Raw genomic sequence first — 54,061 nt, 5'->3', positions numbered from 1 at the left:
GTCAGATTTTCAGTGGCCTCGGATTTTGAAGCGTTTTTTTGTTTGCCTAATTTACCTTTTATTTATTTTTTCAGTTTAACTTATCTTATTATAAATAGTTATGCCATCTTACACAGTTAAGTCACGTTTTCTTCGCATTATTTAAACTATATAAAGTAGTGTTAATTAAAGTCTAATATGTAGATTGAAGTAAAATACTTTAGCGAATCCTTCCACAGAAGGCCTTCACACCTAACTTAATCATAAAAATTGAATTTAAGAGAATACCTTTGGTGATTAGATAAATAAGATTTTTGTAAGATCCAACTATAATAAGACCTGTTGTGAACGATTATTTAAGCGGTATTTTCATTGTAGAAAAAAACAAGTATCCATTTCAGTGATATGAAATAAAAATGTAATATTTTTATCGCAGAATTTGTCAGATTTTAATGATATAATGGCTACTAGCTTACCAGACTACCCCAATATTTGTTTAGTAAACTTTTTGAAATCATGTTCAACGGATTAATTGGACTATACTAAGTATTTAATATACTTAGTAATATTGTTACTGCAATGCACTTTTTGTTTGCTAATTTTCTAAAGTAATGTACATAAGGGAGGAAGACAGCGTGAGTAAGAAGATACTGTCTCTTGGATTGGTTGCTTTATTAGGGACAAGCACCTTGGTAATTCCTACAAATAGTAATACTGTTTTTGCAAACACTGAATTGGAGCAGAAAAAGGAAAATATCCATAAAAAGCGTTCTGGTGTCGATTCAAGTATTCAAAAAAAAAGAAGTGAAATTTCAAACTTGGAGCAAAAACAGAAGAGTCTTGACTCGGAAATCAAACTTCTAGATTCGAAAATGACCGAGACAAACGAACAACTTCGACAAAGTCAGGGGAAGATAGAAGAAACTAAGGAAAAAATAGATGAGTTAAATAAGCAAATTAGGGAAGTAGAGGAGCGTATAGAAGAACGTAATCGTCTTTTAAAAGACCGTGTACGCTCAATACAAGAGAGTGGTGGAGTAGTTAGCTATTTAGATGTCCTACTAGGTTCACAAGACTTTAGTGATTTTGTAAGTCGTGTCAGTGCAGTAACAACAATTGTTAATGCGGATAAAGAAATTATTCAAGAGCATAAAGAAGATATTAAACTTCTTGAGGAAAGTGAAGTTAAACTGAATAATGAACTTAATAAATTAGCAGCAGCTATAACTGAGCTTCAATCTTTGAAACAACAATTGAAGTCACAAGTTGCAGAAAAAAGTATAATAATGGAGCAAGTGAAGAATGATCAAATAGTAGCAGAAAAAGAATTATATAAGTTAGAAGACGAGGTGGATTTTCTTAAAGAGCAAGAAGCAACCATTAAAATAGAAATGAAACGTCAGCAGGGATTAAAAGATACAACTACAACAGCTTCAAACAGATCAACTACTCCCTCAACAAATGGTAGTTTTATGTGGCCAGCAAAAAGGGACTTTCACTTCTGGATATGGTGCTCGTTGGGGAAGATTACATGCTGGGGTTGACTTGGCAAATAGTGCAGATAATGTTCCCATAGTTGCATCTGCCGATGGAACAGTTATTCGTTCATATTACTCTAGTAGCTATGGAAATGTCGTCTTCATTTCTCACAATATTAATGGAAAAATATTCACCACTTTATATGCCCATATGGATTCCAGATTAGTAAGTAGTGGACAATCTGTAAGTAAGGGTCAACAAATTGGATATATGGGAAACACTGGTCGATCAACAGGAAAACATTTGCATTTTGAAATTCACGACGGAGCCTGGAAAAACCCAATTAATCCAATGAAATATTTACCTTAAAATATCTTTTATAGTTTATTTAGGAGCTTTAGCTTGTAGACAAAGTCTGATTTCAGGCAAGTCAACAAGCTTTTTTTAAGTAAATTAAGCAAGTGATACCGTATTGAGACATGTTTAAACAACTTCCTTAATTTATTTCTTCTTATTTCATTGAATTTAATGTGATTAGAAATCATTATTGAAGTCAACAGAAGAATTCTATAAAATTACGCGGAATCTAGGGGTTATCAATCCCAACTAATTGAAGAGATAAAAGAATGTCAAATTAGCCTATGGAAGTGAATACTAAATTGACAAAAAATTAAGGGGGGTCAGTTTGTAAGTAAATACAAAAGCGATGGTTCAAAAAGGAAAGATATAAAAATCGAATATTTGGTCTAATCTTTAATATTGTGAATAATAATTTCGTTCATTATTAGAACATACCTCTCTCTTTTGAATCGCTAGAATAAAAAGCCTTATTCTATTTTAAGTGCAAATTTAGCAATGCAATTTTAGGTGATAATTGACGACCTATGTATTAAACTCAGTATCACAATGGAACTTAAATTTGTACTTAACGATCCCTAAAAAAGGGCTTTTTTGAGTCTCTGTTGTTCATAACAAATTGTGAATTTGAAAGGTTCTCCCTCATTTTAAAAATGAATATTAGGTGACAGATACTTGAATTTTATTGATTTAAATATGATTATGTGTTCATATTTATTTTATAATGTTTCAATGGAGGTTTAATTATGATCAAAATTTGATAATCCTAACTATTTATATAAACTTCTTAATCCTAGCTCATAGACGGAGAAAAACCGGTCATTCTGAAAAAGGTACACTTCTAATTTTGGCCTTTACTATTATTTTTTTGTTTGTGAATTTAAAAATATGGAGAAATGATAATAATGCTATACAAGCAACAAGGTTGTTATTAATCTAATACTTTAATCAGGATTTAAAAAAGCTATTTCTACTGAAAAAAACGTTATTTGTTCCCAGTTGCTATGTGGTATCAAGATTTTCCATGTATCCGTTAACAAAAAGTATGAGAGGAAAATTATATATTCGTAAAAGAGATAAACTCCTAAATAGATGAATAAAAAGATCCTGAAATTATATTAGTTAAAATATATATAAGAATAGCATACCATGTAGGTACTGTGTTAATATTTCATGGCTTTATTACAATTCTTTTCTTTAGATGTAAAAGTGATGGTAATATAAGGGCTGGTATATAATGAAAAAAGTTTCATTTTTATTTATTTTTGTTAATTTCTACACTATTGTAAGACATCAAATATTTTTTTTGAATTATACTGTCATATGGCTTCCCTATTTTCTAATTAGTATTACTTTCTTTTTAATTATATTTTTTTATAAAAAAGAAAAAACGTTATTATGTATTGGCGGACTACTAATTAGTATTAGTTCTTTAGTAGTCTATTCTTATCATTTTTATTTATTGAACTAGGAAAAAAAAGGGGACTTTTCAAAAGTTGTTAATTTCTATTTTCTTGTTGAAATTATAATTACTTTGTCTAGTGTATTATTTTTGGCAGCAATAGGTAGGTGAGAATAAGTGAACATAAACACGTTTAATTTTAATGAGGTGGGATTAAATCGGTTTTTTGGCCCTTTAGAATCAAAAATTATGGACACTCTTTGGGAAGGTTCTGAGATGAGTATAAAAGATGTTCAACAAAGGCTTGAAGTAGAAAAAACAAATAAATTTTAATACAGTTTCAACCGTTATGAATCGCTTGGTGAAAATAGGAGTACTCAAAAAAAGAGTTCAAGGAAGAATGTCAGTATTTAAGCCTACCAAAACAAAAGAACAATTCCTTGAAGAGCCATCTATAAAAATAGTGGAAAATATAATGGATGAGTTTGGAGAGTTAATTATTAACCATATTTAGACTCATTAGAAGATATAGACCAAAGTTTACTGTGTAAACTTGAACAAAGAATTGCCGAATTAAAAAATCATTAGTTGCTTTTAAAAGATTATTTTATTACGAGATAAATTAAATCATTCAAAAGGAAATTACAAAACTTTAAATACTCCTTTTCATTATCTTAAAAAAAATGTAATTCATCATATGTTTGTGATCTTTAAGATTTTGTTTCAATTACCATTTCTAAATTTTAAGTGATTTGATAAATTGTCAAAATTTTAGTCTCTTATTTTAAAACTTACTTTTAATTTTGAGTTTTTATTTTTTATAAAAGAATAATATTGAGTACTTTTTTAAAAATTTATGATAAAGGAGTTGTAACATAGAATGTCTAATATGGAACACACAGGACAAGTGAATTTCCTAACAGGCTGGAACCCGTTTTTATTTCTGATTCTTTTAGTGTTAGCGGGTTGTTATTTATACATTACAGGACAAGGTAGAAAAAAATGGGATGAGTCATATCCGGTCAATAGGACCAAAAAGTTTTCCTTTCTTTTTGGAGTATTTCTATTTTTTCTTGCAAAGGGGACACCCTTAAATCAACTTGGACATTCTTTATTTCTAATTCATATGGCACAGCAATCAATTATTTATTTAGCTGTTCCTCCTTTGGTATTGGTAGGTTTACCATCGTGGTTAGTTAGCTCAGTGCTAAAAATAGATCTATTACGAAAGGGTGTTACATTTTTTACCAAACCTTTAATTGCGATTTTTTTATTTAATGTTTTGTTCTCTTTCTATCATATTCCATTTATTTTTGATGCTATTATGTCTAATATGTTATGGATGAATTTGTCGATTTTAATCTTGTTTCCTATTGCTTTTTTAATGTGGTGGCCAGTTCTATCACCAATACATGGTATGAATGAGTTAAAGCCATTGCATAAAATAGCATATTTATTTGGAATGGGTATCTTGCTAACACCAGCGTGTGCTTTAATTATTTTTTCAAAGGATATTTTATATCAATCATATATTGATTTACCTAGACTTTATGGAGTATCTCTTCTTGATGATCAGCAATCTGGAGGCATTGTTATGAAGGTCATGCAGGAGGTAATTTATGGTTTCGTATTAACAAGAGTTTTCTTTAAATGGGTTCGAGAGGAAAAGATTAGAACTATAGAAGAGGACAAAGTGAGGTTAGAACGTTTAAAACAAATTGAAAAGCTATAATACTTGGTTAATGTGGTGATTAATTTATAAGAGGATAGTAACTACATAAAAGAAAAAATTCTATTGTCATTAAAGTGGTAAGATCTATTGAAGATCTGTAATCGAAATACATATGTTCTTACATGAATGATTTCTTAACACAATTCATGATTAATACTAGTTCTTTTTCGTAGATATTAAAAACAATGTGGAGAAAAAATGATACCAATAATTGTTCTATTTGCTTGTATAGGTTTAATTCTAAATCTTATAGGTATACGCATTTTAATTAGAGATGTCAGACAAACGATGAAAAAAATATAATGAAAAATAGTTACTTGGGGAAAGAATAAATACTTACTTCAATATGTATAAAGTTTGTTATCATACATCCTTTTTATCTTGTAACTCATATAGCTGTTTGTACATCAGAGTTTGTTTATGTCTACCATTCACAATTCACAGTTTTATAGGAGGTTCTTTTTGGTGAAGATGAGAAAAGCTGTAGTGTTTTTTACATTGGTAATTATTTCGGCAATATTAGCGGTTATTGGAACGTATTAGGTTGTATATTCACTATGATTTCCAATGTTTTTCCTAATAAGCTTAACAATTAAAACTCGGAAACTAATGAGTAGTTTAGAAAATATGGATAATTATTAATAAATAAAGCCAGCATAGATAGTGTGATATGCTGGTTTTATTACGTTATCTGATATATTACAAAATTCAGGTACTATTTTATAGACCAACCGATTTGCATCTTAAGTCTAGTCAAAAATGAGTTTTTATCTTGTAGGACATTGGAAAATAATACAGCAATTACAAATAATATAGATGAGATTCCTACCGCCTTAATCGATGGCGCAATTTTGGCTTTAGCGTAGTTTACAACAGGTAAATCAAAAAACGATGCAGTCGTCACCGTGGTTTCTCCTAAGGGGGAGGTGAATTCTCCAAATGAAACCAGCCGCAAATACTGTTCCCACCGTTAAAGGTAATGAAGCTCCCGTTGCTTGGGCTAACGATACTGCTAAAGGCATGAGTAATCTCCATGTACCACAAGATGAACCTATAAAATAACCAATAAAGACCCGAGCAAAAAAATTGTTACTGGAACTAAGGTTTTTGGTATAAATTTTCCTGCCGTTCCTGTAATAAATTTAGAAAAACCAAGGTCATCTGCCAAATCTGCTAGCGCCCAAACAAGAACTAATAATATAATTGCCATCATTAACTGGTTTCCACCGTGAAACATTAGCTCTGAAATCTTTTCTTTATGAAAGAGGTATAAGATTAAGGCAAAAATAACGGTGGCAAAAAAAGCAATTAACATGGCTTGAGTTGCATCTGCTTGTTGTACGGCATCTATAAATGAAATTGCTCCCTTACTAAGTCCATCTTGCCAAATGAGATAAAAGTGCTGGTTAAAAGTAAGAGTAGGGGAATTATAAGATTTAAATCTTTTGGTTGAAATTTTTTCCAATTCACTTTCAATACTATCTCTATGTACCTATTCCCCTTGGCATAAGCAAGTTTTGACCTCGTCACGTCAATATTATTCTTCACGGACTTCATAACTGGTTCAGTAGTCATAACTCTAAATTCACAATCCATAAAAGAAACAAGAACAGTTGCCCATGTAACGATCAAAGCACTTTTCTCAGTTTTAATACGCTTTTTTTACTACATTCGCAAATTCTTTAATGCCTCCAGTAACATGCATCATGCCAACAAGTCCACCAAAAACGAAAAGGAAAACGATAATAAGAAGATTTCCCCTGTCTACAAGGGCGCTAAAGATATAATCGCTCATTTTCTTTTAAAAACCCCTGGTTGGAATGAATATGAACCAACGAAAAGTCCCAATGTTAAGCCTACTAACACCTGACGGGTCAACATAGCTACAACTAAAGCAACGATAAACGGAATGATTGAAAACCAATTTTCCATTATATTACTCCTTTTTTATTGATAGACCTTCATTAATATTTTCAAAAAGATAAACATGAATTCAAAAAATACTGAACTAATGTACACTCCAAGTAACAGTATTAAACTTTAAGGTACGGCGGTTATTGGCCTTAAAAAGTAGTTATTAATATTCAGAAGTTATAATAGGGGTACCAATAGTCACTTTTATATTTTCATTAGAGTCATTTGAGTTTCTGTATACAATATGTAAGTTCATAAATTGATTATTTCCAAGAGGAAGTTTTGTGTTCCAACGATCAGTGTATGCAGATACTGATACGAAGTTTTTTTCGTTAAGACTTTGTAGCTTTTCACCGGAGAAACTCTTTAATAGGTTTGTAGCTTCTTCATATATAGGTTCATTTATCCTCGTAGTACCTTCAATCGTATAATACACAGAACCGTTCTCTATCTTTGACTTATATAGAGTTGAGATATTAGACCACTTTTTTTTGTCCCAGTTACTACCTTTTATATCGTAAGTAATACTTAAATTGTATTTATCTTTCAGAGGGAAGTATATAATAAGGATTTTTTCATTGATATCCAAATTTGATGATTCTCTTTCGCCAATAATTTTATAATGGCCTTCCTTAAATTGCGTTTTTGTCCATTTGAATTCTCTTTCTACACTTTTGATTTCCTTTATTCTTTTGTTTATATCAATTGTATTGGTATATTCTGTGATAGGTTCTTTTATATACATAGACCATTTATCTATTTCTATATTATGCTGTTTAGCAATCTCTGTTATTTGCATTAATTCATTATTATAATTTAAAAACGCTTTAGCTTCTTTTATAAAAACCGATATTACAAAAATACTACATAACAAAAATACAAGATTTGATTTTTTCATTGTTCTCAACTCCTCACTAAGAGGATAACCAATGAAAATAATAAATATACGTAGGTTTAATAGATTCTTAGATTTAAAGAACAGGTGTTTCACAAAATATAATGTTTCTTAATAAGAGGAGGGGGTAAATGAAAATAATGTAAGCGATATGAAAAACGTAAGTTAGTGAGTAATCAATGTTAATCAATTACGGAAATAGAAACACGAGAAGTATGACTAGTACATATAACTGTACTTATTGTGCCTTTGTGTTCATTTTTAAGCATACAGAAGTGATAAAAAAACAAAAAAATAAAAGGTTTGAAGAAAATGATAAAAAAAGTCAGATGCGTAATTCTGTTAATTCAATATAAAATGATCTTCTAGTCAAAACCACCCATTGGTTTTCCTATATAAATATACAATAAAAGAAAAAGGATGGCTAAAAGGAATAAATAATCCCTATTATAAACAAAAGGTCTTTATTAATCGAAACCTTTATTATCCATTTACAAAAGAAGAAGTAGAAAATCTTCATGTTAAAATAAAGTTGATAGAACCAAGAAAAGAGTGGAAAACCCCTGAACAAGTGCCTAGAATAGTCAGCAAGTTGTCTGTTCTATTTAAGGATGAACTTTTATTTGAGGTTCCTATTTATTATGATAATGGATAATGAAAGTAGGGTATGAAGCGGAAATAATGGCAGCAAATGCATACCTGGGAGGTCTGACAAACATGTTAGCACGCTACACTAGGTAAACCTATGCTTATTATAGATAAATAATCTATGTGAACAATACGTTCTCTTTAAGTAGGTGCTTTACTAAGTTCTCCTGAAGACCCCTAGGATTCACCATTTCTCCTTTTAAGGTAGGTACCATTGTGTATATTCTGTTTGACACAAACGGAATATTTTTTTATTATTAATTTATAATACATGAACACATTATCATATATTGGATTAGAACTGGTTAGGGTGATAATAATCTGAAATACCTTAATTTATATCTATTCTGATAGTAAACCTTGAATAATTAATGGTCATAACATAGTCATCAGGTAGAAAACTATAATGAACAAGGCTGGTAAGGAGGAACTTTAATGTCCGAACATAAACTAAAAGGTCTCTCTTGTGGAAACTGTGCAAGGGAAATGGAGGATGAAATAAATAAATTGGAGGGTGGCCAAGGCTCAAGAATTCTATACAATAGCAGCAAACTTATTTTAAATGATCAAGTTGATATCCAAAAAGTTGAGAAAATATTATCCTCTGATGGAGCGGTTATCTTAAGAGAAAACCATCATGAAAACTCAAGTTCTGGTCATAATCACGGTCATGATCATTCCCACACAAATAGTAAGCGTATGATAATGTTACTTGCCTCGTCAACATTTATTTTCTTAGCAGCTATTTATGCCGATACCCAACTTGATAATATCGTGCCTATTATCATGTATTTGGTTGCTGCAGCTGCCAGTGGATATCCTACCTTTATAAAAGGTGCAAAAAATCTTTTCAAATTAAAATTTAATATTGATACATTAATGACGATTGCCTTAGTAGGTGCATTCTCAATTGGAGAATGGAAAGAAGGAACGTTAGTAGCTATTCTATTTGGAGTAAATGAACTACTTGAAGGATTAGGAATGGAAAAAGCTAGAAAATCAATGGAAGAACTACTAAAGGTAGCTCCTAAAGAAGCGACCTTGATCGATAATGGTCAAGAGCGAATCGTGGCAATTGATACGCTTAAAGAAGGTAACTTGGTCCTTGTTAAATCTGGACAAAAGATTCCTTCGGATGGGATCGTTGAATCAGGTAAAAGTTCAGTAAATGAAGCAGCTATTACCGGAGAATCAATGCCGGTTGAAAAAGAAACGAATGAAAAAGTTTTTGGTGGAAGCATTAATAATGAAGGTGTTTTAAAAGTAAGAATAACGAAAGAATATAAGGATTCTTCTTTGGCTAAGATACTACATTTGGTAGAAGAAGCTCAAGAAACAAAAACACCTACAGAACAATTTATAAATCGTTTTGCAAAATATTATACACCAATTATCATGGTGATTTCAGCATTAGTAATGCTAGTACCACCACTTTTATTTAATGGGGACTGGGGATCATGGTTCTACCAGGGTTTAGCTGTTCTGATTGTAGGCTGTCCATGTGCCTTAATTTTATCTTCCCCGATTGCAATTGTTTCTGGTATAGCTCACAATGCCAAGAACGGAATCCTTGTGAAGGGTGGAGTTTTTCTTGAACAACTTGGGAAAATTGATACGATAGCATTTGATAAGACTGGTACCTTAACGAAAGGTCATCCTTATGTAGAAAAAACGGTTGTATATGACGAAGGGGAATTTTTTCATATTGCAGGATCTATAGAGAAGTCTTCTTCTCATCCGATAGCAAATGCCATAATGGATAAGTTAAGTGATTTAAATGTTTCTTATACTGATCCAGAAGAAATCAATACTATTTCTGGGCAAGGTGTAGCAGCAGTCATTAATGGGGTTGAATATAAAGTAGGTAATGAAAAAAGTATTAACTTTATTCTCCCTGCTGAAGTATCAGAAAATATTAGTTCACTAAAAAATGATGGGTATACACTTGTGATAGTTGCAAATAATGAAAAAGTGTTAGGGTTATTTGGGATTATAGATGAAATTAGACAAGAAAGTAAGGATATTATAGGAGAACTTTATTTAGCAGGAATTAAAAATACTGTTATGTTAACAGGGGACCATACCAAGACTGCAGAAAAAGTAGCAAAGCAAATAGGCCTAACAAAATATTATGCGAGTCTTTTACCTGATGAAAAAGTTACTAAAATAAAAGAACTAACTAAAAGTGGTAAAGTTGCTATGATAGGAGATGGTATTAATGATGCTCCCGCCCTAGCAACAGCTGATCTGGGGATTGCAATGGGGAAAGGGACAGATAGTGCGATTGAAACGGCTGATATTGTATTAATGCAGGATCATCTAGGGAAACTTCCATCCGCAGTAAGAATTGCAAAAAAGGTTAATAAAATTATTAAATTAAATATAACATTAGCCTTAGGACTCAAACTAATTGCTTTACTGTTAACGATTCCAGGTCTGCTTACATTATGGATTGCAATTCTTTCAGATATGGGTGCAACAATATTAGTAACCTTAATAAGCCTAACGATAATGATTGAAGATAGGAAGTAATTGAAGACTTTCATATGAGTATTAAGGTTTTTAATTTTTATCTGTAATATTAATAAAAGGTTAGTGGGACATCTAGATTGAAAGTTCCACTAACCTTTTTATTTTACTAACGAAAAAGACATAAGAATGATCACGGTGTTTATGACGTCCATGTCTATGTGGAGCCTAACTAATTAAATGATCTTCCATGCTTTTATTTATAAATAAAGCGTTGCTTGAAAAACGTGTCTGTGGAGTATTTACAAACCATAGTAATAATATGACAGTTCTGTATATGTTATAAAGAAAACGGTGACCGGGGGTAAAATGTAGTGTTTATTTAGAAAATGACACTCAATTAATTCTCTATTGTTAAAAAAGGGAAGTGCTTGATCTAAGACTGATGATAAATATAAGAAATTTTTAAAATAGCTGTCTATTTAGTAACAGGTTCGGTTTTCAAGTGCAAAATTTAAAAATGCAGTAAAATAGGTAGTTTAGATATGAAGTGCAATTAGACTACCTATAAAGTTAAAAAGTATTTAACAACGCAATGTCCCACATATTACTGACATTGCATATGTCATGAATTTTTGAAATTTAATTTGAATTTAATTATACTTTATAAAAATACCTGAATAAGTTAATTACTATATATAGCCTGTATAATTTTTAATGAAGCCTTAATAGGGGGATAACATGATCGATAATAATTTAAAGAAAGCTGAAAGAGGCGTATGGATAAGTATTTTAGCTTATATCATTCTGTCAGGAATTAAATTAATCGCAGGTTATACTGGGAATTCAAACGCATTAAAAGCTGATGGGTTAAACAATTTAACGGATATTATAGCATCAGCAACTGTTTTAATTGGTTTAAGGTTTGCACAAAAGCCTGCGGATGAGAATCATAAATATGGTCATACAAAAGCAGAAACAATCTCCTCACTAATAGCTGCTATAATTATTTTTATGGTGGGACTACAGGTTGTTATAGAAGCTTTTAACAATTATTTCTCACCCACAGATAATAAACCAGAATTATTTACTGGATTTATCGCTTTATTGAGTGCTGTATTTATGTACTTAGTATATAGATACAACAGAAAATTGTCCATAGAGCATGAAAGTAAGGCACTTTATGCAACTGCTCAGGATAACCGTTCAGATGCTTTAGTTAGTTTCGGTGCATTTATTGGAATTGTTGGGGCATATTTAGGGTGGGTCTTTCTAGATTCTGTTACAGCTGCAATAGTTGGTTTTATTATTTGTCATACTGCTTGGGACATTTTTAAGGAAGCAGTTCATGAGCTAACAGACGGCTACGATGCTGAGAAGCTAAAAGAGATAGAAGAACTAATTAAAAATACACCTGGAGTAAAGTTCGTTAAGGATATAAAGGCTCGGGTATACGGTAGTCAAACTACTGTAGATGCAATTGTCTACGTTAAATCAACTCTCACAGTTATTGAAAGCCATAATATAAGCGACAAAATTGAACAAAACCTTCGAGACAGGTACAATATAAAAAGCGTACACATACATATTGAGCCATATTATTATAAAAACTAGGAAAGTATTCAAAGTCCTATAAATTGAGTTATAATGTTATATATAAGTAATGTTGATATTTTAGAAAATAATATAAAATCTATTAAGAAAATATATGAAATATTTTAAAAAGTTAAATAACCTTTTGAAATCTAATTATGTATTTTTAATTTACTATAAATGGGAATAGAGGGGGGATTGTCGCCAATAATTTGATTTATTTGACTTAATTATTCAAGAGATAAACGGCCTAAATCGTATTATTTAGGCTAGCTAGTTTTTTCTAGTTAAAGCTTCTGCACAACATAGACATACCTTAGCACATTGTTTTGCACTTTCGCTAATACATTCATAGAGTCCTGCACTAGACATACAAACATCCCCACAAGCTTCACAAAGCTCACCACAAAACTGACTGCCTTTTTGTGCAAAACTTGAGACAATTGTAAAATAATAAAGACAATCTCTTAGTGAACCGAATGAGCTTCTTTAATATTGGTTCCCAACTCGTATAAATATGTCTTTTTGTATACCCCATGCACATTTAAAGCAAACAGCTTCTTGGTAAATTAAAATTTTAACTTTAATCTTGTTTTTCAAAATAAAAAGATGAATGCATATTGTTCTTTGAACTCAACACATTCCTTTAACTCCCAAAAACGCTCCAATAATCAACAAAAGTAAAACATTAATATCTTATTTATAGTCAAATAAAAACCTCCAGCTACTTCAGAATTAGTTGTGCCTCAAGTACCTTATTTTCTCTAAAAATAACCAACAACCATCTTAGTAAATTGATATGAAGTAAATTAAGTTATTGGACAATGATAATAAATGAATATATCCCCAGAAAATCACTTTTCTTAAACAAAAATTAGAAACCTTTAATTTGTATGGTATCTCATTATAAAAAAGATAGGGATTACACTCCCTATCTGGTTATTTCTGTCTTAATAGTCTCATGCTATTTAAAATAACAATCAAAGCTGCTCCTGTATCACTTAGAACCGCCATCCATAGAGTGAGGTACCCAGGGAAGATTAAAAGTAACGCAATAAACTTTGTAAGAAGAGAAAACCATACATTTTGCTTAATAATCGTCAAGGCTTTTCTACTTAGTCGAATCGTATGAGGGAGTTTTTCTAAATTATCGGCCATTAACACAATATCAGCTGTTTCCATGGCAGTATCCGTACCGGCTCCCCCCATAGCTATCCCTAAGTCTGCTGTTGCGAGGGCTGGTGCATCATTAATACCATCACCAACCATGGCTACACGTTTTCCTTCTTGTTGAAGTTTTTGTACAGCCGTTACTTTATCTTCAGGTAACAATTCTGCAAAATAACGATCAACTCCCGTTTGTGAAGCGATTTTTTTCGCAGTTCCTTCATTGTCTCCGGTTAACATCACCATTTCTTTTACGCCAACTTGTTTCAATTTCTCAATGGCTTTAACAGTGATATTTCGAATTGCATCTGAAACGGCAATGACTCCTAAAACTTCTGAACGAGTACCAACAAGAACAAGAGTATTTCCTTCTTGCTGTAATCGTTTAATTTCTTCTTCAATCCCCGTAAGAGATAAATTGAAATCATAGTATAATTTAGGGTTTCCAGCAAAATATTCGGTACCGTTTATAGTCGCTTGGGCACCTTTACCTACGATTGCTCTAAAGGAATCACCTTTCATCACTTGTATATCTTTTTCATCTGCATAAGCTGTTATCGCTTTTGCAATAGGGTGATTCGAATGTTCCTCAATAGTACGGGCAATGGCAAGTAATTCATTTTCACTCCCCTTTAGAGGAATAATTTGTGAAACCCTTGGTTTACCTTCGGTTAAGGTTCCCGTCTTATCGAATGCAATGGCATTAATAGCTCCTGCTTTCTCTAAGAATGTACCACCTTTGATTAAAACACCATTTTTTGCTGCATTTCCAATTGCTGAAACGATAGCTACAGGGGTTGATATCACTAAGGCACATGGACAAGCGACAACCAATAGCGCTAATCCTTTATAAGCCCACTCAGCCCATGTTCCGAAACCTAATAATGGGGGTACTATCATTATGAGTAACGCTAATGCAAAGACAATTGGCGTATAGACGCTTGCAAAACGGTCAACAAAGGCTTGTGTAGGAGCTTTCTTTTCTTGTGCTTCTTCTACAAGGTGAATAATCTTAGCAATAGCTGTATCTTCAACTAATTTCGTTACTTTTACCTCTAGTGAACCACTTTCGTTTACCGTACCGGCAAATACCGAATCACCAACTTCTTTATCAACGGGAATAGACTCACCTGTAATTGGAGCCTGATTAACACTTGAAACACCAGCAATAATATCTCCATCTAACGGAATCTTCTCTCCCGGTTTAACGATGATGATATCATCTACTGATATCTCTTCTACAGGCTTTCTTATCAATTGATCTCCTAGTTTCATCAAGGCTTCAGAAGGTGCAAGATCCATTAAACTACGAATTGATTCTCTTGTTCGCTCAATCGATTTATTTTGGAGTGTATTACCTAATGCAAATAACCATACCACAGTAGCACCTTCAAACCATTCTCCAATAAGTGCTGCTCCAATGGCCGCAACTGACATTAAAACATTCATATCTAACGAAAGACTTTTTATCGCATAAAAGGCACTTCTTGCTGGCTTGTATCCACCAATAACAATAGTTGCTGCGTATAATAGTGTAATTAGCATTGGTGAAACATCAGCATAGGATCCAAAAAAGCCAAATGCTAACAGAAGACCGGAAATGGTCGTTAATGGTGCACCTTTATTACTTTCTTTTTCAGTTGAATTGTTCTTTAAGGTTGGGGATGCTTTGAAACCAGCCCTTTCAACTTCTTTAATAATCTCATTATTATTCGATTCATGAATTATCTGCATTTTTCCAGTTGAAAAGTTTACACTAACTTCTTTAACTGCTGGATTCTTTCTAAGGTGTTTTTCGATTGTTGCTGCGCAAGCACCGCAATCCATTCCTTCTACTTTAAAAATTTGAACGTTATTATTTTTTCGTTGATTTATTTCAGTCTGAAACCCTAACTTTTCTACTTGTTTTTCAATTTTATCGCCTAGAGAAGGGAGGCTAGTTTCTACCTGCATTTTTCCTGCACTATAATTTACTTTAACATTTTCGATTCCCTCAATTTTTGAAAGACTTTTCTCAATCGTTACTGCGCATGACGGGCAATCCATTCCTTTGACTTGGTATTCAAGTTTCTCTAACGATTTTGCAGTTGTAGAAGGTTGTGGATTTTCCTCTGTAGAATAGCATTCTTTATCACTACAGCACGTAGAAGTCTTCATAACTTCGTATTCCTGAATATCAGGTCCTTTTTCATTATTTGGACATTGGTCATCTTTACAACAAGATGACTGAACCACTTCTTCTTTTTCAGCCGATGTAGTTCCATTAATTTCACAAGATCCATCTTTGTAGCATGAATCCTTTTTAGGATTTTCTAAGGTAAGAGGGATGGTAACTTCTTTTGTTTCTGAACATCCATTATCTGAACAACAAATTTTTGATTTTGTAATTTCTTCTTCAGCCATTTCTCTCACCCTTCATCTGATATCCGTGCTGGATTAATTTCACATTGCTCTATATCCTGTTCTACAATGCTCAAGACTTCATCAAACATATTTAACAATTGTTTCATTTTATTATTTCTTAACGAATAGTACATGTATTTACCTTGCTGACGACCAACGATAATACCGCACCCTTTTAAACATGCTAAGTGCTGAGAAACATTAGATTGATTTCCATTAATCTCTTCAACAATTTCGGAAACGGTTTTTTCCTTATCTTTTATGCATTCCAAAATTAGAAGCCTTGTTTTATCAGCAAAACCCCGAATAAATTTGGTTTTCAAATTTATATCAACAGTAGCCATCCTGTACTGCACCTCCATCAAATTAGTTATTAGTAATATAATACTGTGTATTATATATATTAGTGAATACTAATTTGTAAGTCAATCATTGAATTCTTTTTATTCTAAAAAATAACAGTTGAATAATTCATATCTTGTAAATCATGAATACATTATTTTATCCTTAACTTAAGAATCCGTGGAAAATTAAGGGGATAACAAAAAAGAATGTTGCTAGGTAAAAACTTTCTTGGGTCATGATCATACACTTTATTTTGATATTTCCTTACACATTAATTTTTACGCCACATTACAAGTTTCGGAAGGAATTGAAGCTTTAGCTTTAATGTTGAATAGATATCAAAAACTAAAGGAGATACATACGATAATTTAAATATACGTCGCCTTTTCGCATGTAATAGGAGATATGCTAGCTTTATAGGAGCTTTTGATACACCACATATTTGGGAAATCCTAAGCCCTAATGTTAAGTGTTTTGTTGCCTATTTTGTTTTTTATAAGTGCATGGAATGGAAGTAAACGAAGGGCTCATTCAATATAAATTGAAGCGATTCGATATAGTTAATATAAAAGGAAAGTTATTAATTTGAATATAGGTTTAACCGTTATTAATAATATGTATATTTAGGTAATTACTTTTGATTACCTAGCGCATAGCTATAGGTAGAGGATGTAAATCTGAAAAAAGGGGAATATCATTGGCATTAGGATTAAATGTTAACAAAGTGTGTCGGGATAAATGATTGAAAGAGAAAAGTATATATTTTCATTTGACATATATATTAGCAAAGGCTAATATCAAGTGTATATTACCCTTACTTAATTATACCTTTTACAAAGGAATTGAAAGGAGATTTTGATAAAAGTAGAATCCAATTGTAGATCTTACGGGATAGATTCTAATTGTAAAAGTAATTCGTAGTGTAAATCAATCATGAATCATAACAGATGTATATTCTATCGGGACATCGCTTTATTCAAAATCATCCTTCTGAGTTGAATTTTTAGTTAGAATAATAAAAATTTTGAATGCTAGTTGATAGATCTTATAGCGAGCAGGGGATTTTAAAACTTCTCTGCTCCTTTTTGTACGCAATGCATTAATCAGAATTAAAAGCTCTAGATTAAATGTTGTGTTCTAGTACAATTCTGAGAAATAAAAAATGTACTATATCCATCCACTATTTTCCTCGAGTTAACTAGAAATAAGGAGGAAGTGAGATAAGTGCATCTTGAATTCTTTTGTTTAAGGATTACAATGTTAGCTACTGTACTACATAAGTTTTGGCAAGCCCATAGAACATTTAGGTGTGGAAAGCCATTACAGCTGTCTTTCTCACGGGTGGATTTTTGCTAAAAGATTACGATTTCTATTCTTTTACAGCTCGGTATTTTTTAGTATGAAGCGTTACTGTGTATTGCTAGTGTTCTTGCCATTGAATAAAGTAATAAATCGTTAGGAGTTTTTGTGATGAAACATGTAGAATGTGAATGTGGTCATGCCAATCCACATGGAACAGTACTTTGTGAATCATGTGGGAAACAATTTCAGGAGGATACACCAAACAAATCATTTGATATGTGTTATGAAGGAAGTGCAAGGCGGTCACAAACGTATAAAAAGTCAGTTGTCGATAAAATTTGGAACTTTTTCTCATCCGTTAAAGTAGGGGTTTGGATAATTGTTCTTCTTTTAATTGCTTCCGCAATTGGAACAATTTTTCCTCAAGAGATGTATATTCCCCCAACTGTTGTCCCACAAGAGTTTTATAAAGATGAATATGGATTTCTTGGACAAATGTATTATGAATTAGGTTTTCACAATCTGTATGGTTCATGGTGGTATTTTTTATTAATAGCATCTCTTGGAGTTTCACTTGTAATCGCAAGTTTGGATCGGTTTATTCCATTGTATCGCGCTTTAAAAAAACAAGGGATTACACGTCATGAAAGCTTCATGCGCAGACAACGCCTCTTTAGTGAAACAAATGTGGAAGAGAATATTGATGAACAGCTAGATTCCGTAATATCCAAATTGGAGAAAAAACGTTACCGTGTTCGTAAAGAAAATGGAAATATTCTAGCCGAGAAAGATCGGTTTTCACGATGGGGCCCTTATGTAAACCATATCGGACTTATTATCTTCCTAATTGGGGGGATGCTGAGATTTGTTCCAGGAATGTACGTAGATGAAATGCTTTGGATTCGTGACGGTGAAACAGCTATTATTCCAGGAACCAATGGAAAATACTATTTAAGCAGTGACAAGTTTATTATGGAAACCTATCAAAAAGAACAAGAAGATAAAGTTTTCGCAAATACTCTTTCACGAGTTGGAGATGGAAGTATCGTCAAAAACTTTCAAACAAATGTTACTTTGTATGAGCGAAAAGGTGAAATAATTCACGGGGCAGAACCTGAACTTAAGAAAATAAAAGATGAACAAATCAGAGTTAATTACCCCTTAAAACATGATTCATATGCTTTTTATCAAACGTCTTATAAATTAAATGAGCTAAATAAGTTTATTTTTAGTTTAGTAGATAAAGTGACAGAAAAAAGTTTTGGTCAGATAACAGTAGATTTGCTGGAACCAAAGAAGGAGTATGATTTAGGTAATGGGTATAGAGTTAAAATTACAACTTATTTACCTAACTTTTATTTTAATAATGAAGGTATACCTGATACAAAAAACCGAGTTCCCGACAATCCAGCATTTGTATTTAACATGATATCCCCTGAGAATCCACAAGGTGAAAAAAGCTTTGTTGCCATTCAAAAAACAATTGAACCAGACGGGGAAAATCAATTAAAAATGAAATTTGAAGGTGTAGAAACGAAAAACCTGTCAGCCCTTACAGTTCGGAAAGATCATACGTTATGGTTTCTTGGTCTAGGAGGAGCTATTTTCATGATTGGAGTTATTCAAGGTATGTATTGGAATCATAGGCGTATATGGATTAGACGGAATGGTGAAAGCATATTAATTGCGGGACATACAAATAAAAATTGGTACGGAATTCGAAATGAAATGAACAGTTTTTTAAAAGAAACCTGCATTCAAGAACTAACCGATCAAACAAACGAGAAAGTCCAAAATTCGTAAAGGAGGAGAAGATGTGGTATCTCTTAGCAGTAACTTACTGTATGCAGCATTCTTACTATATCTAATTGCAACATTTCTATTTGGAGGAGCCATTCGAGATAAGAGAAAGCAATACGAAAAGCCAAGCAAATGGGCGAAATTCGCAATAACTGTCACCATTTTAGGCTTTATCACTCATCTCGGTTATTTTGTCACAAGATGGATTGCTTCTGGACATGCACCGGTAAGCAATATGTTCGAGTTTATAACGGCATTTTCTATGATGTTTGTATTAGCATTCATCATCCTTTATTTTTTATATAAAGTAGCCATTTTAGGTTTGTTCACTTTACCAATTACATTATTAATTATTGCTTATGCAAGCATGTTCCCAACAGACATTTCTCCTTTAATACCAGCATTGCAAACGGATTGGCTTGCCATCCATGTAACAACAACGGCACTAGGTTCGGCAATTTTAGCCAGTAGTTTCATTGCAGGTGTCATTTATTTACTTCGTTCTGTTGATCAGACGAAACGCTCAAAGGAAACTTTTTGGCTAGAGGTTGTCATGTACACGATTGTGGCAACACTTGCTTTTGTAATTATTACAAGTGTTTTCAGAGGAATGGAGTATGAAGCCGTCTATAAATGGGTTGATAAAAATGATCAAGAGGTTGAAATGACATATAATCTACCTTCAATTGTAGGACCGAATCAAGGTGAATTACTTACAAAAGGTAAAATGGAAGCTATTGTTGAGATACCAGCTATTATCGCCGCAGGAAAATTAAACACAGTCATCTGGTCTGCTGTAACAGGCTTATTATTATATGGGGGGTTAAGACTGATTTTAAGAAAAAGAATTTCTGCAGCTCTTCAGCCATTAACGAAAAACATTAAACTTGATTTGGTTGACGAAATTGGATACAGATCCGTAGCGATAGGTTTTCCAATATTCACTTTGGGAGCGCTCATTTTTGCGATGATCTGGGCTCAAATTGCATGGACACGTTTTTGGGGATGGGATCCAAAGGAAGTATGGGCCTTGATAACCTGGTTATTTTATGCTGCGTATTTACATTTGCGACTTTCTAAGGGCTGGCAGGGTGAGAAATCAGCATGGCTCGGAGTCATAGGTTTTGGAATTATTATTTTCAACCTAATTTTCGTTAACCTTATTATTGCCGGCCTACATTCTTATGCCTAATAGAGTAAACGAAAAGGTTTATTTGAAAATAATTAATTTAGGACACTAGGTTGCTAATGTAATATGTCGATATTTAAGAGTTAAAAAGGAGAATTCATATGAAAAATAAACGAAATAGAACTATTATTCGGTTTAGTCTCTTACTGATTATGATTTCAGCCATAGCTTACACTCTTTATCAGAATTTCTTCACTGAAAAAACTCGAGTTCAAGTAGGGGATCGAGCACCCGACTTTGTGCTTGAAGATATGAAGGGAAATAAAGTTCAGCTGTCTAATTTGAATGGAAAAGGTGTTTTCTTAAATTTTTGGGGGACATGGTGTAAACCGTGCGAGAAAGAAATGCCTTATATGGAAAGACAGTATAATCACTTTAAAAATCTTGGTGTAGAAACATTGGCTGTTAATATTGCAGAAAGTGACGTTGCAATTGAAGCTTTTGTCAATAAACATGACCTTACATTTACTATTCTAAAAGATAAAGACCGATCTGTTACCGAAGCCTATGATATTACCCCAATTCCGACTACGTTTTTAATTGATAAAAATGGAAAAATAGTAAAAGTGATAACAGGAAGTATGACGGAAAGAGATATTGCAAACTATATGGAACTTATTAAACCATAGTATTTAATTTAACGTTGGGTGGTATCATTTTGGAACAGCTAAACTTATTTCTAGCGTTTGGGGCCGGTTTTTTATCGTTTTTATCTCCTTGTACATTACCTTTGTATCCTGCCTTTCTCTCTTATATTACTGGAGCATCCTTAAATGATCTAAAAAAGGAAAAAGGTATTTTCAAAAGAAAAGCGATTGTGCATACCATCTTGTTTTTAGTTGGTTTTTCAATCATTTTTTTAGCATTAGGCCTATCTACTTCTTTTATTGGTACGTTTTTTAGTGAGTATCAGGATTTACTAAGGCAATTGGGTGCCATTATTATGGTGTTCTTTGGCTTAGTTATTACTGGCGCTCTTAAACTTGATTTCTTACTTTCTGATAAGAAAATTCAATTTCAAAAGAGACCTTCAGGTTACACCGGATCTATTTTAATAGGTATGGGGTTTGCAGCTGGATGGACGCCTTGTACAGGGCCTATCCTTGCAGGTGTCATTGCATTAGGTGTAACAGACCCAGGAAAAGGGCTATTATACATGCTTTTCTATGTCTTAGGTTTCTCTATTCCTTTTCTAGTCATGTCATTATTTATCGATAAGATGAATTTTCTTAAGAAAAGAAGTTCAACGTTTATGTTTATTGGTGGTATTTTAATGATCATCATGGGAGTATTGTTGTATTTTAATATGATGACAAAAATTATTGCCGTCTTAACTAGTTTATTCGGCGGGTTTACTGGATTTTAATGTAATAAACTAATATAAATCCATGTCAAAAGCCATAAAAGCTATAAATAAGATTTTAAAAGAATTTGTCATTCTTATGACCAATTTTCACCAGAAGGAGTTTATTGAAGATTACAATTCCTGCGATATTAATCATTTTTTTCTTATCAGCATCTGTTCAAAACACAAACACAGCGAGCGAACCAACCATTATTGAAGCTCGTGTTACTTATGGAAAAGATAATGTTCAAGATGTAAAAGTGGATTTTGAGGTATGGGAAGACGGGGAAAAAGACCATGAGATGATAAATGATGAAAATAAAGGAGATGGGATTTAACAATAAACTTTGATGCAGGAACCTATAACGTATTGCTCATACCTATGCAAAAGATATGCACACGATGCCTAAGCTTCAATTTAAAATAAAACATTTATAATGAGAAGGGGAGAATTATTTCACCTTCCTTATTGTGAAAGACTACTAGTTGATTTTTAGTATTATAAATGTGTAAGTTCTTAACAATTAATTTGTGAAAAGTATTTGAATAAATCCGGTAACCCCTTTAAAATTCAATATTAAATGTTAGAATTACTTGAATAGTATTAAAATTGGCTAAAAAACAAATAGAAAGGTAATATAATGGCTAAAAATAGAACAAATTCACCCTTTAAATTTGCAGTTATTCTCACTTTAGTAATTTTCACTTTATTGTCATCTCTGGTTGTTTTTAATAATATGAAGTCTGATACAAACAATAATGTTAGCTTTGATAAGCAACCATCCATAGAGGGGCAGCCTACATTAGGTAAGTCTGATGCTCCAGTAACAGTTGTCGAATTTGGTGATTTTAAATGTCCTGCTTGTAAAGAGTGGGGAGAAACGATTTTCCCTCAATTAGTAAAAGAATACGTTGATACTGGAAAAGTGAAATTCTCCTTTATAAATACTTTGTTTCATGGGGAAGAATCTAATTTAGGTTCCTTAGCAGCAGAATCAGTATTTGACCAAAACCCCGATGCTTATTGGGATTTTCACAAAGGACTTTTTATAGAACAACCAAGTGAAAACCATGATGCATTATGGATAACCAAAGAAAAAATTCTTGAGGTAGCATCTAAAAATGTTCCTAATATTGATTTAGAAAGATTAAAATCAGATATTCAACAACAATCAAAGATAGAAGAAATAAATCGTGATACTAAATTAGTAAAAGAGTTTAAAGTAGAATTGACACCGACTATAATGGTGAATGGAACAATGCTTGAAGATCCTTTTGACTACGAAAAAATTAAGAGCCTTATAGAAAAAGAAATAGAAGGTAAGTAATAATTATGGTAAGTATTAGACAGTATTCTATATATATAGCTTGGTTAGTCTCAATTGTGGCAACGTTGGGAAGTCTTTATTTTAGTGAAATACGTGGATTTGTACCATGTGAATTATGTTGGTATCAACGTATTTTAATGTACCCATTAACCTTAATACTTGGAATTGGAACATTTCAAAATGATGTTTCCGTAAAAAAATTTGTTTTACCAATGGCTATAACTGGTTGGTGTATTTCCCTTTTTCATTATTTGGAACAAAAAGTTCCTGGATTTGCGGAAATCAAGCCTTGTACCAACGGTGTTCCTTGCAATGCTGAATACATTAATTGGTTTGGTTTTATTACTATTCCATTTTTGGCATTAACTGCTTTTTCTCTTATAATTGTGTTTATGTTATTGGCAAAATCAAATAAATAGAGATCATTTAATACAGAGAGAGGTCATCATTCCTCTCTTTTTTTGTTTGCCAGGCATGGCAACAGTCTAGGAGGTGAAATTCCACTGTGGGGATGGATATACACATAGACTAACCACTAATGAAGCGCAAGGTACAAGACCTAGTAATACTAGTGGAGTTTCCTCTGCAACAACTCCAGCACTGATAAATGTAACGATAGAGATCCAATTATCAATTTAAATCTATAATAATTTGTTAGAGGAACTAAATTAACCACCATTTCCCTTTTAAGGTAAATGATTCTTCTGCAGATGTAATAGGAGAAAAAGAGAGAAGGTAAACGAATTGTAGATAAGACTAGACCAAAAAACTAATCTAAAATTTCTTTATCCGACTTCAAACTTCAAAAACCATTTTAGTTTAACTTGAATAATTTAAATACTGATTCCTTCAGTTTAATCAAATAGGAAATCGACTTTTTTAATTGACTAGCTTGCTTTGTTGGCTGTATCCATTTGTTATAGATAAGTTTTATAACATCTTAGAAGTTTTGAGATATCTTGCTATTTTTCTTTGTCCACAGTTAAACCTAGTGCTTAGAGAACATAATGCTCTAAGCATTATTGCTGCAGCACCAAAGATATCAATTCTTGACTTCTAAATGGAAATTTATAAAGGGTAGTTAATAGTTGGATAACATAGTAATGAGAAGGACAAATACCCAATATCCGCCATCATCTTAACTATATCTCACTGTACTTGGCTTCCCTTTCTAACATAAATATTTGCTTTTCTGGTTTTCTGTGAACTTCTGCTGGACCTATAAAGGAACTATATAGAATGGTTTTGTGATGGCTAGTGTATTAATATAGATTGAAACATAAAAAAGGCCACTATTTAATTTTATAATAGTTACCTATCACCTATCACGGAACATCCATTTTAAATAAATTAAATCTGAAAAACTGATAAAATTGGAATTAAGCTACGAAAAGTATACTTATGATACTATCAAAACCTAATTTATTTATATTTAGGCTCTATTATTTACCGAATTTCAATTAAGCCTTTAGTAACTTATGTTTTTGAATGTGGGGGGTTAACAAACCTATACTACCTATATGATTCTTAATATAACTTAATTGTTTCTGAATTGAAAAAAAGTATAAATGAACTTGATTTTTGGTGAAATTACCTATTACAAAGTGGTGTTTTTTTCAGTAAAATATATTATAGGGAATTTTATTAAAACAAAATACGTTAGGAGTAAAATTGATGAAGAACAGGTTAACCTGTTTCGTTCCTTTTCTCTCAATCTTGTTTATCATTCTTGGCTGTTATTCACCATCTGATGTATCAGCAGCAACTTCTTATGATCAAGTAGAGAAGTTAGTAAACGAAGCAGTAACAGAAGCGGAGAACCTTGAACCTTATTACCGTATTAAGTCTTTAAAAGGTATTGGTGTTTCCACTTCATTCTCAGAGAAATACGATCAAACTCTAGCATCTATTAATGATGCTCAAGCTTCGATTTACACATTGAGTGATTCAAGAAAAAAACAATTGCAAGAAAAACTGAATTGGGCAAATGAATTACGCCTTCGTGCTGCGTATTTTATTGACAGCTCAAAGCACGGAGCTATTCTCCGTCAGTATTTAGCAGAGTTTGAAGCAGCAATCAGTAAGGGAAGCATTAGTCAGGTTGATCGTCTATATGACAGGTATTCTACTAAGATTAGGAAAGTGGAAGAAACAATTGGTAAGGTTTATGGACCTACCTCTCGTAAAGTGATGTTGGATTATTACATAACTCCTTCTAAAATAGCAAAAGAGCGTGTCATCTACGAGGTTTCGCACTATCGATTACTTAACAAAATAAGTTCGCAAATACAACAAAAGCAGCTCTCAGATGCTAACTCAAACTTTGGTGTATTGAGTAGGCTGAAAAGAAGAGCGATCGAGATTAAACAAGCTGGTGGTTATGCTAGCTTACCAAGTACAATTAATCAAACGTTGGTTCAAATGGAAGCAACCAATAAAAAGAATTATGATAGCGCAAAGGGTAGCTCAGGAGATCCTAGTACCGCTCCTGTCCAAGCTGTTGTAACAGCGAGTGCTTTAAATGTTCGTTCAGAGCCAACCGTTGATTCAGATGTTGTGGGTAAACTATATAATGGAGACGTTATTACCGTTTATGAATTTGTTGGTGATTGGGCAAAAACGAAGATTAATAATAAAGTGTGTTATGTGCATAAAAACTACTTGGTTATAGGTTCTACTGAACAACCTGGAGACTCTTTGTTATCAGGAAAAGTTATTGCTGTGGACCCTGGACACGGAGATCATGACCCAGGCGCATTAGGTTTTGGTCTTCAAGAGAAAGACATTGTTCTTGATGTTGCATTGAAGCTTCAGAAGTTGCTTGAAGCTGAAGGTGCAAAGGTAGTCATGACTAGAACAAATAACACATTTATCAAGCTTGCAGACCGTGCAACGATTGCTAATAATGCTAAAGCTGATATTTTTATCAGCTTACACATAAACTCGGCAGGAAGTGAAGCCGCACATGGTACGGAAACATATTGGAATAACAATTATCAAAGCACTGAAAGTAAAAAGCTTGCCGAAAAGATCCAAAAGAGATTAATAGAAAAGCTTGGAACAAACAACCGTGGTGTAAAAGAAGCAAACTTCTACGTAATCAAAAACACCACAATGCCAAGCGTCCTAGCTGAACTCGGATTCATATCCAACGAAGCCGAAGCAGCCAAACTAAAAACAAGCCAATTCCGTGAAAATGCAGCTGAAGCTGTATTGCTTGGGGTGTTGGATTATTATGAGTAGAAAGAGAGTGGGGATTGTAGTATCTGTAGTCAACTCCCAATTTGTTAGAAACAGATATTTTCGACAAAATGACTATATTTGACCTTAAACCTAAACAGAGTTTAGGCAATCATCAAGCTAAAGGATTTTACTGGGGACATAAGAATCCCTCATTATGGATGAGAACCATTCGTAGAGTGTAACGGCACAAGGTAGATTGACTAAGAGATCAGTTGAGCTTAATGAAGTGCTTCCCTCATGAAAGGGCCATCTCTTAACGGTTTAAATATACCCCGTGATAGCAGGTTTATCTCCCTAAGAGAATCTACATCGACGGAGAGGTTTGGTGATTCGATGTGGGCTCATCGCATCCTGGGGCTGCATTCAGTCCCAAGGGTTGGGCTGTTGCCCATCAAAGTAGTATGCGAGCAGGGGTCAGAACATCGTGAGACAGTTCGGTCACTATCCTTCATAACGTAGGGATTTTAACCAGATGTCTTACTAATCCATAGCTGGGTAGCTATGTGCAAAGGGATAAGTGCTGAAAGGCATCTAAGCATGAAGCCCCCCTCAAGATGAGATTTCCCAAGCGTTAAGCTTGTAAGATCAATGGAAGTTGATCAGGTTGATTGGTCTGAGGTGGAAGGGGGGCCGACACGTGGAGCTGACAGATACTAATCTATCGAGGACCTAACCTGAAAATTGTGAGTAGTTATCTAGTTTTGAAGGAATACACCTCTAACTTTTTGTACTGTTGGAAGTTTCCCCCTGTGAGAATATGATGTCTCCAAGTAAAAAGAGGAAAAAGATCAGTAGAGATACGAGGGCACTGAAAAACTTACGATTTTATATTTTATTTCAAGGATCCTAAACGAAAAAGGCGACTATCCACTCATTTTTAGACAGATAGTCGCCTTTCTTATAGACTACTTACTTTTTTCCATTCAATAAGGCGATAATTCATTTTAAATTAACGCAAATATTGTTATTGCCGCTTGCATTTCAGTGCTTAATCAACCCGAGAAGACCGAAGAATCTAAGTTACTCCGTTTCAGGGATAGGTCATCGTTGAAAGGAGGAGTAACCTATACGAGAAGCAAAACCGTTAGTATTGCAAAGAACGCAGTAATGATTCCATTTGAGCGAGTATAAGCAAAAAAGAGACATATGGTATTGATGAAAAATCTATTGAAAGTTTCGAACTATACTTTAAAAATTAACCCTGTGGAATCTTATGTCTACAGGAGGCTATTCTCAAAAAAAAGTAAAAATAGTAGCTATTTCCAAGAGGAATGGTGGAACAAGAACACTTGGAATTCTTACAGTCGAAGACTGAGTGGCACAGAATATTGCGAAACTATATTTTGAACCAACAGAGAGAAATTGTTTTATGAAGATTTCTTATGGATACCGACCAAAATAAATCGCCAATTCATGCGATCGAGGCTACAAGAAAAGAGGTTGGAGGAAATACATGGTGTTAGAGTTCGATATTAAAGGACTGTTTGAAATCCAGATTTCAATTGTTTGAATTGGAGCTGTTGGAGCTGAACTTTGAAAAAAGAAAATTGTCTATCCAGTTCCTTCGAATCTATTTCTTCATTATACACTTGAATCCGATTGAAACAAGCCAAATATCGATGATGATTGGAAATTGAACTATTCGACTATTTCTTTAGATTTTCTATACACTTTTCGAACAAGCACTCAAAGAATAAATGTGGAAAATTCTATACAAACTTCTTGACGGCTATTGCCGATAAAGCAAACAGAAAATAAGTGAGACGTTGGCTATTACAGCTCAAAGTAGATAAAACTCTGCAGGATATTTTCAACATGTTTAATATGAAAAGCCAAGGATGGATTAATTCGGACATTCAGAAAATAAAACTGTCATTTTTTCCATTTGCAAAAGCAGTTTGGATTTTTCTACGTAACGAAGCTATACGATAAATTATTTTATTATCAATGTCATATTTATAGTCTATTCTAGCTAGGACCATAACTTTTATCTTAATCCAAATTATCCCCGTTCCAAAAGTGTTGGAAATTGTTTTCATCTGCAATCTTATTGACATTTAGAAATTTATTAGATAATTTTATATCATGGAAAATCAAATAGAGATATTTAAAGCATTGGCCAACAAAACAAGAGTAGAAATATTGAAATGGCTGAAGGACCCTATTCAACATTTTGATAAAGAATCTTCGTATCTTATAAGAAGTATAAATGAAAAGGGAGGAGTATGTGTAAGGGATATCCAGGAAAAAGCAAATATGTCACAATCTACTATAGCACACTATTTACGAATGATGAAGAAAGTGGGCCTTCTTGAATCTGAATATCACGGTCAATGGACATATTACCGAAGAAATGAGGATACAATAAGAGCAGTTGCCTATTATATGAAAAATCACCTTTAAAGGGTTGTTGTAAAAGAGGGCTGACTCTAGTCGGTAAAAACGTTAGAGTCAGCTTTTTCTTTATATATTCTCCTATTTTTGCTTCCTTCTTTGCTTGTTTCTGTTTCTGGTTTACGTTGAAAACTTGGATACTTACTTTACACATATTTATCTTTTGCACAGAATACTTTGCCATAGTAAGCAATCAGGGGATTAACTCCCTTAGCTTAGCTCGATTGCATTGCTCTAGTAGTTCCATGTGGGTTTTAAAACACCCAGGATTACAAGTACATTAATAAGGACTAATTACTGTGATGAATTGGCCTTCCATTCCCATCTAGACATTATATCCTGCATTTAGCTGTCCATATCCCATAGATTTATCTTTCTTCATCTGTCTTAGTATAAGAATGCACAGAAATGAACGTTTAAGCATGTAAATTTTTAAAATTCCGCTTTATTACAACCAAAGTACTATGATCAATTATGTACATCCTTAGAGAGGCAAAAATGTACATTTCTATTTAGTCATTTATAGTCTTAGAAATACTAATCCGTTACCGAATAACGTCTATTAATCTAAATACTTATCTTTAGGGGTACAGTAAGGAAAATACGGATTAACAATGATTAACATGACGGTTCCCCCATTTTTACAACGTAAAGAATGTTTTAGTTCTTAAAGAATCTAATGAGATTCTTTAAGAACTAAAATGGTATACTCCTAAGAATCAATTACAAAGAGTAAGTTCCTTAAACATAATTCTCAAAACTATTAGTATCTCAAATACCTTACATCTAACAAAAGCAGTTGAATAGCAAAAAAGGGTTCAGGTAGTTTTAGTATAAAAATTTCTGCACCGTATGTCCCCTCTAGGTTTGGAACATATTAATTTACTAGCCAAACTGTTTTGTCCATAATATGTAGCTAGTTTCTTATAATAAAGAATAAAGAAACTGTTTCTTTCCTTTTCGAGTGAGATAATTGCAATTCAATCTAATCTTCTTTAATGACCTCTGTGTACTTATTTGTCTACGTAAAATTTCTTTCAATTTTGGATATCACTTGCCTTATCTATTGTAAATAGTTTTGAATCTGATAAATCTCTCATTCATTGAGCAAATCTATATCCTAATAAATGGGTCAATTCAAATATTGTCTCTATAATCTTCTTTTTACGGTCAGTATCATGGTGCAACAAAGCATCATAAACATAAATCGGAACCAGTATGAATAATCTTCGTTTTGATCACTAGTGAAATGTTAGCATAGTAGCTCCTTTCTGTGTTTGAGGTCTTTTCTAGCAAGTTTTGGTACTCTCCTTAGCTATTAAAGCCTTCTCCCTAAATAGGGAGAATTCATCTCATAAAAGTGAACAATTTGTGATCAATATATAACGGAAAAGTGTCTAATAGTTGAACATTACATGAAACATAATTTTAAGTACTATCTTATATTAGGTCGTCTGATATGATGAGTTTGTTGATCTTGTATGATCTTTCATATGTAGGTTTCTTACTATGCTGATATAGTTATAGAGAGAAGCTCAAGCTATGTGAAGGAAAGAAAGGAGTATTATATGAAATTGAAATGGACTTTGTTCACAATTATGGTTTCCATTGCTGCCTTATTATCAGGATGTGAACCTTTAAAGATTTTAGATCCTAAAGGACCACAGGCTGAAAGACTAGCAAGTGACATTTTACTATCAATGGGGATTATGGTGTTTATCGTTCTTGTTGTTTTAGGACTATTAATTTATATGTTAGTAAAATATCGTGCTTCTAAAATGCCCGTTGATTACGAGCCACCACATATTCATGGGAATGCATGGGTTGAAGCAATTTGTGTAGGTGTACCAATTATTATTGTTACTTACCTTTCTTTTGTATCTGTAGAAAGTAACTATATTGTTGAGGCTCAGCCAAAAGGGTATGAGGATAAAGAGCCATTAGTTGTTTATGCATCATCATCTAACTGGAAATGGCACTTTAGTTATCCAGAAGAAAATATTGAAACAGTGAATTACCTATATTTACCAACAGATCGACCACTTGAATTTAAGCTTTATTCATACGGTCCTATTACGAGCTTCTGGATTCCACAGCTTGCTGGACAAAAGTATGCTATGAACGCCCATGTTACTACTCTTTATGCTGCAGCTGATGAACAAGGTGAATATATGGGGAGAAATTCAAATTTTAGTGGTGAAGGATTTGCTGAGAACACATTTAATGTAAGTGTAATGAGTCAAAAGAAATTTGATGAGTGGGTAGAGGAAGTGAAAAAAACAGCAGAACCTCTTACCGAACCAGAGTTCACAAAATTATTAGAACCAGGACACCTAGGTCAATTGACATATACTGGAACACACTTAGGGTTTTCACCACCTCCAAACATGGAAGGCATGGAAGAAATGGAAGACATGGAAGACATGGAAGGCATGGATATGACCAATTAGGTTTAATTACTGGATAGATTTTTCAAACGAACTCTTAACACCAATAATTTTTTCGAAAGGAGTAATAAAAACGTATGGATTTCTTTGATCGTTTTGCAGTACCTAATCCAAGTTTTGCAATTTATGCATCGATGGTTGCTATTGGTTTAACTGTGATTGCAACTCTTGTTGGATTAACATATTTTAAAAAATGGGGTTATCTATGGCGTGAATGGATAACAACTGTTGACCATAAACGAATAGGTATTATGTATTTAATTTCAGCGTTAATTATGCTATTCCGTGGTGGCGTGGATGCGATCATGATGCGTGCACAGCTTGCTGTACCTGATAATACTTTGTTGAGTTCACAACACTATAATGAAATATTCACAACTCATGGAGTTGTTATGATCCTATTTATGGCGATGCCATTTATTATGTTTTTCATGAACTTAGTTATTCCGTTACAAATTGGGGCTCGTGATGTGGCATTTCCTCGTTTGAACGCATTAAGTTTCTGGTTGTTCTTTATGGGAGCAATGTTATTTAATATCTCATTCGTTGTTGGGGGATCACCGGATGCAGGTTGGACATCTTATTTCCCACTTGCCAACGAATTTAGTGAGTCTGTTGGAACAAACTATTATATGATCGCCATCCAAATTGCGGGTATTGGGACCCTCATGACGGGGATTAATTTTATTACGACGATCATGAAAATGAGAGCACCTGGCATGACATTAATGAAAATGCCAATGTTCACCTGGTCTTCACTAATTGCAAATGTAATTATTGTTTTCGCATTCCCTGTTTTAACAGTTTTACTTGCGATGGGAACGATGGACCGTTTATTTGGAACACATTTCTTCACTCTAGATAACGGTGGTATGGCCATGCTCTGGGCAAACATATTCTGGGTTTGGGGACATCCCGAAGTGTATATCTTGATTTTACCAGCATTCGGCCTTTACAGTGAGATTATTTCAACATTCTCAGGACGTAACCTTTATGGATATAAATCCATGGTTTGGTCAATGGTGTTAATTTCACTTCTTTCTTTCTTAGTATGGGCGCACCACTTCTTCACTATGGGACAAGGTGCTTTTACAAACAGTATTTTCTCAGTCTCGACAATGATCATTGCTGTCCCTACAGGGGTTAAGATCTTTAACTGGTTGCTTACACTAAGAAAAGGTAAAATCCGAATGACAACGCCAATGCTGTATTCCATGCTATTTATCCCACTTTTCACATTAGGTGGAGTAACCGGAGTTATGCTAGCAATGTCTGCTGCAGACTATCAATACCATAATACAATGTTCTTAGTAGCACACTTCCACAATGTTATTATTCCTGGTGTTGTGTATGCTATGCTTGCAGGTTTAACATATTACTGGCCAAAAATGTTCGGTTTCATGCTAAATGAGCGTATTGGAAAATGGACTGCTTGGATACTTTCTATTGGATTTGTTTTAGCATTTATTCCAATGTATATCACAGGTTTAGATGGTCAAGTGCGTCGTAGCTTCACATATTCAGAGTCTACTGGTTTCGGTCCACTAAACATGGTGTCATTTATTGGTGCTGCGATTATGGCAATTGGATTTGTGTTAATTGTTTATAACATTTACTACAGTATTCGTTACGCTCCAAGAAATATTGGTTCAGATCCTTGGGATGCACGTACACTTGAGTGGGCAACACACACTCCAGTTCCAGAATACAATTTTGCTATTGTACCAGAAGTTAAATCTAGTGAGGCGTTCTGGGATGCAAAGAAACATGGTCATGAGTTATTTAAAGGTGATATAAAGAAAATTCATATGCCAAATAACAGTGGTATGCCGTTCCTTATGAGTTGCGTGTTCTTTGTATGGGGCTTCTCATTCATATTTAGTCTATGGATTCCAGCAATCATTGCAACAATTGGTATCTTTATCTTTATGACATTACGTTCATTCGAAAAAGATCATGGTCGTTATATTTCTGTAAAAGAAATCAAAGAAACTGAATCAGAAATGCGAGGTGCTTAAGAAATGAAAATTGATAACTCGCTACCACTAGAATATAGTACGGAGGAAAACCGTTTAAAGATATTTGGATTTTGGATTTTTCTAGGTGCGGAAATTATGTTGTTTGCAACACTTTTCGCTTCATATTTTACACTATATGATCGAACGGGAACTGGTCCCGATGGAGCAGAAATCTTCCAAATTACTCCCGTGATGATTGAAACATTCTTGCTTTTAACAAGTAGTTTCACAGTTGGTCTTGGTATTCATGCGATGCGCCTTGGTCGAGTGAAGGCGATGATTAATTTCTTTATTGTTACACTTCTTCTTGGGTTAGGATTCTTAGGCATTGAGATCTATGAATTCGTAACATTTGTTCATGAAGGGGCAGGCATAGGTACGAGTGCATTTACGTCAGTTTTATTAACAACGCTTGGCACTCACGGTGCTCACGTAATGCTTGGATTATTCTGGGGATTATTCATTGTTATTCAAGTTATAAAGCGTGGGTTAACTCCAGAGAACGCTAATAAAGCATTTATTTTCAGTTTGTACTGGCATTTCCTTGATGTTATGTGGATCTTTATCTTCAGCTTCATCTACTTGAAAGGAATGATGTAAAGATGAGTGAATTATTTCCGATGAAACAAGTAATGGGATATGTCTTTTCTCTAGTGCTTACGGTTGTTGCACTTGGTATTTACTTCTTCGATATGTCGTTTGCAGTTGGGATGACAGTCTTGCTAATAACAGCATTTTTACAAGCAGGCCTCCAGTTAGTCGTATTTATGCACGCGGGTGAAACTGAAGATAAAGCAGCTATTTATGCTAATGTATATTACGGAGTAATTATTGCTTTAGTTACCATATTTGGTACACTGTTAATAATGGTGTGGGATATGTAAAACAAGGTACGACTCGTTATGAGTCAAACTTCAGATTTTAGACAAAAGGCATTCGGAGTGATTTTATTCCGAGTGCCTTTTTTAATTCTAACTTTTTCCGCCCAAATTCTTTTGTGAAGATACCTTCTAAACAAATATTTTCACCAACTGTTGACCTTGCAAAAGTCCTTTAATATAGAAGGAGACTAATAGGACTAGAGTCAGTCCTTTATCACTTAGGGCCTATCGGCGAAGCCAAAACAGAAAAGTAACCACCTTCGGTACTTCCTTTTCCGTTTCGGTCAAAATAGTATTCGCGTAGCGACGAAAGAGAGGTGAGAATCATGGCTATCTATCATTTTTGCACAGGTTATTTCAAGAGGGAAGGGGCAATCTGCTGTTGCTTCTGCTTCTTATCGTTCAGGTGAACGGTTAACAGATGAACGTACCGGTGAAATGAAATTTTATCGTAGAGAAGTTCAACCAGATACTATGATTCTTGCCCCTCAAAATTCTCCTGAATGGGTTCGTGATCGGGAGCGTCTTTGGAATGAAGTCGAGCAATCTGAAAAGAGGAAAGACGCACGATTAGCAAGAGAAATCAATATTGCTTTACCTAGGGAGTTAAGCAATGACCAACAAAAAGAATTAATTAAAAACTATGTTCAAGAACAGTTCGTAAATAAAGGCATGATAGCTGATATTGCGATACATAGAGACGATAAAGAAAATCCTCATGCTCATGTGATGTTAACTACAAGAGAAATCTCAGCTGATGGATTCGGTCCGAAAAATCGTGACTGGAACAAGAAAGAAATGCTTGAACAATGGCGTGAGGAATGGGCGAATCATGCAAATAAAGCATTAGAAAAAGAGGGGATTCAATAACGAATTTCACACCTTTCGCATGAAGCACGCGGACTTGAACAGATGCCTACTGTTCATCTTGGCCACGTAGCTCATGAGATGGAAAAGCGTGGTGCCCGTACGGAAAAAGGAGATTTAAACCGTGATCGTCAGGAATACAACGCTCTTGTTGTGGATCTTCAAAAGTACCGTGAAGAAAAACAAGCACTTGAACAAGAAAAAGCTCGCCAGCAAGATCAACAACAAAAAGCTCAACAATATAATACTTCTGCAGAGCGTGTAGACTTGAAAAATGCCACAAAAATTCTGAAGGATGAACCTTCTTTTGAGAACATCACGAAAAGACGTGAACAGCTTGATAAGTGGGATGAACGATTAAATAAAAATGACAGCTATATTCGTTGGAAAGATGAGACGATCAGAAAGGCTTCAGAACATTTCGGATGGATTGACTCTTTCGAAAAACAGATTCAAGAAGCTGAAAAGAGAATTGAGAGTATTAATTGGCTTAATCCATTGAAATTAAAAGAAAATCGAAACATAAAAGAGAAAGCTGAACAAGATATTTCGAAAGCAAGAACCGAAATTAAATTCCATGATGAAAAATTGAATTATCACCGTGATAAGCTTAGTTTCAATAACAAAATAGAATTTAACCAGGTTAAAACACAACATGAAGTAGAACTTCCAGGATTCCTGGAGAAAAACAAAAACACTCGTCAATACATCCGTTCTGAACGTGATGTTCTTCAGAAAGCCGAGAATGCCCTTGAAAATGCTTTTATTCGTCAAGTGGCTTCTTTTTTTTTATCCTAAACGTCCTGAAATGCGTTATATCAGCTTTAAAACAGCTAAGAATCTTGTAGAGGTTAATTCTAAATACGGTAAAGGCAAGACTGTTCCAATCGAGAATATTAAAAAGACTGTAAATAACCGAAAGCAAGAGATTGAAAGATTAAATAAAGAGATTGCTCGTGTTAATCGTAACCAGTCACGCTTGCAGCGTGCCGAAGGTTATTTGAAAAATTACGAAAAACACCAAGCGATTGTTGAAAAATATGAAAACAATCCATTTTTAAAAGGCAAAATGCTTATTTCTAAATCAGCAAAACAAGAGTATGATCGTGCTGTCATTGCTCGTAATAACTATCAAGAATACATGAACAAAGAAGGCATTTCAGATAGAACTAAGTTTGAAAGTCAAAAAAATATATTAAGTGAAATAGAAGTCAAAGTTCCTGAATTTAAAGAGCAAATTCAATTCCAAGAAAAAGGACTTGGCTTATTAGATGCAGTTATCAAAGGCATTGAAATAGCAGGAAAAGAAATGAATAGACAACAAAAACTCAAGAGTATGAAAGTAAAAAGAAAAGAAAGAATTATCGTCAAAACCATTCAGAGTTGGAAAGATAAAAAGTGTAGATCAAGACTCAATTATAGCTATATAATAAAAAAGACTCTTAGTGCTGTAACACCAAGAGGGAGAGGCATTTATAAAGGATAGCAATGGTCTAAAACCAACCACCCTAGTTGCCTGACATGGGTGGTTTTCTTAAAAGGAGAAATTAAAATGAGATCCACAGGAATCGTAAGAAAAACCGATCCATTAGGAAGAATAACCCTTCCAAGAGGACTACTTGAAGTATGGAAATTGAAGAAAGCAATTCGCTTGCCATTTATGTAAATAACGATCAAATCATTTTAAAATCCTATCAGCCTGAGAAAGAATGTCTTGTAACAGGGAAAATCTCAAATCAAAATCTATCAATATTCAAAGTTAAAATCAATTTAAGTCCAGAGGGTGCTGAAAAACTTGCAAGAACTGAAGAATAAGTTGAAAAAAGCTTAATACAATTAACTTAGAGAAAAGTAGTATCTAAGATACCACTTTAACTTTCTACTAAAGTCTAAACTAAGCCATCCTTGTTATATAACTAGGGTGGCTTTTCTATAGGTTAATTTACATTGTTGAATATGTTTATAGGTATAAAATACTAAAATTGTATTTTATTGGATTTTTCAGATGTATATGGTTATTTATTTCGAATTACTAAATAAATTTCTAAAGTTATAAAATTTTATTAAGGAGGATTTTTATGAAGAAGAGTATTATTATCACGATGTTTTGAGCATCTAATCATGAACATTCAATCAAAGAAGAAGATCAGGTTATCACACAATATTATGTGCCTTGTCCAGAAGGTGGAAAACACACTATGACTGAACAATCAATGGGTGAGATAAGAGAAAATGGCAAAATGGATGACCCTGATTATGTAGGTTATAATTCATCTTTAAATACTAGTGTATGGGATTCGTATATATGGTACTAACCCCTTTCCAATAACAACAATGAAACATTTATATATTAATGACATATAAATAAGATAATGTATATTTTACAAAATACTTGTACACCCACCTAACATAATTGTTAAAAATAGGGAACTCATTAACATCATGATATGATGTAATGAGTAAATAAAAAATTAGGAGGTATTTTTCTGTGATTTGGTTATATTTCTTAGTACCTATTGTTATTATTGGTGGTATTACCGTTTATTTTGAAAAGAAATCTGGAATGACTAAACCTAATGAAAATAAACAAGCAGATAATTTAGGGGAAGTTTTAAAACATAATAGAATTAATATTAACGGCCCAGGAACAGGAACAGACTAAAAATATCCACTTAAAAACAACGACTCCTTGAAGAACCCCAAAAGTATCCAAGAAAATCTTAATATACACTCTTTTTTCATACAGGATTTTATGCAAAAAGACCACTAACAAAAAGTAAGTGAATACCCTGAAAAAGTTGATCTATCAACGTTGTATAAAATCATGCATAATCAATAAAAATCACAAAGAGGCCCAGTACCAGCGTTCGTGCAACCAGGGGCAAAGTAAATCTTTTTATTGATTCAGTCCTGACTCTAGGGACTTTTTTTATATTCTGAATTCCTATAAGATTTTGCTGATACGTATGATAAGGAGGAAAAACAAAGTGAAGCAAAATTGGGACTTAGAAGAACTTATTGAACATTTTACCGTTATTCCAGAAGAAATGCGTTTACTCGGAAACAGATATGGAGGAACACGACTGGGGTTTGCCGTTCTACTAAAGTTCTTTCAATATCAGGGACGTTTTCCAAAAGGGAAACAGGAAATAAGTAAAGATGTTATTCAATACATTGCCAAGCAAGTAGATGTACCTGCGGATTTATTTCAAGCGTACGATTGGGACGGAAGGTCAATTAAATATCATCGTGCTCAAATTCGCGATTACATGGGATTTAGGGACAGCACCCTTACTGATATGGAACAAGTAAAATCCTGGCTTCAGGCTAACATCTTACCGCAGGAGCTACAAATAGACAGAGTAAGAAAACATGTACTACATCACCTAAGAAAACAACAAATTGTTCCCCCAGCTCATGACCATTTAGAGCGAAACATCAAGTCAGCCATTTATCAGTATGAGGACCGGATTTCTCAATCCATTTACTCTAAACTTTCTGATCACTCTCAATCTAAGTTAGATACGTTTATACGTACTTGGTCCCATACAGAACAGATAGAAAAAGATCAAACCATTCTTAGTTTCCGAGAGCTTGTATCTGATCCTGGAAGAATCGGGTTAGACAGTTTATTTCAAGAGATAGAAAAACTACGAACAGTACGAGATATACAGCTTCCACCAAATTTATTCTACGGTGTTTCACCCAAGATGATCCGAACGTACAGACAGCGAGCTGTTTCTGAAGATATTAGAGAGTTGCGCAGGCATCCTGATCCGATCCGTTATACTTTGTTGGCAGCTTTCTTTTGGTGTAGAGGTAGAGAAATTACGGATAACTTAGTTGAGCTCATTATCCAAATTGTTCATCGAATCGGTGCTCGGGCGGAACGAAAAGTAGAAAAAGAATTTTTACGGGATTTTCGTAAAGTAAGTGGGAAGACAAACGTATTGTTCCGCATGGCTGAAAAGGCAGTGGAACAACCAGACGGTATTGTGCGAGATGTTTTATTTCCTGTCGTAGGCGAAGATAAATTAAAAGATATTGTGAAGGAAATGAAACATACAGGTCCCTCCTATAAACAAAAAGTACATACTGTTATGAGATCCTCCTACGGTACTCATTACAGAAGAATGGTTCCAGCTTTACTTGATATTCTAGAATTTCAATCCAATAATGATGTGCATCGACCTGTGATAGATGCAATTGATTTACTTACACAATATAAGCTTACCAATCAGTATACATATAATGAAACAGATTATATCCCAATTGAAGGAATCGTTAAGCCAGGTTGGATTGATACGGTCATTGATAAAGAAACAAACCGTGTAAACCGAATGAATTATGAAATCTGTGTACTCCAAGCTCTGCGAGATCGATTACGTTGTAAAGAAGTATGGGTAGTCGGAGCTGATCGGTATAGAAACCCAGAGGAAGATTTACCAAAAGATTTTGAACAAAATAGAGAAAAACATTATGAAGCGCTTTGTAAGCCCCTTGAAGTACAAACACTTATTCACGAACTGAAACAGAGTATGAATACGGCTCTCGAGAAATTAAATAGAAGTGTTAAAAATAACTCCAAGGTACGTATATTGAGTAAGGGAAATGGCTGGATTTCTGTGTCACCTTTACAGGCACAGGCTGAACCGGTTAACCTAAATCTCGTAAAGGCAGAGGTCATGAAGCGTTGGCCCATGACCAATCTTTTGGATATTTTAAAAGAGGTAGATTTACGTGTACATCTGACAGATGTGTTCCAAACGCTAGGTAATCGTGAGATCCTTGATAAGGAAACACTGCAACGAAGACTTATTCTTTGCTTATATGGATTGGGAACAAACACAGGATTAAAGCGAATTGCGGCTGGTGAACATGGGGGAAGTTACAAGGACTTACTCTATGTACGGCGGAAATTCATCCATAAAGAGAACCTACGGCAAGCCATTTCAAAGGTAACCAATGCCATTCTAGATGCTCGTGTAACAGAAGTATGGGGTGAAGGAACAACTGCATGTGCGTCTGATAGTAAAAAGTTTGGGGCTTGGGATCAGAACTTGTTGACTGAATGGCATATTCGATATAGGGGACGTGGAGTAATGATTTATTGGCACGTGGAAAAGAACTCTACATGTATTTATTCGCAACTAAAATCCTGTTCTTCATCAGAAGTAGCTTCTATGATCGAAGGGTTACTTCGTCATTGCACAAATATGGAAGTAGAAAAAAACTACGTGGATACACACGGTCAAAGTGAAGTTGCCTTCGCTTTTTGTCATTTGCTTGGATTCCAACTAATGCCGAGATTTAAAGCCATTCATGCTCAAAAACTGTATCGTCCAGATGTAGGCATGCAAGACTCATATCCAAACTTACAGCCTGTTTTAACAAGAGCGATTAAATGGAGTTTAATTGAACAACAGTATGATCAAATGATTAAATATGCAACTGCTTTACGATTGGGTACAGCTGAAACAGAGGCGATTCTCAAGCGTTTCACTCGTAATAGTGGGCATCCAACGTATCGGGCACTCAGCGAATTAGGAAAAGTGTTAAAAACGATCTTCCTTTGTGAGTATTTATCATCAGAAGAAGTCCGAAGAGAAATCCATGAAGGGTTAAATGTCGTTGAAAACTGGAACTCAGCCAATAGCTTTATTTTTTACGGAAAAGGAGGAGAAATTCAAACAAACCGAATGGAAGATCAAGAAGTCGCTGTACTTGCTCTCCATCTTCTTCAAAACTGTTTGGTGTTAATTAATACACTGATGATTCAAGAGGTACTTTTGGAACAAAATAAATCTCTTCTTCAAAAGTTAACTCCTGAGGATTTTAGAGCCTTAACACCATTAATCTATGCCCATGTAAACCCGTATGGGACATTTAAGCTAAACATGCAAGAACGTCTGCCAATTGAAAGATCTTCCTAAGAATTACGATATATCTTTTCTTTTTAAAGAGAAACTTACAGTCATGGGGTCCGGAAACGATTTAAAGAATAAGGGGTCACTATGAAAAACATCACCAAAAATCAAAAATTAGATGTTAAATGACCATAAATTGTGACAATTTGAACCCCCTTAGCGATTAAGGGGGTGATAACTAGAAATGTATAGAGTATTTATTATAACTAAATTATTAATTTAGATAGGCATGTTTAAACTTGACACCAAGTAAATATATATACTATGCGTGGTTATCTTATGGAGGTGTATGTATGCATAAATGTCATTGCTGCCAAGGCGCAGGATGTTGTCGTTATTGTGGTGGTGCTGGTATGTGCTGTTGTTGTAGTGGGAGAGGATGTCCTCATTGTCAGGGAAGTGGATGTTGTCCGTGTTGTCATGGTGGCAAAAGATGTGGTTGTTGTGGTGGATCAGGTGTTCAACCAATATAAAGCTTACTAATTCTATTAAAACGGGAGCTTGTTATCCTAAGCTCTCGTTTCTTATGTTTGTAGTGTTAGAAATCTAGTGAGTGTTAATTAGCGGTATAGTATAATACCATTGGACACATCAATCATTTTTACATAAGGGGGAAAAGGGTTGAGAAAAATAATATTTTCTTTAGCATTTTTAGTAGTGATGGCATTTAGTGGTTCTGTTTATGCAGCACAATCGGAAGAGATGGATTGTTGTCAATCAAAAAAAGAATGTATGGAAATGTGTGAGGAAATGAACTGTCAAATGGATTGTTGTGAAATGACAAAAAATGGAAAAATGAAAATGAAAGATTGTAAGAAAATGATGAAAAAATCAAATATAGATTGCTGTTAATTTAGTATAAAAGGATCTTCCAGTCGAAACAACCCATTGATTTTACTACATTTTAAACAGGGCACACTCAGAATAAACAAAAAAAATAAAAAGACCCTAATTTGGATTAGGGTCTCAGGCTGTCGACAAAGTCGGCAGCCATTTTCTTTATCTTGATAATGTTCAATATGTGGTATGTGATCCAAGTTTTTTTATGAGTAAATAGGGAAAAGTTACAAAGAATAAAAACATCACTAATGAAAATGGAGATGAATGATATGGCAGATACAAATCAAATGCCTCGGGAAGAGGGCATAGATCATAGCTTAAGCCTTATGAGAGAAGGATACATGTACATTTTGAACAGACGTAAAAGTTTTAATTCTGATATATTTGAGACCCGATTGTTAGGAAAGAAAGCGATTTGCATGGTAGGAAAGGAAGCTGCGAAAGTTTTTTATGACACTGAAAAATTCAAAAGGAAAGATGCAGCACCGAACCGGGCGGTTCAAACATTGTTTGGGAAGAATGGTGTGCAGGCATTGGATGGACAAGATCACAAACATCGGAAAGAAATGTTTATGTCCATCATGTCTCCTAAAGGACTTCAAAACTTAACAAACATTACAAAAATACAGTGGAAGACAGCACTAAATAAATGGGGACAGATGGATGAAGTTATTCTTTATGAAGAAGTAAAAGAAATCCTATGCAGAACAGCCTGCCAGTGGGCAGGTGTCCCGTTGGAAGAAGACGATGTTAAGGAATTGACAAAAGACTTGGCGGCGATGTTCGAGTCTCCGGCTGCCGTTGGTCCAAATCATTGGCTAGCGAGAAATGCAAGAAATAAAGTAGAAAATTGGATTGGTGAGTTGGTTGATAAGGTGCGTAATGAGGAAATAAATCCTCCAGAAGATACAGCTTTACATATATTTGCCTGGCATCGCGATTTAGAAGGGAATCTTTTGGATACCGAGACTGCTGCTGTGGAAGTGATCAATATCTTGAGACCTATTGTGGCGATCGCTATATTCATCAATTTCACTGCGCTGGCATTGTATCATTATCCGGAAGAAAGGGAGAAACTTGAATCCCTTGATGAAAAATATGCTCAGATGTTTGTACAGGAAGTTCGCCGTTTTTATCCGTTTTTTCCGTTTGTCGTAGCATTGGTAAAAAAAGATTTCACCTGGAACGGCTATAAATTTGAAGAAGGTACATTAACTTTACTGGATCTTTATGGCACAAATCATGACCCTGAAATTTGGGAAAACCCAGATTTGTTCAGTCCTGATCGGTTTGCTAAATGGGAAGGAAGCCCATTTGGCTTCATTCCGCAGGGTGGTGGTGATTACTTTATGGGTCATCGCTGTGCTGGAGAGTGGGTCACCATTGAAGTCATGAAAGTAAGTCTTGATTATCTGGCCAAGCGTATGGAATATGAAATTCCTAACCAGGATTTAAGTTACAGCATGGTGAGCATACCAAGTATTCCACATAGTAAAGTAGTGATAAAGAATGTTAAACGAAAGGTATAATCACACTAAATTATGGATATTCATTAGAAAGATAAATAAAAAAGTGACTCCATAATTATCGGAAAACCGTTTTATAGGTAGACCCCCTAATGTTTATTGAGAATTTAAAAAACAAAGCCTGATTTTTCTAACACGGGAGAAATCGGGCCTTTTATGGTGAAAAAAACTCTATGTTTAAATCTGTGTTTACCTGACGTACTCATTCTAGGTGTTCTACATAAATGGAAATTAAATTTAGTTATATATTAGAATTATTTATTACAAACTAAAAAATATAAAAAATATTTTTTGATTTATATTCAAACATATATTTGACTATTTGTTTTTGTTTGCATATAATAATAATCAAACAAACATTTGATTGATGTGGGGTGGAAAACTTGCAAAATGATGCATGTGAAGTTACGTGTATAGATGACGAAAAAGTCATAAGAGTTAAAAATGAACTAATCCAACAAAATCCTTTGGAAGTAGCCAAAATTTTTAAAGCATTATCAGACGATACTAGGATTAAAATTGCATATAGTCTCTCTTTAGAAGATGAATTGTGTGTATGTGATGTAGCAAATATTGTTGGTGCTACAACTGCCACTACATCTCATCATTTGAGGTTACTTAAAAATCTTGGATTAGCTAATTATCGAAAAGAAGGAAAGTTAGTCTACTATTCATTAGATGATGAGCATGTAAAGCAACTAATACAAGTTGCATTTGCACATCATAAGGAGGTTGTAAAAATTGTCTGAAGCAAAAGCATTAGAGGCTGAAAAAAATGTTTACCGCGTTCAGGGGTTTACATGCGCAAATTGTGCAGGGAAGTTTGAAAATAATGTTAAAAAACTTCCAGGAGTACAGGATGCAAAAGTGAATTTTGGAGCATCTAAGATATCCGTTTATGGTGATGCAACGATTGAAGAGCTAGAAAAAGCTGGTGCATTCGAGAATCTTAAAGTGGCTCCTGAAAAACCAAGACGGGAAGCTAAATCAGAGGTTAAAGAGGACAAAAACGTATACCGTGTTGAAGGATTTACATGCGCAAACTGTGCAGGAAAATTCGAGAATAATGTAAAACAGCTTCCTGGAGTAGAGGATGCAAAAGTAAATTTTGGTGCATCTAAAATTGCTGTTTACGGTAATGCAACAATTGAAGAACTAGAAAAAGCCGGTGCATTCGAGAATCTTAAAGTGACTCCTGAAAAATCTGCTCGCCAAGTTTCACAAGAGGTAAAAGAAGATACGAAAGAAGAGAAAGTGCCGTTTTATAAAAAGCACAGTACTCTACTTTATGCTTCTTTATTGATCGCCTTTGGTTACCTTTCCTCAAATGTGAATGGAGAAGAGAACATTGTTACTACCTTATTGTTTTTAGCATCCATGGTTATCGGAGGGTTGTCACTTTTTAAAGTCGGTTTAAAAAACTTACTCCGCTTTGAATTTGACATGAAAACCCTTATGACAGTAGCTGTTATAGGTGGTGCTATTATTGGAGAATGGGCAGAAGTTGCCATTGTTGTTATTCTCTTTGCAATCAGTGAAGCACTTGAGCGATTCTCTATGGATAGGGCAAGACAATCGATTCGTTCATTAATGGATATCGCTCCTAAAGAGGCACTCGTTAGACGTAATGGACAAGAAATAATGATTCATGTCGATGATATTGCTGTTGGGGATATTATGATTGTCAAACCTGGTCAAAAGATTGCGATGGATGGTGTAGTCGTAAGTGGCTACTCTGCAGTCAACCAAGCAGCTATTACCGGTGAATCAGTCCCTGTTGAGAAAACAGTTGATGATGAAGTATTTGCAGGTACCTTAAATGAAGAAGGATTACTTGAAGTAAAAATAACGAAACTTGTAGAAGATACAACGATTTCTAAAATTATTCATCTTGTAGAGGAAGCACAGGGAGAACGTGCTCCTTCGCAAGCATTTGTCGATAAATTTGCCAAATATTACACACCGATCATTATGATCATTGCAGCATTAGTTGCGGTAGTCCCTCCTTTACTCTTTGATGGCAGTTGGGAAACATGGGTTTATCAAGGATTAGCTGTTCTAGTTGTTGGGTGTCCATGTGCGTTGGTCATATCGACTCCGATTTCTATTGTTTCAGCGATTGGGAATGCTGCGAAAAAAGGTGTACTTGTAAAAGGCGGAGTGTATTTAGAAGAAATGGGTGCCTTAAAGGCCATAGCATTTGATAAAACAGGTACCTTAACAAAAGGGGTTCCAGCTGTAACTGATTATAATGTGTTGAACAATCAGATGAATGAAAAAGAATTACTATCCATCATTACTGCATTAGAGTATCGTTCTCAGCATCCACTTGCATCTGCGATTATGAAAAAAGCAGAAGAGGAGAACATTTCTTATTCTGACGTACAGGTAGAGGACTTCTCTTCTATTACAGGTAAGGGTATCAAAGGTATTGTAAATGGGACGACTTATTATATCGGTAGCCCGAGACTCTTTAAAGAATTAGCAATTTCTAATTTCGATAAAGACTTAGAGCAAAATGTTACTACTCTTCAAAATCAAGGTAAAACAGCCATGATTATTGGAACCGAAAAAGAAATACTTGGAATTCTTGCAGTTGCTGATGAAGTTCGTGAATCAAGTAAGGAAATTATTCAAAAGTTACATCAACTTGGAATCAAAAAAACAATTATGCTTACAGGTGATAACAAAGGTACTGCTAAGGCTATCGGAGGGCAGGTTGGAGTATCTGATATTGAGGCAGAATTAATGCCACAGGACAAATTAGACTTTATTAAACAGTTAAGATCCGAGTATGGCAATGTAGCTATGGTAGGAGATGGTGTCAATGATGCACCTGCATTGGCGGCCTCAACAGTTGGTATTGCAATGGGTGGAGCTGGTACAGATACAGCCCTGGAAACAGCAGATGTCGCTCTAATGGGTGACGATTTAAGAAAACTTCCATTCACTGTAAAACTTAGCCGAAAAACTCTAAATATAATTAAAGCTAACATTACTTTTGCAATTGCTATTAAATTTATTGCCTTAATATTGGTTATCCCAGGTTGGTTAACCCTCTGGATTGCTATCCTTTCTGATATGGGTGCAACCCTTCTGGTAGCACTAAATGGTTTGCGACTAATGAGAGTTAAAGAATAAAGGGAAAAGGACTAAAAAGGGCTTTCCAGACAGATTGGAAAGCCTTTTCTAATAATGATGTCATCAATAATAGTATAACTTCTAAATATCCAGCCTAATTAAAAATGGAAAGATTGGGTATAAGTAAAAACAGCAGCTTTATATTACATATTGGTATCCACATGAGACTAAAATTTTTATTTTTTATAAATTCGAAGGAGGAAACTGAAATGACTGTTGAAGTGAAAAAAGAACTAGATTTGTTAGTGATAGGCGCAGGATCAGGAGGTTATGTGGCGGCTATACGTGCCGCTCAGTTAGGGAAAAAGGTGGTTTTAGTGGATAAAGCAGAATTAGGAGGGGTTTGCCTTAACCGTGGGTGTATACCTTCAAAGGCTCTTATCAGTGCTTCTGAACGAGTAAAACACATAAAGTATGCCAGCTCAATGGGGATAAAGGTTTCTGGTGTAGTTGAAGTAGAAATGTCTGAGGTAGTGAAGTGGAAGGACGGTATAGTAAATAAACTAACGAATGGAGTTCGGACTTTACTGAAAGGCAATGGAGTGGAAGTCATTAGTGGGGAAGCTTATCTTACTGAACCCTATGTTGCCAAAATCAAAATTGGTAACGAAGAACAATTCTTTTCATACAAAGACTTAATCCTTGCGATAGGATCATTACCTACTGAGTTAAAAAGTATGCCATTTGATAGAAAAAGAATTATCTCTTCAACTGAGGCATTGATGCTTCAAGAAGTACCAAAACATTTAGTTGTAGTAGGTGGTGGTTATATCGGTTTGGAGTTGGGAACTGCTTATGCTAAATTTGGGGCTAAAGTGACCATTCTTGAGGGATCAGATACAATTCTTCCAGGTACGGACCCTATGCTTACGAATGTAGTAAAACGTCATTTAAAGGAACTTGGAATCACAGTTATAACGAATGCTTTAGTCCAAGGCGGAGAAAATACAGGCGATGAAGTAAACGTTCGTGTTCAGGTTAATGGAAAGGAAGAGATAATTAAAGGGGATTATTGCTTAGTTTCCATTGGAAGAAAACCGAACACAGGAAAAGTTGGATTGGAAAATATCGAGGTTGAATTAGACCAACGCGGTTTTATTAAGATAAATGATAAATGTCAAACAAATGTTGAACATGTATATGCGATCGGGGACTGTGCTGGTGGTTACCTCCTTGCTCATAAAGCTAGTTACGAAGGTAAGATAGCTGCAGAGGTGATAAGTGGGTTAAAAAGCGAGATTGATTTTCAGGCTATGCCTTTTGTTATTTTCAGCGATCCTGAAGTAGCTTATACAGGTTTAACGGAGAAGGAAGCAAAGGAAGAAGGATATGAAACGGTTTCTAGTCGCTTTCCATTCCAAGCTAACGGAAGAGCTTTATCTGTTTCGGATGCCGATGGTTTTGTACAAGTTGTGGCGGATAAAGAATCTAATCGGGTGTTAGGTGTACAAATGGTAGGGCCAGAAGTATCATCTCTTATTGCTGAAGCAGTTTTTGCAATTGAGTCAGGGGCAACTGCAGAAGATCTCAGCCTTACGATTCATGCACACCCAACTTTACCTGAGCCACTGATGGAAGCTGCTGAAGGTGTTATGGGACATGCTATTCATATGCTGAATAAAAAATAATAATTTAAAGAAGGAGATCTGGACTTTTCCAAGTACAGGTTGAATTATTTTTGATTTAAAGGAATAAATGGATACTAATGGGTTAGCAATTAAATGTCTAGTCAAAATTTACAATATCTTTAAGAAGAATTTTATGGTCTTTTATCAATACCTATAGTGGTTAGTTTAAGGAGAGATAAGTATGCGAGCTGAGTGGTCAGCTATTATTCGTAATAAGAAGCTGTTAATTCCGATTATAGCCATTTTATTTATGCCAATTATTTATGCGGGTATGTTTATTTGGGCCTTCTGGGATCCCTATGGACAAGTCGAGAATTTGCCTGTGGCAGTGGTTAATTTAGATCGGCCGGTTAGCTATAACAATGAAAGAATTTCGATTGGAGATGAAATAGTCAGCAAATTAAAATCAGATCAAAAGCTCAAGTGGAGTTTTGTGTCTAAAGAAGAAGGCTTAGAAGGAATTAAAACAAACAAGTATTATGCTGTCATTGAAATTCCAAAGAACTTTTCTAAAAATGCAACCAGTATAATAGCCCCAAGTCCGCAACATGCCCAGCTTAGATACATACCAAATCAAGGGTATAACTTCGTATCGACTAAAATAACAGATACTGTAGCGGAAAACCTTCGCAAAACAATATCTGAAAATCTTACAGAGAAGTTTACGGAAGTAATGTTTGAAAAATTCAGTGAGGTTGGAGCAGGATTTGCAAAAGGTGCAGAAGGAACAAAAAATCTTTCTGAAGGAATGGACCAGCTCTATATTGGTACGAGCAGCCTTATAAATACGATGCAGGAAAAAAGTACGTCTCTTAGTGAACTGGTAAGGGGTACATCTTTAATTCAGGAGAAAACATCTGAATTGTCGGATGGGCTTCAGCAACTGAACACTGGAATGGCTGACATTCGTAATGGATCTGAGAGGTTAACAAAGAATACAGCAACTATGCGTGACTCTTTACAAACATTTGGTGATAATCTAAATCAATTCAATAGTGGGCAGCAAAAACTTAAGGGAGGAACTAAAGAGGTAGCTGACGGGGCAAATGCACTATCAGTTAAACACTCTGAAGCAGTAGCTGCCCAAGGACAGCTAACTCAAGGAATGGCGGATTTGGAAAGTGCTATGAGAAGCTATGCAGCTAAAAAACCGGAATTGCAAGAAGACCCTGAGTTTCAAGCACTCCTTAGAACTGCCGAAAATCTTTCTACGTCTTCAAGGAGCTTACAATCAGGGGAACAAGAAATCCAAACAAATCTAGAGCGTTTATCCTCTTCTTTAGAAACAATAAAGAATAGCCAGGTAAAACTTACCGATTCATCTGAAAAGCTGTTTGCTGCTCAAAAGGACATCAAGGAAGGCTTTAGCCAGTTTTCTAATGGACAGCAAAATTTAAATCAAGGGATTGGTAAGGCTGCAGAGGGGATGATAAATGCTTCTGCTGGCAGTGAAGCTATCAATGTTGGGGCAGCTAAGCTAACGGAGGGAATGACTGCTGTTGAAACAGGCTGGAAAGAAATCATCACTAGTTTAAACTCGCTGTCTGCTGGTGAACAAAAAATTTTATCAGGACTTGATTCTCTTGAAAGCGGGTTACGCGAAGGAGAAAAACAAGTTTCTAACATCCAAACCAATAATAGTGTTCGCAATAGACTGTTTGCTTCTCCAGTAACAATCGAGCGTAGCAATGTATCGGATGATTCAACCTATGGTATCGGTTCAGCTCCATACTTTTTATCTTTAGGATTGTTTATTGGTCCATTAATGTTGTCCATCATTTTTCCAATGAAAGAACCGGTACGAGCACCTAGATCCGGATTTCAATGGTTTACGTCCAAGTTAACCGTACTGTTACCCGTATCATTATTACAGTCAATAATTGCTGCAACAATTATTTTATTTGGGTTGGACGTTGAAGTAACAAGTGTACCACTTTTTTACTTGTTTACTTTAATAACCAGTCTTACCTTTATGTTTATCATTCAATTTTTAGTAACCACTTTTGGAAATCCAGGACGTTTTGTTGCTGTGATAATTTTGATCCTTCAGTTGACAACTAGTGGAGGGACCTATCCGGTGGAACTAATTGCACCCGAACTGCAGCCATTTCAGCGCTTGCTGCCTATGTACTACTCTGTAACGGGACTTCGTGAAATTATTGGAATTGGCGATTATAGTATAGTGTGGCAACAGTCTCTTATTTTGGCGGTATTCGCGGCTGTGTCGGTACTCCTATCCATCGTAGCGTTTAGATATTTTTATAATCGAGAATTCAAAGAGGTCAGCTGAAAGGAGTTATGGACAGCTGAATAAAAAATAATTCGTAAAAGTAGCATATTTATATTTAGAATGACCTGCACCATGTGCAGGTCGAATTATTTTTATTATTTTAATGGAGTGACGATTAATGGAAAGGGAAATCATTTTTTATGTAATAACAGCAGCTTTAGCTAATGTTTTGGGCGGTTTTGTTATTTTTCTTAAGAAAAATTGGTCCAGAAGAAGTTTACATGCCCTAATGGCACTAAGTTCCGGATTACTTTTCTCAATTGCAATTATGGATCTAGTACCAGAAGCTTTAGAAATAATGGAATCAAGTTCAATCTATATCATTTTAGGTTTTGGCATCATATTTTTATTTCAACAGCTGGTAGCACCTCATTTTCATTTTGGAGAAGAGACACATCAATCTCAAACCCATACTACAATGTATGGTGCATTAATAGGCATGATAATACACACTTTTTTTGATGGTTTATCAATTGTAGCTAGTTTTGCAATAAACAAAGGATTAGGTTTTGTCGTATTAATTGCCGTCCTACTACATAAGATACCTGACTATATCCTCCATTGTATTTACAAGCTTGAAAAGCAAAAAGAAGGCTATTAGCGCATCTGTTTTATTAGGTTTATCTACCATAGTGGGGGCTACAACAGCTTTGTTTCTAACAGAACTCGTTTCTTTACAAAGTAGCATTCTTGCCATTTCACTTTCATTAACTGCAGGTATATTTTTATACATAGCTTTAACTGATTTATTACCTGTTGTGAATGCGACAGAGGATAGGCCCATTATTCTCTTCTTTTTTGGGGGGGTTTTTTTGAATTTTGGGCTTCATTGGATGTTTGAGCAATTAGCTCCTCATATCCACTAGTGTGGCTTATTTTAAAGTTTGATAATTTATAACAAAGTCTGATAATTTATAAAAAAGATTGATAAAGAAGCACCAGATTTATATGACTAGGTAGGTGCAGGTATATGTTTAATTGGTGTACCGACAATGCTATTTCACCACGCCAATAAAAAGGGAGAGCGTAGAATATGTCTGATTGTTGTTCTACAAAAGGACAAGTTTCTGAAAGTAGTAGTAATGAGTTGTGTCCTTCTTGTAATGTAAAAGGGAAAAAAGTAAAAATAATTACGTTAAAATCAATGTTAAAACCAACAATTTTAGGTACATTGAATGCAGGTTTAACTCATTATTTTTGTTCGTCAAAAGATTGTAGTGTTGTTTATTATGATACGGATAAAAAAACGTATCTAAAGTCAGAAATTAAGGTTTCTGTTCATCAAAAAGATAATGCCACAGTTGTTCCTGTCTGCTATTGTTTTGGTTGGACAAAAGAAAAAATTAAACAATATGCTGAAAGTGGAATTACTCCTAATCCAGTAGAACATATTCGTGAAAATATAAGTGAAAACCGATGTGGTTGTGAAGTAAACAATCCTCAAGGTAGTTGCTGTTTGGGGAATGTAACGATCTATATCAAAGAACTAACCTAAATAAAGATCCATCTTTAACGAAATGATCAAACTTTTTTATGAAAAATTGAACTAAGTATTGATATGAGAATCCATTTTGATCAATCTTTTTTCAAAATGGATTCTTTTTTTGTGCCGTAGAATATGGGTTTGTTGAACGTTTTTGATTAAACTTTATTTTAAAGCTACAATAGGAAACTGTTTTGGTTTTGAGGAGAATCTATTTTTTATTGCTAAACAAAGAAAGAGCTTGGACATTTATTGTAGCCCATGCTCTTTCTTTTTTGTTGTTTATTTCCTATCAACAATCGTCATACATAGAATGGTTTTGGTTCTGGTGGTTATTCGTGGTACTATCATTTGAATTAGTCTGTTCTATATTTAAATTCTTTGATGTGGAGGTTTCATGCTGGATATTGTTTTGATGATTATTCATGAAAGAATTCATCATTTCAGAACAATAATCCATCATTTGTTGCCAATTTCCGTTCCCTTGACCAGGAGTGCTGTTTGAATGTGCAAAAGCAGCAGTACCAATACCTAGAAATAAAGCAACAGCTACTATAGACGTAAGTAATTTTTTCAATACTTCCACCCTCCTTTGTCCCCATTATACCCATATATATAAAATACGAAAACAATGAAGATTCTTTTTAAGATTGATTACTTTCTAATTTTGACTCTTTATAAGTACTAATAAGGAATAAAATAACTCCACTAACTAAAAATACATCCGCAGTATTAAAAATTGGATAATTAATAAATGTAACTTCGAACATATCTGTTACTTCACCAAAAATTAAACGGTCTACAACGTTTCCCATTGCACCTCCTATAAATAAGCCAAAGGCTATACGCGTTAGCTTATCAGTTACTCTACGAGAATAAATAAGACCAACGACTATAACAATAATTGCAATGCTAATTAAGAAAATTTTTTGTCCCGAAAAAATTCCCCAGGCAGCACCCGCATTGCGATGAGATGTTAATTGAAAAACACCATTGATAAGTGGAATGGATTGCCCGTAATCCATAAAATTTCGAACTAAATATTTACATAATTGATCAATACTTACTGTGAGAATAATGATCCAATACAAAGTCGTCACCTCGGAGTTCTATTTTCTATAAAGAATTATACTTAATACTTTAAAAGTAAACGGGATTTATCAGTAAAATGATCGTAAACCATTACGGTTAATTGAGAATTTAATTATTTTCAAAATTTACGAAGTGATCCCATAGGTTAGAAAATATATTACTTTCTGCCATGATATAAAGGCCTAATCCTATAAAAACAATTGGAATAACCCATCGGCCGTATTTCTCGAGTGTTTCAGAAACATATCTGAATCTTGCTAGACGATAGCCGATTAAGCACCAGACCGCAACCATTATAAAGAAAGTAATAACTGTAATGACCAGTTGGTTGTTATTTAAAGTAGAAAAGAACGGAACATAAATTCCAATATTGTCTCCACCATTGGCAAATGTGATGAAGGCTATACTCATAAAGAGTTTGTTAAATCTTCCTGAATTTAAACTAGAAAGAATAGCACCTTCATCTTCATCTTCACCCTTTATAAACAGTTTAACTCCTAAGTAGATCGGGATTAATCCTAGTAAACCTACCCACTGATCAGGAATGAGTGTTACTCCAAATGTTGCTAAGAGACTGATTAAAACTAAAAGTGCAAAACCAAGATATTGGCCAATGACTATATCTCTAGGGTAAATACGGTTTCCCTTCGGCTGCATGTTAACCGTTCGGCCATTACTTGCTTTCGCTTGTGAACTTGCCTGAGAGAACAGCAACATCAAAACAAAAATATCATCGATATTGGTTACTATAAAAGACCCTAAAGCAGAGAGAATTGTTAAAATTAAATTCATAAAAAAACTCCTTTTTAAAATACCGTATTGTCAAAACTTTATATAGAAATAGGCTATAAAATCCTATAATAGAGGGCTTTTTAAGCAAAAAAATTGCCACCCCCTAAATTCTATGGATAATTGAGGTTACCACACACCCAACAAC

At 34.4% G+C, this 54,061-nt stretch carries 44 protein-coding genes, 4 pseudogenes and 2 other annotated features; of the genes and pseudogenes, 37 read left to right on the top strand and 11 right to left on the bottom strand.

Features of this window, described 5'->3' with window-relative positions; all coding sequences use genetic code 11:
- The first annotated feature begins 614 nt into the window (after nt 1-614).
- The 4 genes and pseudogenes from COD11_RS09585 to COD11_RS09575 all read left to right on the top strand — a co-directional run bounded on the left by COD11_RS09585 (nt 615) and on the right by COD11_RS09575 (nt 4,949).
- Nucleotides 615-1,523, top strand: a complete 909-nt coding sequence (locus COD11_RS09585) for a coiled-coil domain-containing protein (protein WP_218012736.1) — start codon at nt 615-617, stop codon at nt 1,521-1,523.
- Nucleotide 1,524: 1 nt separating this feature from the next.
- Nucleotides 1,525-1,827 (top strand): M23 family metallopeptidase, encoded by a 303-nt coding sequence (locus COD11_RS27250; protein ID WP_255301581.1) that lies wholly within the window; start codon nt 1,525-1,527, stop codon nt 1,825-1,827.
- A 1,567-nt stretch (nt 1,828-3,394) separates the two neighbouring features.
- A pseudogene (locus tag COD11_RS09580) lies at nt 3,395-3,805 on the top strand (BlaI/MecI/CopY family transcriptional regulator).
- Nucleotides 3,806-4,097: 292 nt separating this feature from the next.
- Nucleotides 4,098-4,949: a cytochrome c oxidase assembly protein gene (locus tag COD11_RS09575; RefSeq protein ID WP_098796535.1), complete on the top strand. Its 852-nt coding sequence runs from the start codon at nt 4,098-4,100 to the stop codon at nt 4,947-4,949.
- Between the two features lie 715 nt (nt 4,950-5,664).
- On the opposite strand, the gene COD11_RS09570 is transcribed toward COD11_RS09575, so the two are convergent.
- The 5 genes and pseudogenes from COD11_RS09570 to COD11_RS09560 all read right to left on the bottom strand — a co-directional run bounded on the left by COD11_RS09570 (nt 5,665) and on the right by COD11_RS09560 (nt 7,761).
- Nucleotides 5,665-5,853, bottom strand: a complete 189-nt coding sequence (locus COD11_RS09570; RefSeq protein ID WP_098796534.1) for a hypothetical protein — start codon at nt 5,851-5,853, stop codon at nt 5,665-5,667.
- Nucleotides 5,831-6,414, bottom strand: a pseudogene (locus COD11_RS09565) (Na+/H+ antiporter NhaC family protein). Before COD11_RS09565 ends, COD11_RS09570 begins: the two are co-directional and overlap by 23 nt.
- Before the next feature lie 183 nt (nt 6,415-6,597).
- A complete protein-coding gene (locus COD11_RS26790) occupies nt 6,598-6,744 on the bottom strand; it encodes a hypothetical protein (protein ID WP_176551032.1) in 147 nt (48 codons plus the stop codon).
- Nucleotides 6,741-6,881 carry a hypothetical protein gene (locus COD11_RS26785; protein WP_176551031.1) on the bottom strand — a complete coding sequence of 47 codons (141 nt, stop codon included), beginning with the start codon at nt 6,879-6,881 and terminating at the stop codon, nt 6,741-6,743. Before COD11_RS26785 ends, COD11_RS26790 begins: the two co-directional genes overlap by 4 nt.
- 145 nt (nt 6,882-7,026) lie before the next feature.
- Nucleotides 7,027-7,761, bottom strand: coding sequence for a YwmB family TATA-box binding protein (locus COD11_RS09560; protein WP_098796532.1), 735 nt, complete (start codon nt 7,759-7,761; stop codon nt 7,027-7,029).
- A gap of 379 nt (nt 7,762-8,140) precedes the next feature.
- Here COD11_RS09560 and COD11_RS27985 point away from each other — a divergent pair, with 379 nt between their 5' ends.
- The 3 genes from COD11_RS27985 to COD11_RS09545 all read left to right on the top strand — a co-directional run bounded on the left by COD11_RS27985 (nt 8,141) and on the right by COD11_RS09545 (nt 12,489).
- On the top strand, nt 8,141-8,413 hold the full coding sequence (locus COD11_RS27985; RefSeq protein WP_098796531.1) for a hypothetical protein: 273 nt from the start codon (nt 8,141-8,143) through the stop codon (nt 8,411-8,413).
- A gap of 428 nt (nt 8,414-8,841) precedes the next feature.
- Entirely contained in the window at nt 8,842-10,938 is a 2,097-nt protein-coding gene (locus COD11_RS09550) for a heavy metal translocating P-type ATPase (RefSeq protein WP_098796530.1), read from the top strand.
- Between the two features lie 678 nt (nt 10,939-11,616).
- Complete coding sequence (locus tag COD11_RS09545) at nt 11,617-12,489, top strand: cation diffusion facilitator family transporter (protein ID WP_098796529.1); 873 nt, start codon at nt 11,617-11,619, stop codon at nt 12,487-12,489.
- Nucleotides 12,490-12,741: 252 nt separating this feature from the next.
- Here COD11_RS09545 and COD11_RS28170 read toward each other — a convergent pair.
- The 3 genes and pseudogenes from COD11_RS28170 to COD11_RS09535 all read right to left on the bottom strand — a co-directional run.
- Nucleotides 12,742-12,924: pseudogene (locus COD11_RS28170) on the bottom strand (hypothetical protein); the annotation flags it as partial.
- A gap of 483 nt (nt 12,925-13,407) precedes the next feature.
- The gene (locus tag COD11_RS09540; protein WP_098796528.1) at nt 13,408-16,038 is read right to left on the bottom strand and encodes a heavy metal translocating P-type ATPase; all 2,631 of its coding nucleotides are present in this window, start codon (nt 16,036-16,038) and stop codon (nt 13,408-13,410) included.
- Nucleotides 16,039-16,043: 5 nt separating this feature from the next.
- Nucleotides 16,044-16,382, bottom strand: coding sequence for an ArsR/SmtB family transcription factor (locus COD11_RS09535; RefSeq protein WP_098796527.1), 339 nt, complete (start codon nt 16,380-16,382; stop codon nt 16,044-16,046).
- 1,471 nt (nt 16,383-17,853) lie between these two features.
- On the opposite strand from COD11_RS09535, the gene resB reads away from it, so the two are divergent.
- The 30 genes and pseudogenes from resB to COD11_RS09395 all read left to right on the top strand — a co-directional run bounded on the left by resB (nt 17,854) and on the right by COD11_RS09395 (nt 52,044).
- Nucleotides 17,854-19,488 carry a cytochrome c biogenesis protein ResB gene (gene resB / locus COD11_RS09530; protein ID WP_098796526.1) on the top strand — a complete coding sequence of 545 codons (1,635 nt, stop codon included), beginning with the start codon at nt 17,854-17,856 and terminating at the stop codon, nt 19,486-19,488.
- Nucleotides 19,489-19,501: 13 nt separating this feature from the next.
- On the top strand, nt 19,502-20,677 hold the full coding sequence (ccsB, locus tag COD11_RS09525) for a c-type cytochrome biogenesis protein CcsB (protein WP_098796525.1): 1,176 nt from the start codon (nt 19,502-19,504) through the stop codon (nt 20,675-20,677).
- Nucleotides 20,678-20,775: 98 nt separating this feature from the next.
- On the top strand, nt 20,776-21,303 hold the full coding sequence (gene resA / locus COD11_RS09520; RefSeq protein ID WP_098796524.1) for a thiol-disulfide oxidoreductase ResA: 528 nt from the start codon (nt 20,776-20,778) through the stop codon (nt 21,301-21,303).
- 29 nt (nt 21,304-21,332) lie between these two features.
- Nucleotides 21,333-22,040, top strand: coding sequence for a cytochrome c biogenesis CcdA family protein (locus tag COD11_RS09515; RefSeq protein WP_098796523.1), 708 nt, complete (start codon nt 21,333-21,335; stop codon nt 22,038-22,040).
- 104 nt (nt 22,041-22,144) lie between these two features.
- Nucleotides 22,145-22,357, top strand: coding sequence for a hypothetical protein (locus COD11_RS09510; RefSeq protein WP_098796522.1), 213 nt, complete (start codon nt 22,145-22,147; stop codon nt 22,355-22,357).
- A 303-nt stretch (nt 22,358-22,660) separates the two neighbouring features.
- The gene (locus COD11_RS09505; RefSeq protein WP_098796521.1) at nt 22,661-23,347 is read left to right on the top strand and encodes a DsbA family protein; all 687 of its coding nucleotides are present in this window, start codon (nt 22,661-22,663) and stop codon (nt 23,345-23,347) included.
- Nucleotides 23,348-23,352: 5 nt separating this feature from the next.
- Nucleotides 23,353-23,766, top strand: coding sequence for a disulfide oxidoreductase (locus tag COD11_RS09500; RefSeq protein WP_098796520.1), 414 nt, complete (start codon nt 23,353-23,355; stop codon nt 23,764-23,766).
- Between the two features lie 1,255 nt (nt 23,767-25,021).
- Nucleotides 25,022-26,590, top strand: a complete 1,569-nt coding sequence (locus tag COD11_RS09495) for an N-acetylmuramoyl-L-alanine amidase (RefSeq protein ID WP_098796519.1) — start codon at nt 25,022-25,024, stop codon at nt 26,588-26,590.
- Between the two features lie 62 nt (nt 26,591-26,652).
- Nucleotides 26,653-27,036, top strand: a sequence feature (23S ribosomal RNA rRNA prediction is too short).
- 8 nt (nt 27,037-27,044) lie between these two features.
- Nucleotides 27,045-27,255 (top strand) — a sequence feature (23S ribosomal RNA rRNA prediction is too short).
- Nucleotides 27,256-28,675: 1,420 nt separating this feature from the next.
- Nucleotides 28,676-28,993: an ArsR/SmtB family transcription factor gene (locus COD11_RS09485; protein WP_098796518.1), complete on the top strand. Its 318-nt coding sequence runs from the start codon at nt 28,676-28,678 to the stop codon at nt 28,991-28,993.
- Between the two features lie 684 nt (nt 28,994-29,677).
- Nucleotides 29,678-29,893 (top strand): annotated as a pseudogene (locus tag COD11_RS28165) (Tn3 family transposase); the annotation flags it as partial.
- A 659-nt stretch (nt 29,894-30,552) separates the two neighbouring features.
- Complete coding sequence (qoxA, locus tag COD11_RS09480) at nt 30,553-31,434, top strand: cytochrome aa3 quinol oxidase subunit II (protein ID WP_098796517.1); 882 nt, start codon at nt 30,553-30,555, stop codon at nt 31,432-31,434.
- Nucleotides 31,435-31,508: 74 nt separating this feature from the next.
- On the top strand, nt 31,509-33,449 hold the full coding sequence (gene qoxB / locus COD11_RS09475) for a cytochrome aa3 quinol oxidase subunit I (protein WP_098796516.1): 1,941 nt from the start codon (nt 31,509-31,511) through the stop codon (nt 33,447-33,449).
- A gap of 3 nt (nt 33,450-33,452) precedes the next feature.
- Nucleotides 33,453-34,049, top strand: coding sequence for a cytochrome aa3 quinol oxidase subunit III (gene qoxC / locus COD11_RS09470; RefSeq protein ID WP_098796515.1), 597 nt, complete (start codon nt 33,453-33,455; stop codon nt 34,047-34,049).
- 2 nt (nt 34,050-34,051) lie between these two features.
- Complete coding sequence (gene qoxD / locus COD11_RS09465; protein WP_098796514.1) at nt 34,052-34,333, top strand: cytochrome aa3 quinol oxidase subunit IV; 282 nt, start codon at nt 34,052-34,054, stop codon at nt 34,331-34,333.
- Between the two features lie 333 nt (nt 34,334-34,666).
- Nucleotides 34,667-35,200 carry a MobQ family relaxase gene (gene mobQ / locus COD11_RS09460; protein WP_098796513.1) on the top strand — a complete coding sequence of 178 codons (534 nt, stop codon included), beginning with the start codon at nt 34,667-34,669 and terminating at the stop codon, nt 35,198-35,200.
- Nucleotides 35,201-35,242: 42 nt separating this feature from the next.
- The gene (locus tag COD11_RS09455; RefSeq protein WP_098796512.1) at nt 35,243-35,995 is read left to right on the top strand and encodes a hypothetical protein; all 753 of its coding nucleotides are present in this window, start codon (nt 35,243-35,245) and stop codon (nt 35,993-35,995) included.
- Entirely contained in the window at nt 35,949-36,683 is a 735-nt protein-coding gene (locus COD11_RS09450; RefSeq protein ID WP_141549665.1) for a hypothetical protein, read from the top strand. Before COD11_RS09455 ends, COD11_RS09450 begins: the two co-directional genes overlap by 47 nt.
- Before the next feature lie 140 nt (nt 36,684-36,823).
- The gene (locus COD11_RS09445) at nt 36,824-37,012 is read left to right on the top strand and encodes an AbrB family transcriptional regulator (RefSeq protein ID WP_311315562.1); all 189 of its coding nucleotides are present in this window, start codon (nt 36,824-36,826) and stop codon (nt 37,010-37,012) included.
- 673 nt (nt 37,013-37,685) lie between these two features.
- Nucleotides 37,686-37,859 (top strand): hypothetical protein, encoded by a 174-nt coding sequence (locus tag COD11_RS26780; RefSeq protein ID WP_176551030.1) that lies wholly within the window; start codon nt 37,686-37,688, stop codon nt 37,857-37,859.
- Nucleotides 37,860-38,184: 325 nt separating this feature from the next.
- Entirely contained in the window at nt 38,185-41,130 is a 2,946-nt protein-coding gene (locus COD11_RS09440; protein ID WP_098796510.1) for a Tn3 family transposase, read from the top strand.
- 273 nt (nt 41,131-41,403) lie between these two features.
- Nucleotides 41,404-41,607 (top strand): hypothetical protein, encoded by a 204-nt coding sequence (locus COD11_RS09435; protein ID WP_047943203.1) that lies wholly within the window; start codon nt 41,404-41,406, stop codon nt 41,605-41,607.
- 138 nt (nt 41,608-41,745) lie between these two features.
- Nucleotides 41,746-41,976: a hypothetical protein gene (locus COD11_RS09430; RefSeq protein ID WP_047943204.1), complete on the top strand. Its 231-nt coding sequence runs from the start codon at nt 41,746-41,748 to the stop codon at nt 41,974-41,976.
- 257 nt (nt 41,977-42,233) lie between these two features.
- Entirely contained in the window at nt 42,234-43,493 is a 1,260-nt protein-coding gene (cypC, locus tag COD11_RS09425; RefSeq protein WP_098796509.1) for a CYP152 family fatty-acid peroxygenase CypC, read from the top strand.
- 380 nt (nt 43,494-43,873) lie between these two features.
- The gene (locus tag COD11_RS09420) at nt 43,874-44,239 is read left to right on the top strand and encodes an ArsR/SmtB family transcription factor (RefSeq protein WP_090727353.1); all 366 of its coding nucleotides are present in this window, start codon (nt 43,874-43,876) and stop codon (nt 44,237-44,239) included.
- Entirely contained in the window at nt 44,232-46,631 is a 2,400-nt protein-coding gene (locus tag COD11_RS09415; RefSeq protein ID WP_098796508.1) for a heavy metal translocating P-type ATPase, read from the top strand. Before COD11_RS09420 ends, COD11_RS09415 begins: the two co-directional genes overlap by 8 nt.
- Before the next feature lie 209 nt (nt 46,632-46,840).
- The gene (lpdA, locus tag COD11_RS09410) at nt 46,841-48,259 is read left to right on the top strand and encodes a dihydrolipoyl dehydrogenase (protein ID WP_098796507.1); all 1,419 of its coding nucleotides are present in this window, start codon (nt 46,841-46,843) and stop codon (nt 48,257-48,259) included.
- A 181-nt stretch (nt 48,260-48,440) separates the two neighbouring features.
- The gene (locus COD11_RS09405) at nt 48,441-50,549 is read left to right on the top strand and encodes a YhgE/Pip domain-containing protein (RefSeq protein WP_098796506.1); all 2,109 of its coding nucleotides are present in this window, start codon (nt 48,441-48,443) and stop codon (nt 50,547-50,549) included.
- Nucleotides 50,550-50,667: 118 nt separating this feature from the next.
- Nucleotides 50,668-51,150, top strand: coding sequence for a ZIP family metal transporter (locus tag COD11_RS27430; RefSeq protein WP_255301579.1), 483 nt, complete (start codon nt 50,668-50,670; stop codon nt 51,148-51,150).
- A complete protein-coding gene (locus tag COD11_RS27425; protein ID WP_255301578.1) occupies nt 51,125-51,415 on the top strand; it encodes a ZIP family metal transporter in 291 nt (96 codons plus the stop codon). The genes COD11_RS27430 and COD11_RS27425 overlap by 26 nt, the downstream gene beginning before the upstream one ends.
- A 167-nt stretch (nt 51,416-51,582) precedes the next feature.
- Entirely contained in the window at nt 51,583-52,044 is a 462-nt protein-coding gene (locus tag COD11_RS09395; RefSeq protein WP_098796505.1) for a putative iron-sulfur cluster-binding metallochaperone, read from the top strand.
- Nucleotides 52,045-52,324: 280 nt separating this feature from the next.
- Here COD11_RS09395 and COD11_RS09390 read toward each other — a convergent pair whose 3' ends face one another.
- From COD11_RS09390 to COD11_RS09380, 3 genes are all read right to left on the bottom strand, one after another.
- Complete coding sequence (locus tag COD11_RS09390) at nt 52,325-52,618, bottom strand: hypothetical protein (protein ID WP_255301577.1); 294 nt, start codon at nt 52,616-52,618, stop codon at nt 52,325-52,327.
- Nucleotides 52,619-52,676: 58 nt separating this feature from the next.
- A complete protein-coding gene (gene lspA, locus COD11_RS09385) occupies nt 52,677-53,132 on the bottom strand; it encodes a signal peptidase II (protein WP_412758688.1) in 456 nt (151 codons plus the stop codon).
- A 100-nt stretch (nt 53,133-53,232) separates the two neighbouring features.
- Nucleotides 53,233-53,916 (bottom strand): CadD family cadmium resistance transporter, encoded by a 684-nt coding sequence (locus COD11_RS09380; RefSeq protein WP_098796502.1) that lies wholly within the window; start codon nt 53,914-53,916, stop codon nt 53,233-53,235.
- Nucleotides 53,917-54,061 lie beyond the last annotated feature (145 nt).

Source organism: Bacillus sp. AFS040349 (assembly GCF_002577655.1).
GTDB lineage: Bacteria > Bacillota > Bacilli > Bacillales > Bacillaceae > Metabacillus.
Note: the sequence above shows the minus strand (reverse complement) of the source record. Positions and strands in the feature narration are given on the sequence as shown.

What these genes read in the sequence shown, in the direction of transcription:
- qoxD (WP_098796514.1), top strand. Translation starts at nt 34,052, where the DNA reads ATGAGTGAATTATTTCCGATGAAACAAGTAATGGGATATGTCTTTTCT.
- COD11_RS09540 (WP_098796528.1), bottom strand. Translation starts at nt 16,038, where the DNA reads ATGGCTGAAGAAGAAATTACAAAATCAAAAATTTGTTGTTCAGATAAT.
- COD11_RS26790 (WP_176551032.1), bottom strand. Translation starts at nt 6,744, where the DNA reads ATGAGCGATTATATCTTTAGCGCCCTTGTAGACAGGGGAAATCTTCTT.
- resA (WP_098796524.1), top strand. Translation starts at nt 20,776, where the DNA reads ATGAAAAATAAACGAAATAGAACTATTATTCGGTTTAGTCTCTTACTG.
- COD11_RS26785 (WP_176551031.1), bottom strand. Translation starts at nt 6,881, where the DNA reads ATGGAAAATTGGTTTTCAATCATTCCGTTTATCGTTGCTTTAGTTGTA.
- COD11_RS09445 (WP_311315562.1), top strand. Translation starts at nt 36,824, where the DNA reads ATGGAAATTGAAGAAAGCAATTCGCTTGCCATTTATGTAAATAACGAT.
- lpdA (WP_098796507.1), top strand. Translation starts at nt 46,841, where the DNA reads ATGACTGTTGAAGTGAAAAAAGAACTAGATTTGTTAGTGATAGGCGCA.
- COD11_RS09405 (WP_098796506.1), top strand. Translation starts at nt 48,441, where the DNA reads ATGCGAGCTGAGTGGTCAGCTATTATTCGTAATAAGAAGCTGTTAATT.
- COD11_RS27430 (WP_255301579.1), top strand. Translation starts at nt 50,668, where the DNA reads ATGGAAAGGGAAATCATTTTTTATGTAATAACAGCAGCTTTAGCTAAT.
- COD11_RS09495 (WP_098796519.1), top strand. Translation starts at nt 25,022, where the DNA reads ATGAAGAACAGGTTAACCTGTTTCGTTCCTTTTCTCTCAATCTTGTTT.
- COD11_RS09535 (WP_098796527.1), bottom strand. Translation starts at nt 16,382, where the DNA reads ATGGCTACTGTTGATATAAATTTGAAAACCAAATTTATTCGGGGTTTT.
- COD11_RS09485 (WP_098796518.1), top strand. Translation starts at nt 28,676, where the DNA reads ATGGAAAATCAAATAGAGATATTTAAAGCATTGGCCAACAAAACAAGA.
- qoxB (WP_098796516.1), top strand. Translation starts at nt 31,509, where the DNA reads ATGGATTTCTTTGATCGTTTTGCAGTACCTAATCCAAGTTTTGCAATT.
- COD11_RS09560 (WP_098796532.1), bottom strand. Translation starts at nt 7,761, where the DNA reads ATGAAAAAATCAAATCTTGTATTTTTGTTATGTAGTATTTTTGTAATA.
- qoxC (WP_098796515.1), top strand. Translation starts at nt 33,453, where the DNA reads ATGAAAATTGATAACTCGCTACCACTAGAATATAGTACGGAGGAAAAC.
- COD11_RS09550 (WP_098796530.1), top strand. Translation starts at nt 8,842, where the DNA reads ATGTCCGAACATAAACTAAAAGGTCTCTCTTGTGGAAACTGTGCAAGG.
- resB (WP_098796526.1), top strand. Translation starts at nt 17,854, where the DNA reads ATGAAACATGTAGAATGTGAATGTGGTCATGCCAATCCACATGGAACA.
- qoxA (WP_098796517.1), top strand. Translation starts at nt 30,553, where the DNA reads ATGAAATTGAAATGGACTTTGTTCACAATTATGGTTTCCATTGCTGCC.
- COD11_RS09395 (WP_098796505.1), top strand. Translation starts at nt 51,583, where the DNA reads ATGTCTGATTGTTGTTCTACAAAAGGACAAGTTTCTGAAAGTAGTAGT.
- COD11_RS09455 (WP_098796512.1), top strand. Translation starts at nt 35,243, where the DNA reads ATGCCTACTGTTCATCTTGGCCACGTAGCTCATGAGATGGAAAAGCGT.
- COD11_RS09500 (WP_098796520.1), top strand. Translation starts at nt 23,353, where the DNA reads ATGGTAAGTATTAGACAGTATTCTATATATATAGCTTGGTTAGTCTCA.
- COD11_RS09380 (WP_098796502.1), bottom strand. Translation starts at nt 53,916, where the DNA reads ATGAATTTAATTTTAACAATTCTCTCTGCTTTAGGGTCTTTTATAGTA.
- cypC (WP_098796509.1), top strand. Translation starts at nt 42,234, where the DNA reads ATGGCAGATACAAATCAAATGCCTCGGGAAGAGGGCATAGATCATAGC.
- COD11_RS09505 (WP_098796521.1), top strand. Translation starts at nt 22,661, where the DNA reads ATGGCTAAAAATAGAACAAATTCACCCTTTAAATTTGCAGTTATTCTC.
- COD11_RS09545 (WP_098796529.1), top strand. Translation starts at nt 11,617, where the DNA reads ATGATCGATAATAATTTAAAGAAAGCTGAAAGAGGCGTATGGATAAGT.
- COD11_RS09435 (WP_047943203.1), top strand. Translation starts at nt 41,404, where the DNA reads ATGGAGGTGTATGTATGCATAAATGTCATTGCTGCCAAGGCGCAGGAT.
- COD11_RS09575 (WP_098796535.1), top strand. Translation starts at nt 4,098, where the DNA reads ATGTCTAATATGGAACACACAGGACAAGTGAATTTCCTAACAGGCTGG.